The organism is Pseudomonas sp. FW305-7, from assembly GCF_058786735.1.
In genome coordinates this window covers 1-55,755 of record NZ_JBYSZA010000014.1, presented here as the reverse complement: position 1 = coordinate 55,755, position 55,755 = coordinate 1, and the positions used below count along the sequence as shown (strand labels likewise).

General features: G+C 59.7%; 54 protein-coding genes and 1 pseudogene (1 of these 55 only partly in view). 26 read left to right on the top strand and 29 right to left on the bottom strand.

Annotation, left to right across the window (positions count from 1 at the left end; genetic code table 11):
- On the bottom strand, positions 1-1,215 hold the 5' portion of the coding sequence (locus tag AC3WMT_RS17560; protein ID WP_103305882.1) for a 3-methyl-2-oxobutanoate dehydrogenase (2-methylpropanoyl-transferring) subunit alpha. 21 nt of this gene lie to the left of the window's left edge; only the first 1,215 of its 1,236 coding nucleotides appear in the window; the start codon lies at positions 1,213-1,215; its stop codon lies beyond the left edge, outside the window.
- A gap of 185 nt (positions 1,216-1,400) precedes the next feature.
- On the opposite strand from AC3WMT_RS17560, the gene bkdR reads away from it, so the two are divergent.
- Positions 1,401-1,889 carry a Bkd operon transcriptional regulator BkdR gene (gene bkdR / locus AC3WMT_RS17555; protein WP_103305884.1) on the top strand — a complete coding sequence of 163 codons (489 nt, stop codon included), beginning with the start codon at positions 1,401-1,403 and terminating at the stop codon, positions 1,887-1,889.
- On the opposite strand, the gene AC3WMT_RS17550 is transcribed toward bkdR, so the two are convergent.
- A complete protein-coding gene (locus AC3WMT_RS17550; protein WP_103305885.1) occupies positions 1,864-2,760 on the bottom strand; it encodes a tyrosinase family protein in 897 nt (298 codons plus the stop codon). The two genes, bkdR and AC3WMT_RS17550, sit on opposite strands and share 26 nt — an antisense overlap.
- A gap of 125 nt (positions 2,761-2,885) precedes the next feature.
- Positions 2,886-3,749: an MBL fold metallo-hydrolase gene (locus tag AC3WMT_RS17545; protein ID WP_103305886.1), complete on the bottom strand. Its 864-nt coding sequence runs from the start codon at positions 3,747-3,749 to the stop codon at positions 2,886-2,888.
- A gap of 104 nt (positions 3,750-3,853) precedes the next feature.
- On the opposite strand from AC3WMT_RS17545, the gene AC3WMT_RS17540 reads away from it, so the two are divergent.
- The 3 genes from AC3WMT_RS17540 (at position 3,854) to AC3WMT_RS17530 (ending at position 6,415) form a co-directional block, all read left to right on the top strand.
- The gene (locus AC3WMT_RS17540; RefSeq protein ID WP_103305887.1) at positions 3,854-4,195 is read left to right on the top strand and encodes an ArsR/SmtB family transcription factor; all 342 of its coding nucleotides are present in this window, start codon (positions 3,854-3,856) and stop codon (positions 4,193-4,195) included.
- A gap of 165 nt (positions 4,196-4,360) precedes the next feature.
- Positions 4,361-5,605 (top strand): NAD(P)/FAD-dependent oxidoreductase, encoded by a 1,245-nt coding sequence (locus AC3WMT_RS17535; protein ID WP_103305888.1) that lies wholly within the window; start codon positions 4,361-4,363, stop codon positions 5,603-5,605.
- A gap of 9 nt (positions 5,606-5,614) precedes the next feature.
- Complete coding sequence (locus AC3WMT_RS17530) at positions 5,615-6,415, top strand: sulfite exporter TauE/SafE family protein (RefSeq protein WP_103305889.1); 801 nt, start codon at positions 5,615-5,617, stop codon at positions 6,413-6,415.
- Between the two features lie 53 nt (positions 6,416-6,468).
- Here the strand turns inward: AC3WMT_RS17530 and AC3WMT_RS17525 are convergent, their stop codons facing one another.
- Positions 6,469-7,419: a polysaccharide deacetylase family protein gene (locus tag AC3WMT_RS17525; RefSeq protein ID WP_103305890.1), complete on the bottom strand. Its 951-nt coding sequence runs from the start codon at positions 7,417-7,419 to the stop codon at positions 6,469-6,471.
- Positions 7,420-7,714: 295 nt separating this feature from the next.
- Here AC3WMT_RS17525 and AC3WMT_RS17520 point away from each other — a divergent pair, with 295 nt between their 5' ends.
- Positions 7,715-9,370, top strand: coding sequence for an MFS transporter (locus AC3WMT_RS17520; protein WP_103305891.1), 1,656 nt, complete (start codon positions 7,715-7,717; stop codon positions 9,368-9,370).
- Entirely contained in the window at positions 9,367-10,509 is a 1,143-nt protein-coding gene (locus AC3WMT_RS17515) for an HlyD family secretion protein (RefSeq protein ID WP_103305892.1), read from the top strand. The genes AC3WMT_RS17520 and AC3WMT_RS17515 overlap by 4 nt, the downstream gene beginning before the upstream one ends.
- Positions 10,510-10,624: 115 nt before the next feature.
- Here the strand turns inward: AC3WMT_RS17515 and copD are convergent, their stop codons facing one another.
- Both copD and copC read right to left on the bottom strand, forming a co-directional pair.
- Positions 10,625-11,482 carry a copper homeostasis membrane protein CopD gene (gene copD, locus AC3WMT_RS17510; protein ID WP_103305893.1) on the bottom strand — a complete coding sequence of 286 codons (858 nt, stop codon included), beginning with the start codon at positions 11,480-11,482 and terminating at the stop codon, positions 10,625-10,627.
- 3 nt (positions 11,483-11,485) lie between these two features.
- Positions 11,486-11,848 carry a copper homeostasis periplasmic binding protein CopC gene (gene copC, locus AC3WMT_RS17505; protein ID WP_103305894.1) on the bottom strand — a complete coding sequence of 121 codons (363 nt, stop codon included), beginning with the start codon at positions 11,846-11,848 and terminating at the stop codon, positions 11,486-11,488.
- A gap of 140 nt (positions 11,849-11,988) precedes the next feature.
- Here copC and AC3WMT_RS17500 point away from each other — a divergent pair, with 140 nt between their 5' ends.
- Positions 11,989-12,609 (top strand): TetR/AcrR family transcriptional regulator, encoded by a 621-nt coding sequence (locus AC3WMT_RS17500; protein WP_095190174.1) that lies wholly within the window; start codon positions 11,989-11,991, stop codon positions 12,607-12,609.
- Positions 12,610-12,868: 259 nt separating this feature from the next.
- Here the strand turns inward: AC3WMT_RS17500 and preA are convergent, their stop codons facing one another.
- From preA to hydA, 3 genes are all read right to left on the bottom strand, one after another.
- A complete protein-coding gene (gene preA / locus AC3WMT_RS17495; RefSeq protein WP_103305895.1) occupies positions 12,869-14,143 on the bottom strand; it encodes an NAD-dependent dihydropyrimidine dehydrogenase subunit PreA in 1,275 nt (424 codons plus the stop codon).
- Complete coding sequence (locus tag AC3WMT_RS17490) at positions 14,144-15,511, bottom strand: NAD(P)-dependent oxidoreductase (RefSeq protein ID WP_103305896.1); 1,368 nt, start codon at positions 15,509-15,511, stop codon at positions 14,144-14,146.
- Between the two features lie 166 nt (positions 15,512-15,677).
- The gene (hydA, locus tag AC3WMT_RS17485; protein WP_103305897.1) at positions 15,678-17,117 is read right to left on the bottom strand and encodes a dihydropyrimidinase; all 1,440 of its coding nucleotides are present in this window, start codon (positions 17,115-17,117) and stop codon (positions 15,678-15,680) included.
- A gap of 624 nt (positions 17,118-17,741) precedes the next feature.
- Between hydA and AC3WMT_RS17480 the strand changes: the two genes are divergently transcribed.
- The 3 genes from AC3WMT_RS17480 (at position 17,742) to AC3WMT_RS17470 (ending at position 21,724) form a co-directional block, all read left to right on the top strand.
- Positions 17,742-19,226: an NCS1 family nucleobase:cation symporter-1 gene (locus AC3WMT_RS17480; protein ID WP_103305932.1), complete on the top strand. Its 1,485-nt coding sequence runs from the start codon at positions 17,742-17,744 to the stop codon at positions 19,224-19,226.
- Positions 19,227-19,383: 157 nt separating this feature from the next.
- Positions 19,384-20,667 (top strand): Zn-dependent hydrolase, encoded by a 1,284-nt coding sequence (locus AC3WMT_RS17475; protein WP_103305898.1) that lies wholly within the window; start codon positions 19,384-19,386, stop codon positions 20,665-20,667.
- 100 nt (positions 20,668-20,767) lie between these two features.
- Positions 20,768-21,724 carry a DHH family phosphoesterase gene (locus AC3WMT_RS17470; protein WP_103305933.1) on the top strand — a complete coding sequence of 319 codons (957 nt, stop codon included), beginning with the start codon at positions 20,768-20,770 and terminating at the stop codon, positions 21,722-21,724.
- Positions 21,725-21,802: 78 nt separating this feature from the next.
- Here the strand turns inward: AC3WMT_RS17470 and AC3WMT_RS17465 are convergent, their stop codons facing one another.
- Positions 21,803-22,573: an alpha/beta hydrolase gene (locus AC3WMT_RS17465; RefSeq protein WP_103305899.1), complete on the bottom strand. Its 771-nt coding sequence runs from the start codon at positions 22,571-22,573 to the stop codon at positions 21,803-21,805.
- 112 nt (positions 22,574-22,685) lie between these two features.
- Between AC3WMT_RS17465 and AC3WMT_RS17460 the strand changes: the two genes are divergently transcribed.
- Positions 22,686-23,630, top strand: a complete 945-nt coding sequence (locus tag AC3WMT_RS17460; RefSeq protein ID WP_177431444.1) for an aldo/keto reductase — start codon at positions 22,686-22,688, stop codon at positions 23,628-23,630.
- A gap of 6 nt (positions 23,631-23,636) precedes the next feature.
- Here the strand turns inward: AC3WMT_RS17460 and AC3WMT_RS17455 are convergent, their stop codons facing one another.
- Positions 23,637-24,530: a LysR family transcriptional regulator gene (locus AC3WMT_RS17455; protein WP_103305901.1), complete on the bottom strand. Its 894-nt coding sequence runs from the start codon at positions 24,528-24,530 to the stop codon at positions 23,637-23,639.
- Between the two features lie 128 nt (positions 24,531-24,658).
- Here AC3WMT_RS17455 and AC3WMT_RS17450 point away from each other — a divergent pair, with 128 nt between their 5' ends.
- Entirely contained in the window at positions 24,659-25,135 is a 477-nt protein-coding gene (locus tag AC3WMT_RS17450; protein WP_103305902.1) for a (R)-mandelonitrile lyase, read from the top strand.
- Positions 25,136-25,348: 213 nt separating this feature from the next.
- On the opposite strand, the gene paoC is transcribed toward AC3WMT_RS17450, so the two are convergent.
- From paoC to AC3WMT_RS17430, 4 genes are all read right to left on the bottom strand, one after another.
- Entirely contained in the window at positions 25,349-27,544 is a 2,196-nt protein-coding gene (paoC, locus tag AC3WMT_RS17445) for an aldehyde oxidoreductase molybdenum-binding subunit PaoC (RefSeq protein WP_103305903.1), read from the bottom strand.
- On the bottom strand, positions 27,541-28,494 hold the full coding sequence (locus AC3WMT_RS17440; RefSeq protein ID WP_103305904.1) for an FAD binding domain-containing protein: 954 nt from the start codon (positions 28,492-28,494) through the stop codon (positions 27,541-27,543). Before AC3WMT_RS17440 ends, paoC begins: the two co-directional genes overlap by 4 nt.
- Positions 28,491-29,165: an aldehyde dehydrogenase iron-sulfur subunit PaoA gene (gene paoA / locus AC3WMT_RS17435; protein WP_103305905.1), complete on the bottom strand. Its 675-nt coding sequence runs from the start codon at positions 29,163-29,165 to the stop codon at positions 28,491-28,493. Before paoA ends, AC3WMT_RS17440 begins: the two co-directional genes overlap by 4 nt.
- A gap of 306 nt (positions 29,166-29,471) precedes the next feature.
- Positions 29,472-31,226, bottom strand: a complete 1,755-nt coding sequence (locus AC3WMT_RS17430; protein WP_103305906.1) for an L-lactate permease — start codon at positions 31,224-31,226, stop codon at positions 29,472-29,474.
- 243 nt (positions 31,227-31,469) lie between these two features.
- On the opposite strand from AC3WMT_RS17430, the gene AC3WMT_RS17425 reads away from it, so the two are divergent.
- Together AC3WMT_RS17425 and AC3WMT_RS17420 are read left to right on the top strand one after the other, a co-directional pair.
- The gene (locus AC3WMT_RS17425; protein WP_103305907.1) at positions 31,470-31,676 is read left to right on the top strand and encodes a hypothetical protein; all 207 of its coding nucleotides are present in this window, start codon (positions 31,470-31,472) and stop codon (positions 31,674-31,676) included.
- A gap of 194 nt (positions 31,677-31,870) precedes the next feature.
- Entirely contained in the window at positions 31,871-32,851 is a 981-nt protein-coding gene (locus tag AC3WMT_RS17420; RefSeq protein ID WP_256583576.1) for a hypothetical protein, read from the top strand.
- A 71-nt stretch (positions 32,852-32,922) separates the two neighbouring features.
- Here AC3WMT_RS17420 and AC3WMT_RS17415 read toward each other — a convergent pair whose 3' ends face one another.
- Entirely contained in the window at positions 32,923-33,195 is a 273-nt protein-coding gene (locus AC3WMT_RS17415) for a hypothetical protein (protein ID WP_103305909.1), read from the bottom strand.
- A 308-nt stretch (positions 33,196-33,503) separates the two neighbouring features.
- Here AC3WMT_RS17415 and AC3WMT_RS17410 point away from each other — a divergent pair, with 308 nt between their 5' ends.
- Both AC3WMT_RS17410 and AC3WMT_RS17405 read left to right on the top strand, forming a co-directional pair.
- Positions 33,504-34,583 (top strand): hypothetical protein, encoded by a 1,080-nt coding sequence (locus tag AC3WMT_RS17410; protein ID WP_103305910.1) that lies wholly within the window; start codon positions 33,504-33,506, stop codon positions 34,581-34,583.
- A gap of 2 nt (positions 34,584-34,585) precedes the next feature.
- The gene (locus AC3WMT_RS17405) at positions 34,586-34,939 is read left to right on the top strand and encodes a DUF1428 domain-containing protein (RefSeq protein WP_103305911.1); all 354 of its coding nucleotides are present in this window, start codon (positions 34,586-34,588) and stop codon (positions 34,937-34,939) included.
- A 169-nt stretch (positions 34,940-35,108) separates the two neighbouring features.
- Here the strand turns inward: AC3WMT_RS17405 and AC3WMT_RS17400 are convergent, their stop codons facing one another.
- The gene (locus tag AC3WMT_RS17400) at positions 35,109-35,303 is read right to left on the bottom strand and encodes a hypothetical protein (protein ID WP_103305912.1); all 195 of its coding nucleotides are present in this window, start codon (positions 35,301-35,303) and stop codon (positions 35,109-35,111) included.
- A gap of 103 nt (positions 35,304-35,406) precedes the next feature.
- Here AC3WMT_RS17400 and thpR point away from each other — a divergent pair, with 103 nt between their 5' ends.
- Positions 35,407-35,946, top strand: a complete 540-nt coding sequence (thpR, locus tag AC3WMT_RS17395; RefSeq protein ID WP_103305913.1) for an RNA 2',3'-cyclic phosphodiesterase — start codon at positions 35,407-35,409, stop codon at positions 35,944-35,946.
- Between the two features lie 304 nt (positions 35,947-36,250).
- Here the strand turns inward: thpR and AC3WMT_RS17390 are convergent, their stop codons facing one another.
- The 5 genes from AC3WMT_RS17390 to AC3WMT_RS17370 all read right to left on the bottom strand — a co-directional run bounded on the left by AC3WMT_RS17390 (position 36,251) and on the right by AC3WMT_RS17370 (position 41,578).
- A complete protein-coding gene (locus tag AC3WMT_RS17390; RefSeq protein WP_103305914.1) occupies positions 36,251-37,348 on the bottom strand; it encodes a polyamine ABC transporter substrate-binding protein in 1,098 nt (365 codons plus the stop codon).
- A 173-nt stretch (positions 37,349-37,521) separates the two neighbouring features.
- On the bottom strand, positions 37,522-38,394 hold the full coding sequence (locus tag AC3WMT_RS17385; RefSeq protein ID WP_103305915.1) for an ABC transporter permease subunit: 873 nt from the start codon (positions 38,392-38,394) through the stop codon (positions 37,522-37,524).
- Positions 38,391-39,272, bottom strand: a complete 882-nt coding sequence (locus tag AC3WMT_RS17380; protein WP_371919326.1) for an ABC transporter permease subunit — start codon at positions 39,270-39,272, stop codon at positions 38,391-38,393. The genes AC3WMT_RS17385 and AC3WMT_RS17380 overlap by 4 nt, the downstream gene beginning before the upstream one ends.
- A 29-nt stretch (positions 39,273-39,301) precedes the next feature.
- Complete coding sequence (gene potA / locus AC3WMT_RS17375; RefSeq protein ID WP_007962457.1) at positions 39,302-40,444, bottom strand: polyamine ABC transporter ATP-binding protein; 1,143 nt, start codon at positions 40,442-40,444, stop codon at positions 39,302-39,304.
- A 372-nt stretch (positions 40,445-40,816) separates the two neighbouring features.
- Positions 40,817-41,578, bottom strand: a complete 762-nt coding sequence (locus tag AC3WMT_RS17370; protein WP_103305917.1) for a gamma-glutamyl-gamma-aminobutyrate hydrolase family protein — start codon at positions 41,576-41,578, stop codon at positions 40,817-40,819.
- A gap of 282 nt (positions 41,579-41,860) precedes the next feature.
- Between AC3WMT_RS17370 and AC3WMT_RS17365 the strand changes: the two genes are divergently transcribed.
- From AC3WMT_RS17365 to AC3WMT_RS17350, 4 genes are all read left to right on the top strand, one after another.
- Entirely contained in the window at positions 41,861-43,237 is a 1,377-nt protein-coding gene (locus tag AC3WMT_RS17365; protein ID WP_103305918.1) for a glutamine synthetase family protein, read from the top strand.
- Positions 43,238-43,436: 199 nt separating this feature from the next.
- Positions 43,437-44,927, top strand: coding sequence for an aldehyde dehydrogenase (locus AC3WMT_RS17360; protein WP_103305919.1), 1,491 nt, complete (start codon positions 43,437-43,439; stop codon positions 44,925-44,927).
- 51 nt (positions 44,928-44,978) lie between these two features.
- Positions 44,979-46,262, top strand: coding sequence for an NAD(P)/FAD-dependent oxidoreductase (locus AC3WMT_RS17355; protein WP_103305920.1), 1,284 nt, complete (start codon positions 44,979-44,981; stop codon positions 46,260-46,262).
- Between the two features lie 425 nt (positions 46,263-46,687).
- Complete coding sequence (locus AC3WMT_RS17350) at positions 46,688-47,236, top strand: cupin domain-containing protein (protein WP_007950154.1); 549 nt, start codon at positions 46,688-46,690, stop codon at positions 47,234-47,236.
- A gap of 60 nt (positions 47,237-47,296) precedes the next feature.
- Here AC3WMT_RS17350 and AC3WMT_RS17345 read toward each other — a convergent pair whose 3' ends face one another.
- The gene (locus AC3WMT_RS17345) at positions 47,297-47,815 is read right to left on the bottom strand and encodes a hypothetical protein (RefSeq protein WP_103305921.1); all 519 of its coding nucleotides are present in this window, start codon (positions 47,813-47,815) and stop codon (positions 47,297-47,299) included.
- Between the two features lie 479 nt (positions 47,816-48,294).
- Here AC3WMT_RS17345 and AC3WMT_RS17340 point away from each other — a divergent pair, with 479 nt between their 5' ends.
- Positions 48,295-48,714: a hypothetical protein gene (locus AC3WMT_RS17340; protein WP_103305922.1), complete on the top strand. Its 420-nt coding sequence runs from the start codon at positions 48,295-48,297 to the stop codon at positions 48,712-48,714.
- 5 nt (positions 48,715-48,719) lie between these two features.
- On the opposite strand, the gene AC3WMT_RS17335 is transcribed toward AC3WMT_RS17340, so the two are convergent.
- The 4 genes from AC3WMT_RS17335 to AC3WMT_RS17320 form a co-directional block, all read right to left on the bottom strand.
- A complete protein-coding gene (locus AC3WMT_RS17335; protein ID WP_103305923.1) occupies positions 48,720-49,418 on the bottom strand; it encodes a DUF4225 domain-containing protein in 699 nt (232 codons plus the stop codon).
- Complete coding sequence (locus AC3WMT_RS17330; protein ID WP_103305924.1) at positions 49,411-49,911, bottom strand: Hcp family type VI secretion system effector; 501 nt, start codon at positions 49,909-49,911, stop codon at positions 49,411-49,413. The genes AC3WMT_RS17335 and AC3WMT_RS17330 overlap by 8 nt, the downstream gene beginning before the upstream one ends.
- A 215-nt stretch (positions 49,912-50,126) precedes the next feature.
- Complete coding sequence (locus AC3WMT_RS17325; protein WP_371919327.1) at positions 50,127-50,393, bottom strand: fructose-bisphosphate aldolase; 267 nt, start codon at positions 50,391-50,393, stop codon at positions 50,127-50,129.
- A 192-nt stretch (positions 50,394-50,585) separates the two neighbouring features.
- Positions 50,586-51,017 carry a hypothetical protein gene (locus tag AC3WMT_RS17320; protein WP_103305926.1) on the bottom strand — a complete coding sequence of 144 codons (432 nt, stop codon included), beginning with the start codon at positions 51,015-51,017 and terminating at the stop codon, positions 50,586-50,588.
- Positions 51,018-51,187: 170 nt separating this feature from the next.
- On the opposite strand from AC3WMT_RS17320, the gene AC3WMT_RS17315 reads away from it, so the two are divergent.
- From AC3WMT_RS17315 to AC3WMT_RS17300, 4 genes and pseudogenes are all read left to right on the top strand, one after another.
- Positions 51,188-51,577, top strand: a complete 390-nt coding sequence (locus AC3WMT_RS17315) for a hypothetical protein (RefSeq protein ID WP_103305927.1) — start codon at positions 51,188-51,190, stop codon at positions 51,575-51,577.
- 15 nt (positions 51,578-51,592) lie between these two features.
- Positions 51,593-52,015: an HD domain-containing protein gene (locus tag AC3WMT_RS17310; RefSeq protein WP_103305928.1), complete on the top strand. Its 423-nt coding sequence runs from the start codon at positions 51,593-51,595 to the stop codon at positions 52,013-52,015.
- Between the two features lie 27 nt (positions 52,016-52,042).
- Positions 52,043-53,062, top strand: coding sequence for an AbrB family transcriptional regulator (locus AC3WMT_RS17305; RefSeq protein ID WP_103305929.1), 1,020 nt, complete (start codon positions 52,043-52,045; stop codon positions 53,060-53,062).
- Between the two features lie 124 nt (positions 53,063-53,186).
- Positions 53,187-53,633, top strand: a pseudogene (locus AC3WMT_RS17300) (hypothetical protein).
- On the opposite strand, the gene AC3WMT_RS17295 reads toward AC3WMT_RS17300, so the two are convergent.
- Complete coding sequence (locus tag AC3WMT_RS17295; protein WP_103305930.1) at positions 53,618-54,643, bottom strand: DUF2955 domain-containing protein; 1,026 nt, start codon at positions 54,641-54,643, stop codon at positions 53,618-53,620. The pseudogene AC3WMT_RS17300 and the gene AC3WMT_RS17295 sit on opposite strands and share 16 nt — an antisense overlap.
- The coding region (locus AC3WMT_RS17290; RefSeq protein WP_256583578.1) for an HlyD family secretion protein at positions 54,633-55,755 on the bottom strand (1,123 nt) is incomplete at its 5' end. The genes AC3WMT_RS17290 and AC3WMT_RS17295, both read right to left, overlap by 11 nt.

The following is a 55,755-nucleotide window of genomic DNA, read 5'->3' as shown; positions in this document are numbered from 1 at the left end:
CTGGCGCTTCAAGTGCTCCGGCATCTCTTTGTAGACGTCTTCGAACATGGTCGCGGCGCTTGGAATCTGGCCGCCGGCGAGGGTGCCGTACTGTTCGGCCTGTTTCTGTGCGGCAATCACTTCGGCTTCGAGTTCGGCGCTGACGGCACTGTGCTCTTCTTCCGACCAGTGGCCGACCTTGATCAGGTGCTGCTTCAGGCGGGCGATCGGGTCGCCCAGAGGGAAGTGGCTCCAGTCATCGGCGGGACGGTATTTGGATGGGTCGTCGGAGGTCGAATGCGGGCCGGCGCGGTAGGTGACCCATTCGATCATGGTCGGGCCGAGGTTGCGGCGGGCGCGTTCGGCAGCCCAGGCAGATGCCGCGTAAACAGCATAGAAGTCGTTGCCATCAACCCGCAGCGAGGCGATGCCGCAACCAACGCCGCGTCCGGCAAACGTGGTGGCTTCACCACCGGCAATCGCCTGGAAGGTCGAAATCGCCCACTGGTTGTTGACCACGTTGAGGATGACCGGCGCACGGTAGACGTGAGCGAAGGTAAGGGCGGTGTGGAAGTCCGATTCGGCGGTGGCGCCGTCACCGATCCACGCCGAGGCGATTTTGGTGTCGCCCTTGATCGCCGAGGCCATGCCCCAACCGACGGCCTGGATGAACTGGGTGGCAAGGTTGCCGGAAATGGTGAAGAAACCGGCGTCCTTGACCGAGTACATGATCGGCAACTGGCGGCCCTTGAGCGGATCGCGCTCGTTGGACAGCAGTTGGCAGATCAGGTCGACCAGGGGCACATCGCGGGCCATCAGGATGCTTTGCTGACGGTAGGTCGGGAAGCACATGTCGTCGATGTTCAAGGCCAATGCCTGGGCGCTGCCGATGGCTTCTTCGCCAAGGCTCTGCATGTAGAACGACATTTTTTTCTGACGCTGGGCGACCACCATGCGGTTGTCGTAGATCCGCGTCTTGAGCATGGCGCGCATGCCTTTGCGGAGGATCTCGACCGGTACGTTTTCGGCCCATGGGCCGAGGGCATTGCCCTGATCGTCGAGCACACGGATCAGGCCACGGGCGAGGTCGGCAGTGTCGGCAGGTTCTACGTCGATGGGAGGTTTGCGCACCGTGCCGGCATCGGTCAGATGCAGGTAGGAGAAGTCGGTTTTGCAGCCTGGACGGCCCGATGGTTCGGGAACGTGCAGACGCAGCGGTTCATACGCTTGGGTCATGGCTTCTACGCTCGATCTTGTGAATTTCTTGTAGTGAGCTGGCAATCATTCTTGGGTGAAAGAAATCTTGTCCTACAACAATCATAGGCCCGGGCAAGAAGAATATTTCTCTCTGTTTCGTTGCGCTGAAGATCATTTGCAGATAGAAATTCTGCATAAACATAAAAAACAGGTGGTTTTGTCTCATGCGCAAACTGGACCGTACCGATATCGGCATTCTCAACAGCCTGCAGGAGAACGCTCGCATCACCAACGCCGACCTCGCCCGCTCGGTCAATCTGTCGCCGACACCGTGCTTCAACCGGGTCAAGGCAATGGAAGAATTGGGGCTGATTCGCGAACAGGTGACACTGCTGGATGCCGATCTGCTGGGCCTGCACGTGAACGTGTTCATTCACGTCAGTCTGGAAAAACAGGTCGAGGAAGCGTTGCAGCATTTCGAGGAAGCCATTTCCGATCGTCCCGAGGTGATGGAGTGCTATCTGATGGCCGGCGACCCGGACTATCTGATCCGGGTGCTGGTGCCGACCATTCAGTCTTTGGAGCGGTTCATGATGGACTTCCTGACCAAGGTGCCGGGCGTGGCGAATATCCGGTCAAGCTTTGCGCTAAAGCAGGTGCGCTACAAGACCGCGTTGCCGCTGCCGGTCAACGGTCTGATTCTGGGCGCCTGATTGCGGCGGCGTCATTGAAGTCATACCGATATTCAAGTGCCGCCGTGTCGATGACTTGTCCAGCCTTCCACATTCTTTGCCAAGGTGCAGGCTCGATGTCCGGATGAAAGATCAGGGTGGCATCGAGTATGTCCCGGGGGGCGTCATCGGCAAACGAGATCGCGGGTTCGGCCGGGTGCTGACGCTTCCACATTTCCCACAGGTAATCGAGGTGACAGTGGTGCAGAAAGAATATCGGGTCGTTCGGCGAGGCGGCGCTGGCCATGTTGCCGCCGACCCACGAATGCACTCTATTGTGCATCTGCTCCATCTGGTTTTCCCAACCTTCGGGTTCGGACCAGTAGGGTGTTCGGTTCATGGCCGACTCGATCTCTGGCGCGGTAGGCAGTGGCGAACCGGCTGCACCAAAGTTGCGCCTCAGCATCGGAATCCCTTCGTCACCATCCCAGATCCTGACGCCGAAGATGCCACTCTCGAAAGCAAATGGCCCGAGGGTTACACGCTGGTCTAACTGGGGATCGCCATCTCTGCCCATGAAGTCATCCATGAAGGGATTGTCTGCGCCGCTCATGCTCCAGTTCCAGTAAGGCAGGGTAATGCCGGGGTCATTGGCCACGACTTGCAGTTCCCACTCGAATTGGCGAATCAGGATCCGGTGCCAGGGAAAAAACAGGGGGCTGCGATGGGGATTGGGGGAAATCGGATTGCCCAGCCCCATGGAATTCTTGTGAATCTGTACAAAGTCATCATAGCGATACTGCTGGCCAGGTCGCAGGATGCTGGGGGTTTGATTCTTCAAAATCAGGATGGCGCTGATGAACGCGTCTTTCTGTGCCGCTGACATGTCACGGTGATTACGACGAATATCCATATTGCGAAAACTCCATTGAATGTTTGCCCAATGAAGTCTGGCTGCTGACAGGATTTTATCCAGTTCACCTCTATCGCCAGAGAGCGTAGGAAATATTTATTTTTCAGCGAGTTGAGCGACTTTTCCTATAAGGAGTTCAGAGGAATCTTCAGGTAGACCACGCCATTGTCCTCGGCCGCCGGAAAATTCCCCGCCCGCACATTCACCTGAATCGCCGGCAGCAACAGTGTCGGCATGCCCAGCCCGGCATCACGCTTGGTGCGCATCTCGACGAACGCCGCCTCATCAATCCCGTCATGCACATGGATGTTGCTCTTGCGCTGCTCACCGACAGTGGTCTGGCACTGCGATTGCCGACCTTCGGGCGGGTAGTCGTGACAGACGTAGAGTTTCACGCCGGCAGGGAAGGCCAACAGCTTGTGGATCGAGTTGAACAACTGATGCGCATTGCCACCGGGGAAGTCGCAGCGGGCGGTGCCGACGTCGGGCATGAACAGCGTGTCGCCGACCAGAATCTGCTCGCCGTCAATCAGGTAGGCCATGTCCGCTGGCGTGTGACCGGGCAAGTGCAGGGCGGTAGCCTTGAGGTTGCCGATCAGGAACGACTCGTTGGGCGCGAACAGGTGATCGAATTGCGAGCCGTCAACGCAGAAATCCGGCTCCAGATTGAACAGTGCCTTGAAGACGTTCTGCACTTTGCTGATCGACTCGCCAATGGCGATCTTGCCGCCCAGTTCCCGGCGCAGGTACGGCGCGGCAGACAGGTGATCGGCGTGGGCGTGGGTCTCCAGCAGCCATTGCACTTGCAGGTTATGCGCGCGGACGAAGGTGATGATTTTGTCCGCCTGCGCGGTGCAGGTGCGGCCGGCGGCACCGTCATAATCGAGCACCGGATCGACGATTGCGCACTGCCCGCCATCGGCTTCGTAGACCACATAGGTGTAGGTCGAGGAGGCGGGGTCGAGGAAAGCTTGAATCAGCGCGGGCATGGACACGAACCTGTGCAAGAGGATGAAAAGTCAGTCATGGGTTGCAACACTTTATGTAAAAACATAATGTTCGCAGCTTAAGTGACGTTGAAGGCTTCCTGCAAATGCAATCCAGTCTGACCGAATGTGAAGTCGCCCAATTGCGCGCCTCGGCCTCCAAGGCCTGTGCGTTGCTCAAAGCGTTGGCCAATGAGGACCGTCTGCTGATCCTGTGCCAGTTGACCCAGGGCGAACGCAACGTCGGCGAGCTGGAAAAAATGACCGGCGTGCGCCAGCCGACGCTGTCTCAGCAACTGGGCATTCTGCGTGACGAAGGGTTGGTCGCGACCCGCCGTGAAGGCAAGTACATTTTTTACGGCCTCGCCAGCCCTGAAGTCATCCAGGTGATGAAAACCCTGTCCGGGCTCTACTGTGGAGCCGTAATGAAAAGCCTCGGCCACTCATAAATGTCAGCCAACAGCACATAAAACCTGTGGGAGCTGGCTTGCCAGCGATGAGGCCTTGTCAGCCGACATTGATGGCGACTGAAACTCCGCCATCGCTGGCAAGCCAGCTCCCACAGGTTTTGTGTATGACTGATACTCCTTGCGTGCAGCAATAAGGAACTAGCAATGAACGATCAACACTGGGGCCCATCCATCAGTGCAGATATCGTGGTCATCGGCGGTGGTACGGCCGGCATCGGTTTCGTCGCCAGCCTGCTCAAACGCGATCCGCAGTTGAACATCACCGTGATCGAGCCAAGTGCCCAGCATTACTACCAACCGGCGTGGACGTTGGTGGGCGGTGGCGCCTTCGACGTGAAAGACACCGTCAGACCAATGTCCAAGGTGATGCCGCGTCAGGCCACCTGGATTCAGGCAGCGGTGACAGCGATCGACCCCGAGCAGCGCCAACTCACCCTGAACGACGAGCGCACGGTCAGCTATCAGAACCTGATCGTCTGCCCCGGCCTGCGTTTGGCCTGGGAAAAGATCGAAGGCTTGCAGCAAAGTCTTGGCCAGTACGGCGTGACTTCCAACTACAGCTATCAGCACGCGCAATACACTTGGGATCAGGTGCAGAAACTGCGCGGCGGCAAAGCGCTGTTCACCCAGCCGGCGATGCCGATCAAATGTGCCGGTGCGCCGCAAAAAGCGCTTTATCTGTCGTGCGATTACTGGCGCAAGCATGCCGTGCTGAACAAGATCGAAGTCGAATTCAATCTGGCCGGCGCCGCGCTGTTCGGCGTGGCGACGTTCGTGCCGCCACTGATGAAGTACATCGAAAAGTACAACGCGCAATTGGCGTTCAATTCAAACCTGGTCAAGGTCGACGGCCCGGCGAAAACGGCCTGGTTCGAGCGCAAGAGCGCGGACGGCAACGTTGTCCGTGAGGCGAAAACCTTCGATCTGCTGCACGTCGTGCCGCCGCAGGTCGCGCCGGATTTCATCGCGCAAAGTCTGCTGGCAGACCCCGCTGGCTGGTGCGAAGTGAATCCGCACAGCCTGCAGCATCCGCGTTATCCCGAAGTGTTCGCGCTTGGCGACATCTGCGGCACGAGCAATGCGAAAACCGCTGCAGCGGTGCGCAAGCAAGTCGTGGTCGTGGCGGAAAACCTGCTAGCCCTGCGCAAACAACAACCGCTGCCACTGAAGTACGACGGCTACGGCTCGTGCCCGCTGACGGTGGAGAAGGGCAAGGTGATCCTCGCCGAGTTCGGTTATGCCGGGAAGTTGTTGCCGACCTTTGCGCTGGACCCCACCGTGCCGCGCCGCTCGGCATGGTTTCTCAAGGCGACGCTGCTGCCGTGGTTCTACTGGAACGGCATGCTCAAGGGGCGCGAGTGGCTGACGCGTCTGTCCAAAGTCGACTGAGAAATCACTATGTTGCTGGCAAGTCTGTTTGGCGTAGTGATGGGGCTGGTCCTCGGTCTGACCGGGGCGGGCGGCGGCATTCTCGCGGTGCCAGCGCTGGTGCTCGGGCTCGGCTGGACGATGACCCAGGCCGCGCCCGTGGCGTTGTTCGCGGTGGGCAGTGCGGCGGCGGTGGGAGCCATCGATGGTTTGCGTCATGGTCTGGTGCGGTATCGCGCGGCGTTGTTGATTGCGGCGCTCGGCGCGGTGTTTTCGCCGCTGGGGATCTACTTCGCGCACCAGTTGCCGGAGAAAATCCTGATGATTCTGTTCAGCCTGCTGATGGTCATGGTGGCCTGGCGCATGCTGCGCCGCGAGCGTCAGGAAGCAGGTCCGAGCGACCACGGCCACGGCAGTTGGGGGCAGAAAAACTGCATGCTTGATGAAGAAACCGGACGCTTCGACTGGACCGCCAAATGTACGGCGACCCTCGCAGCGCTGGGCGCGGTCACCGGGGTGGTTTCCGGATTGCTCGGTGTCGGTGGCGGCTTTCTGATCGTGCCGGCGTTCAAGCAACTGACCGACGTGCAGATGCGCGGCATCGTCGCCACATCGTTGATGGTGATCAGTCTGATCTCGGCGATTGGTGTGATCGGCGCGTTCCATGCCGGGGTACGCATCGACAGCCTCGGCGCGGCGTTCATCGTCGCCAGCATTATCGGCATGATCATCGGTCGCAGGCTCTGCGCACGGGTGCCGGCGCGGGCGTTGCAGGTGGGATTTGCCAGTGTGTGTCTGGTGGTCGCGGCTTATATGTTGCTGCGTGCCTGAGTCTTGATCTGTGGTGAGGGAGCAAACTCCCTCACCAATGGTGCTGCGTCCGATTACTGGTTGTAAGCCGCTTCACTGTTATCGATCAGCGGATTTTTCTCGGTCAGCACGATCTGCGCAATCCGATCCTTGCGCATGAAACTCACCTTCGGGTGCGACTGGGCGTAATGGATGAACCGCTCCATCGCCTCGACCATCGCCGGCGTACCGCCGATGCGGTCGTGCAGACTCACCGACATCATCCGACGCTTGCTTGCACCTTCGGCATAGAGTCGGTCGAATTCCAGCACCAGTTGCTGATAAAACTGGTCGGCGGAAAAATGCCGGCCCTCGACCAAAACGATGTCGTTGTTGCGCAGGGTGTACGGCACCACGGCGAACTTACGCCCGCGCACCATCGTCACGAAGGGCTCGTCGCGGCTGACGTCGTCAATGTGATAAGTGAAGTTGAGATCTTGCAGCACCTTCAGCGTATTGGGGCTGCGCCGCAGCCAATTGGCGTTGTAGCCGACCGAACGCTGGCCGGTGAGTTTTTCCACCGCCGCCATTCCGTCGCCGATGAATTGTTTTTCCTGCGCGTAATTCATGTTGTAGGAGTCGGCCCAGCGCATACCGTGCGCTGCGAGCTCATGGCCGTGTTCGGCAATCGCCTTGGCCAGCTCCGGGTGTTTGAGCGCGGCTTCGCCGACCACGTGGGAGGTGACTTTGATCCCGGTGCGATCCCACAGATCGAGCATGCGCCACAAACCTTCCTTGTAACCGTAATCGAACCAGGTCTGCGCCGGGAGATCCGGGTAGCCTTTGGGTAAAGGGCTGCCGGAGAACGGACTTTCTGCACCGTCGGGTTGGCCACCGGTCTCGAACTGCATTGATACCGAGATCACCAGTTGTGAACCATCCGGCCATGGCCGTTCCTGGGCAAAGGCGAGGGCGGGCAGCAATAGCGCGGCGGCCAGCAGGTTTTTCAGCAGGCGCGGGGAGCGTTGTCGGTGTGAAGTGGTCATATCGGTCACCTTGAGGTTTGAGAAGTGGCTCAAGGGTGGCACCCGCTACGCTGGGGAAAAATCCGCTGCGGACGAGATGACTTTTAAACAAATTTTACGAATCCCGGATTCACAAAAATCCTTTGTGGGAGCGAGCTTGCTCGCGAAAGCGGTGTATCAGTCAACATAGTCATCGAATGACGTAGCGCATTCGCGGGCAAGCCCGCTCCCACAGGGATCTCTGTGTACACAGGGGATATGGGTTTGCAGGACGATTTGCGGCAAACTTCAGCAACTTCCAGCACAAGGCCTCTGAATGGATCGATACGCCCCGCGCAACTGGCAGCCTCACGAGAAGCCCAGTCTGCCCGGTTCCCCATCGACACCGCTGCACTCCAACCCCAAGCGCCTGGCCTATGCGTTGGTCGGGTTGCTGGTGGCGTTGACCGGTGGTTTGGGCAATTCGCTGGTGGTCGCCAACCTGGTTTACCTGCAAGGTGCACTCGGCGCGACCACGGCGGAAATGGCCTGGTTGCCGGCGGCGTACGTGATGACCAACGTGTCGATGAACCTGCTGCTGGTGAAGTTTCGTCAGCAGTTCGGTTTGCGTGCGTTTACCGAGGTGTTTCTGGTGCTGTATGCGCTGGTGACCTTTGGTCATTTGTTCGTCAACGACCTGAATTCGGCAGTGGCGGTGCGCGCCGCCCACGGCATGGTCGGCGCCGCGCTGAGTTCCTTGGGCCTGTATTACATGGTGCAGGCATTCCCGGCAAAGTGGCGGATGAAGGCGCTGGTGCTGGGGCTCGGCACCTCGCAATTGGCGTTGCCGCTGGCGCGCCTGTTCTCCGAAGACTTGCTGCAGATTGCCGAATGGCGTGGCTTGTACCTGTTCGAATTGGGCATGGCGTTGCTATCGCTGGGCTGCGTGTTGATGCTCAAGTTGCCGCCGGGCGACCGCTTCAAGACTTTCGAAAAACTCGACTTCCTGACTTTCGCCATTCTTGCCAGCGGCGTGGCGTTGCTCTGTGCGGTACTGTCGCTGGGGCGGATTGACTGGTGGCTCGAAGCCGACTGGATCGGCGTTGCGCTCGCTGCCTCGATTGCGTTGATCCTCACGGGGCTGGCCATCGAGCACAATCGCAGCAACCCGATGCTGATGACCCGTTGGCTCGGTAGCGGGGTGATGATCCGGCTGGCGCTGGCGGTGATTCTGATCCGCATGGTGACGTCGGAGCAATCCACCGGCGCCGTCGGCTTCATGCAGTACCTCAACATGAGCAATCAGCAGTTACACAGCCTGTACGTGGTGATGCTGATCGGCAGCGTCGCCGGGCTGCTCACCAGTGCGCTGACCATTGACCCGAAACACTTGCTCATGCCGCTGATCATCTCGCTGGCGCTGATGGCGACGGGCTCGGTGATGGACGGCTATTCGAACAACCTGACGCGTCCCGAGAATCTGTATTTCAGTCAGTTCCTGCTGGCGTTCGGCAGTACGTTTTTCCTCGGTCCGACCATGGTCCTCGGCACGCGTAACGTGTTGACCAATCCGCGCAATCTGGTGAGTTTTTCCGTGCTGTTCGGGATCTGCAACAACCTCGGCGGGCTGATCGGTGCGGCGTTGCTCGGCACCTTTCAGATCGTCCGGGAGAAGTTTCACTCCAGTCACATCGTCGAACACCTGGTGATGTCAGATCCATTAGTCGCCGCACGGGTGGCGAGCGGCGGATCGGCTTACGGCTCGCTGCTGGCCGATCCGAGCCTGCGCAATCTTGCCGGTATTCGCAGTCTGGCCAACGCCGCGACTCGCGAAGCCAACGTACTGGCCTATAACGATGTGTTCATGCTCATCGCGGTGATCGCGGTGCTGACCATGATCTGGATTTCCATTCGTGCGCTGTGGCTGATGAGCACCACCAAAAGCGTCGCCCCAGCGCCTTCCGTACCAACCAGCGGTGCCACTTCTTCATGACCGAACCGACCACCACAACCACCAATGCCATTGCCGCCACGCCTGAAGGTGTGGCACCGCCGTCATCGCCGAACACCGAGCCGCGCTCGTTGCGGGTGCGGATCATCTCTTCGCTGGGCTTTGCCGCGATTGCCATCGTCGGCGTGTTGATCGTGCTGTACGCCTGGCAATTGCCACCGTTCAGCAGCGCGGTCGAAACCACCGAAAACGCGCTGATTCGCGGGCAGGTGACGATCATCGGCCCGCAGCTCGCCGGTTATGTCTATGAAGTGCCGGTGCAGGATTTCCAGTATGTGAAGGCCGGCGATTTGCTGGTGCGTCTGGACGACCGCATCTACCAGCAACGCCTCGACCAGTCGCTGGCACAACTGGCCGTGCAGAAAGCCGCATTGGCTAACGTCGTGCAGCAACGCAACAGTGCCGAAGCGACGATCAAGCTGCGTCAGGCGGTGGTCGCTGACAGCGAAGCGCAGTTACGCAAGAGCGAAGCGGATTTGCGCCGCAACAGGGAGCTGGTGAGTGACGGCTCGGTGTCCAAGCGCGAGATGGATGTGGCGCTGGCGGCCAATGCGCAGGGCATTGCAGCGGTGGCGCAGGCCAAGGCCAATCTGGAAATAGCCCGTCAGGATCTGCAAACGGTGATCGTCAATCGCGGCTCGCAGGAGGCGGCGGTGGCCAGTGCGGAAGCGGCGGTGCAACTGGCGCGCATCGACTTGTCGAACACGCGCATCGTCGCCCCGCGCGACGGCCAGCTCGGGCAGATCGGCGTGCGCCTCGGTGCCTACGTCAACTCCGGTGCGCAGTTGATGGCGTTGGTGCCGAACCAGAAATGGGTGATCGCCAACATGAAGGAAACGCAGATGGACAATGTGCGGGTCGGGCAACCGGTACGCTTTACCGTCGATGCGTTGAACCACAAGAAATTTACCGGGCATGTGCAGCATATTTCGCCGGGCACCGGTTCTGAATTTGCCTTGCTGCAGGCTGACAACGCCACCGGCAACTTCGTCAAGATCGCCCAGCGCGTGCCGGTGCGCATCACCATTGATGAGGGGCAGCAGGAAGAGGAACGGTTGCGGCCGGGGATGTCGGTGGTGGTGAGTATCGACACGGCGGCGGGCGATACCCAGCCCCATTGATCAACTCATAACCCTGTGGGAGCTGGCTTGCCAGCGATGATGTCGGCACATCCGAAATATCTGTTCCTGACACACCGTCATCGCTGGCAAGCCAGCTCCCACAGGGGAAGTGCGTTCAGGTTGAGATCATCGGGGGCAGGGTGCCGAGCAGTGAGACGGCGGCGACTGCGCCGATGCCGAGCAACCATTCCAGCATCACGCTGCGCTCGAGTGCGTCCATTCGCTGTTCGCAATCAGCAATGCGCAAGCGATTGAACAGCGCCAACCCCAACATCCCCACCACGATCATTGCCTTGATCAGCAGAATCAGCGCGAAGCCTGTGAACAGCGGCGTCGGCCACCACTGACCGGTCAGCACGCGCACGTTGATCAATCCGCTGATCAGCAGCCCCGCCACCAGCGCATAACCGACACCGCTGAAACGCTGCAGAATCTGCTTCAGCGGCTCACTCGGCTGGCGCAGGATCAGCACCAGCACCAACAATCCGCCAAGCCACGCTGCCACGCAGGTCAAATGAATGATCTGGTTGAGAATCAACAATTGCCCGCTCAAGCCATCCAGCATTGCGCCATGCCCGACCGGGGCCAGAGTCGCCAATAGTAAGCCGCTCAAGCCCAGCCGCAGCGGCATGCTTGAGCGCCACGGCGTGAGCAGCAATGCCAGCAGCACAGCGTTGATCAGCAAATGCCAACGCCACACCTGACCAAAAAAGGTCTTGCCCAACACCAGCGCAAGCGTGTCGGGATCGAACGCGGCCGCTGTTGAGCCGGCCATGCTCGCCGTGATCAACAGCGCCCAGATCACGCCGCTGACCAGCGCAATCGCCGCCAGCCAACGCGCCAGCCGCGCCTGGTGCCGATCCACCGCCGGCGCTTCACCCTTGAGCAACAAGGGCCTGAACAGCCAGGCCCCGAACAGCATCAACACCACGGTGAAATGCACAAAGCGACACAGCACCAGCGCTTCACTCATGAATTACTGGCCAACCTTGAACTGATAGGCGCCTTCGCTTTTGTGCGTGTCGACCGACACGGCGTGCCATTCGACTTTGTACTCACCCGCCGTCAGCGGTGCGGCCGGGGTGACGATCAGGGTTTTCTTGTCGCCTTCGGTGGTCAGTGCTTTCACTGCGACGGGGGCACCGTCCTTGGTCACCGTGACTTTAGTGAAGCTGGCCTCAACGCCTTCGGAAAAAGTCAGGCGCAGATCGGCCGGGGCGGCGACGGTGCTGTCGGCGGCCGGGGTCTGGCTTTTCAGGTGGGCGTGGGCGAATACCGACGAGGCGGCGAACAGCGAGGCGAGCAGGGCAGTGGTGGTCAGGATGTTCTTGAACAGCATCGCGGGTACCTCTGAGGCAGGATCGAAGAAGTCGTCAGTTTAGCCATCCACTCGCCGCTGTACGAAGTTTTGTTTTCAGCGGTCGCCCGCGCACCAGAGCGGATGCTAGTCTTGGGCAACGCTGTTGTCAGGGAGCCCTTATGGGCAATCACAAGATCGAGATCCGCCGCAGTAACGTCGAAAAAATCCTCCTGGCGGCGGAAAAAGTCTTCGCCGAAAAAGGCTTCGGCAGCACCGCCATGGCCGACATCGCTGCTGAGGTGCAGCTGCCGCGTTCCAACCTGCATTACTACTTTTCAACCAAAAGCGAACTGTACAGCGCCGTGCTGTTCGACCTGCTGGAAGTGTGGAAACAGGATGCGTTGTGCTTCGAGATGTTCGACGACCCGCGTGTGGTGCTCAGCAGCTACATCCGCGCCAAGATGAACCACTCACGCAGTCGGCCATACGGTTCGAAAGTCTGGGCCAACGAAATCATCCACGGTGCGCCGACGTTGGGCGAGGCGCTGGATGTCAGCCTGTATGACTGGGCGAAAATGAAGGAAGCGAAGATCCGCCAGTGGGTAGAAGACAAGCGGATTCTGCCGGTGGAACCGTCGAGCCTGCTGTACATGATCTGGGCTTCGACCCAGCATTACGCCGACTTCGATCATCAGGTGAATATCTTGAATGACCACCAGCCGCTGTCGGACATGCAGTTCGAACGGGCGGTGCAGACGGTGACCAGCGTGATCCTGCGCGGGATCGGGCTGGAGCCCTGAAGTGCAGGATCAAAAGCAAACCCTCACCCCAGCCCTCTCCCAGAGGGAGAGGGGGCCGACCGAGGTGTCCTGCGAGTTACACCGACCTGAAAGACCGGGTCGATTATGGATTCAAAGCAGTTCTTACCTGTGAATCCCAGTCGATTATGGATTCACAACAACACTTTCAGGTCGGCGGAGTTTGCCAGCATCCCCCAATCAGTCCCCTCTCCCTGTGGGAGAGGGTTAGGGTGAGGGGCTTTCAGGATCAGCCCCAGATTCAGACAGCAACGTGATACGGATTCCTCGGATCATGATTCCAGTCGAGAAACGGCTTGCCCGTTTCCATCGGCACCATCTCGATACAGTCCTGCACCGGGCAGGTGATCTGGCACAGATTGCAGCCCACACACTCCTCATCGATCACTTCATATTTATGCGTCCCGTCCGCCTGCCGCAAACTGCCGATCGCCTGGTGTGAAGTGTCCTCGCAAGCAATGTGGCAGCGCCCGCAACCAATGCACGCTTCCTGATCAATCTTCGCAATCACCTGATAGTTGATATCGAGATACTTCCAGTCGGTGGTATTGCCCACCGCGCGCCCGGAAAACTCGGCGATGTTGGCGTAGCCCTGACTGTCCATCCACCGTGACAAGCCGTCCTTCATCTCCTCGACAATCCGAAACCCATGCAGCATCGCCGCCGTGCATACCTGCACCGCGCCGCTGCCCAGCGCGATGAATTCCGCCGCGTCTCGCCAGCTGCCGATGCCGCCAATGCCGCAGATCGGCAGGCCCTGGGTCTGCGGGTCGCGGGCGATCTCGGCGACCATGTTCAGCGCAATCGGTTTGACCGCCGAACCGCAATAGCCGCCGTGGGTGCTCTTGCTGCCGACGGTGGGCAGGGCGACCATGTGTTCGAGGTCGACGCTGGTGATCGAGTTGATCGTATTGATCAGCGACACCGCATCGGCGCCACCGCGATGCGCAGCACGGGCGGCGACGCGGATGTCGGTGATGTTCGGCGTCAGTTTGACAATCACCGGTAGCGAGCAGTAAGTCTTGCACCAGCGCGTGACCTGCTCGACGTACTCCGGCACCTGGCCGACCGCCGCGCCCATGCCACGCTCGGGCATGCCGTGGGGGCAGCCGAAATTCAGTTCGATGCCGTCGGCACCTGTGGCTTCCACCAGCGGCAGGATGTGTTTCCACGACTCCTCGACGCACGGCACCATCAGCGAGACGATCAGCGCGCGGTCCGGCCAGTCTTTCTTGACCTGGGTGATCTCGCGCAGGTTGATCTCCAGCGAGCGGTCGGTGATCAGCTCGATGTTGTTGATGCCCAGCACTTCGCGGTTGTTGCCGTAATGCGCCGAGTAACGCGACGAGACGTTGACCGCTGCCGGGTCCTCACCGAGGGTTTTCCAGACCACACCACCCCAGCCAGCCTCGAAGGCGCGGACCACGTTGTAGGCCTTGTCGGTCGGCGGCGCGGACGCCAGCCAGAACGGATTAGGGGCTTTGATGCCGGCGAAGACTATCGAGAGATCGGCCATTTACGCAGCCTCCACGTTGAGCATCAGTTGAGCGTTGATCGCTTCGGCGGCACGTTTGCCGTGTTGCACCGCTTGTACGGTGAGGTCCTGATCGAGGCTGGTGCAGTCGCCACCGGCATACACACCGGGGATGCTGGTGCGCAGGTTTTCATCGACCTGGATACGCTCGCCCTGACGCTGGAGTTCGCGGGCCAGCGGGTCGGCGAGGGCGCTGCCGTCGAAGGCCTGGCCGATAGCCTTGAAGATTGCGTCGGCGGCCAGCTCGAAGGTTTCTCCGGTGGTTTGCAGACGGCCGTCGACCAGATCGGTGCGGGCGAAACGCATGCCACGCACGTGGCCCTGCTCGTCGAGCAGCACTTCTTCCGGTTGCGCCCAGGTCAGCAGGCGCACCTGATTGGCCTTGGCGATGTCCTGTTCGTGGCCGGTCGCGCCCATGTCGGCGGCGCCACGGCGATACACCAGATTGACATCGCGAGCACCGAGGCGGGCCATTTGCACGGCCATGTCGATGGCGGTGTTGCCCGCGCCGAGGACGATGCAGCGCTCGGCCAGCGGCAGTTGCGTGAGGTCATCGGTCTGGCGCAGTTCGCGGATGTAATCGGTGGCGGCGAGCAGGCCGGGAGCGTCCTCGTGGGCCAGGCCGAGCTGTTTGCTGGCGTTAAGGCCGAGGCCGAGGAACACCGCGTCGAACTGTTGATGCAGCTCGCTGAGGGTCAGATTCTCACCGAGTTTCTGCCCGTGACGGATTTCGATGCCGCCAATCTGCAGGAGGAAATCCAGCTCTTTCTGCGCGTAGTCATCGACCAGTTTGTACTTGGCGATCCCGTATTCGTTGAGGCCACCAGCCTTCTCCCGCGCTTCGAAAATCACCACGTCATGCCCGTGCATGGCACTGCGATGCGCGCAGGAGAGACCCGCCGGCCCGGCGCCGACCACGGCGATGCGCTTACCGGTGCTGGCGGCACGCTGGAATGGGTGCTCGGTGAAATGCGCGTTGTCCACGGCGTAACGTTGCAGCAGGCCGATCAATACCGGCGCGCATTCGTGGGCGTTGTTGCGCACACACGCTTGCTGGCAGAGGATCTCGGTCGGGCAGACACGTGCGCAACTGCCGCCAAGGATGTTCGCCGAAAGGATTTTCTGCGCGGCACCGGGCACGTTGTCCTGATGGATGTTGCGGATGAACGACGGAATATCGATTTCGCTCGGGCACGCATTGACGCACGGCGCGTCGTAGCAATACAGGCAGCGTGAGGCCTCCAGATGCGCCTGGCGATCGTTGAGCGGCGGCGCCAGATCGCTGAAATGGCCGGCGAGGGCGGCCGCGCTTTCGTGCGGGTGCGGGAGATGGTTCAGGGTCTCGATCACGGTTTTGTGCCTCACGGTTATTTGAGGTTTTCTGCCTCTGATGGGCAGTGGGTTTTGTGTCGTTCGGGATGGCCTCATCGCTGGCGAGCCAGCTCCCACAGGCTTCTATGGCGTTCACAAAAACATTGTGGGAGCTGGCTTGCCAGCGATAGGCCGAAGGCCGCTTTCAGCGTTTCACGGCAACTGGCTTATGTTGCTCGGCCCGCTTGCTCAGCAAATCAAACACCGCCGGATACGCCGGCCGTTCGATGTACCGCCCGGCCCCGCGCTCGGCGCGCAGGTCGCCATCGGCCCAGACCAACCGGCCCTGGCTGACGGTATGGCTTGGCACGCCGCGCACGGTCTTGCCTTCGAAGATGTTGAAGTCCACTTGCTGATGGTGGGTCTTGGCGGAGATGGTGCGCGTGCCTTGCGGGTCCCACAGCACCAGGTCGGCATCGGCGCCGACGCGGATCGCACCCTTGCGCGGATAGAGGTTGAAGATTTTTGCGGTGTTGGTGGAGGTGAGGGCGACGAAGTCCTGCATCGACAAACGTCCGCTGTTCACGCCTTCATCCCAAAGCACCGCCATGCGGTCTTCTATGCCGGCGGTGCCATTGGGGATCTTGCTGAAATCGTCGCGCCCGGCGGCTTTTTGTTCGGCACAGAAACAGCAATGGTCGGTGGCGGTGGTGTGCAGATTGCCGCTCTGCAAGCCATGCCACAGCGCTTCCTGATGCCCGCGCGGACGGAACGGCGGGCTCATTACGTAACCGGCGGCGGTCTGCCAGTCTGGGTGTTGGTAGACAGTGTCATCGAGTAGCAGATGCCCGGCGAGCACCTCGCCGTAAACCGGTTGGCCTTTGCTGCGCGCATAGGTGATTTCGTCGAGGGCTTCCTTGGTCGAGACATGCACCAGATACAACGGCGTGCCGATGGTTTCGGCAATGCGAATGGCCCGGCTCGCGGCTTCACCTTCGACCTGCGACGGACGCGACAGTGGGTGCGCTTCCGGCCCGGTGATGCCCTGGGCCATCAATTTGCGCTGCAGGTGATACACCAGCTCGCCGTTTTCCGCGTGCACGGTCGGCACGGCGCCCAGTTCCAGGCAGCGCTCGAAACTCGCCACCAAGGTGTCGTCGGCGGCCATGATCGCGTTCTTGTAGGCCATGAAATGCTTGAAGCTGTTGATGCCGTGATGGCTGACCAGTTCGGCCATTTCCTCGCGGACCTGCTCGCTCCACCAAGTGATCGCGACATGGAAGCCATAGTCCGACGCCGACTTCTCGGCCCAGCCGCGCCACTGATGGAACGCTTCCATCAATGATTGCTGCGGATTGGGAATAACGAAGTCGATGATCGACGTGGTGCCGCCGGCCAGACCCGCTGCCGTGCCGCTGTAGAAGTCCTCACTGGCGACGGTGCCCATGAACGGTAGTTGCATGTGCGTGTGCGGGTCTATGCCGCCGGGCATCAGGTATTGGCCGCTACCGTCGAGTACTTCGGCGCCGGCGGGAATATCAAGATTTTCACCAATGGCTTTGATCACGCCGTCAGCGCAATAGACGTCGGCGCGATAACTTTCATCATGGGTAATAACGGTGGCGCCACGGATCAACAGAGACATTCCGAGTTCCTCGCAGGCATGACCGACTTGTGTCGGTTCTAAATGTTTTATTGATGTACAGCGGTGAAGGGCGTATTCCTGTCAGCGCTGTCAGGAATAGAAGCTAGTCGCAGATTTGCAATAGATCAAGATTATTTTTTATAAGCTTATGACTGTTTTAAGCTACTGAAAAATAAGGATAAAAATACAAAATCACCAAAATGGTGAGGCTGTTCACCATTTTGACGCACTTGACAGGTTGGAAATATGAGCAAGATTTCCTATGTGAAATCAGCCGCTTGAAGTTGAGCTGCGGTTGCTCGTTCACAATGAAAATAAATGCAGTGCACCAGATTGAGTCCTGTCTGTTCGGACAACTTGCCAAGTGTTTAGCCTGAGCACCCGGACAAGTTTGCGCGAACTCATCCGGTGAATAATTAAAACTGATGAATATCAGAAAGTTGCAAAGCGTTTGAAACACCGCCCGATGCGTAAGCGGGGCACCCGGCACGTTTATTGATGCCGCCGCTGACACCGTGGCCGGTGCATGAAAGTTGTCAGTTCCTCCGGCCATCGTCCGGCTCGCACCTGCGTGTGCAGCCGCCTGATGAGCAAAAAAATAATCAGAAGAACAGTGGAGCGGCCATGCAACAGAACAGATCGCAAGTGACCGAGCGCGACGGCTTGTTCGAACTCGAAGCCGGCAGCGACGTCCTCGACAGTCCCCGTTACAACCACGACATGGCACCGACCAAGGTGCGCGAACGAACCTGGAACAAATGGCACATCACCGCGCTGTGGGTCGGCATGTCGATCTGCGTGCCGACCTATACCCTCGGCGGTGTGCTCACTGCGTACTTCGGCCTGACTGTTGGCGAAGCGCTGTTGGCCATTCTGTTCGCCAATATCATCGTGTTGATACCGCTCACGCTCAACGCGTTTCCCGGCACCAAGTACGGCATCCCGTTTCCGGTGTTGCTGCGCTCCTCGTTCGGGATTCTCGGTTCCAACGTGCCGTGCCTGATTCGCGCGCTGGTAGCGTGCGGCTGGTTCGGTATTCAGACGATGTTCGGCGGCTTGGCCATTCACCTGTTTCTCGGCTCGATTTTCGACGGCTGGAAATCCCTCGGCGGGACCGGGGAGGTGATCGGCTTCATGATTTTCTGGGCGCTGAACCTGTGGGTGGTGATTCGCGGTGCCGAGTCGATCAAGTGGCTGGAAACCTTATCGGCGCCGCTACTGGTGGCGGTCGGGATCGGCCTGCTGGTGTGGGCGATGCCCAATGTGTCGATGACCGAGCTGCTGGCAATCCCGCCGAAACGTCCGGAAGGCGCGAGTGTGGTCAGTTACTTTGCTGCCGGGCTGACGGCGATGGTCGGCTTCTGGGCCACGTTGTCGCTGAACATTCCCGACTTCAGTCGCTACGCCAAGAGCCAGAAGGATCAGATTCTCGGGCAGATTTTCGGCTTGCCGTTGACCATGTTTCTGTTCGCCTCCCTCGGCGTGATCATGACGGCGGCGTCGGTGAAACTGGTCGGTGTCACGGTGTCTGATCCGGTCAGCCTGATCGGCCATATCCAGAGCCCGGTGTGGGTTGCGGTGGCGATGGCGTTGATCATCATCGCCACGCTGTCGACCAATACCGCCGCCAACATTGTCTCGCCGACCAACGACTTCCAGAACATTGCGCCCAAGGTCATCAATCGCACCAAAGCGGTGTTGCTCACCGGTTTTGTCGGGCTGTTGCTGATGGGCCATGAGTTGCTGAAAAAACTTGGGCTGATCGTTTCCGATGTCAGCCTGGAGACCGTGTATTCCAACTGGCTGCTGGGCTATTCGAGCCTGCTCGGGCCGATCGCCGGAATCATGGTGGTGGACTATTTCCTGATCAAGAAACAGCAACTGGACCTGGCCGGGTTGTATCGCGACGACGTGTATCCGGCGTGGAACTGGGCCGGGTTCGTCGCGTTCGGTGTGCCGGTGGTGTTGACCTTGTTGTCGCTGGGCAGCGATGCGTTCAGCTGGTTTTACAGCTACGGCTGGTTTACCGGTTCGGCGCTGGGCGGGGTGATTTATTACGGGTTGTGCGTGATGCGGGCGCAGCCTTCGGTCGTGAAATCAGCGGTGTAGTTGAGGGCCTCATCGCTGGCAAGCCAGCTCCCACAGTGGACCGCATTCCAAATTCAAATATGGAGCGCATTCCCCTGTGGGAGCTGGCTTGCCAGCGATGGCTGTCTCACAAGCACCACAGCAACATCCATAAGAAAAGCAGCCTGAGGAGATCCCCATGAACGCAGCCGTAGACGTTCTGCAATCCACCCATCAGCACATCAACCGCGACCGCCTCTGGGCCTCGCTTATGGAACTGGCCAAACTCGGCGCCACGAGCAAGGGCGGGGTCTGTCGCCTGGCCCTGACTGACCTCGATCGCCAGGCCCGCGACCTGTTCGTGCAATGGTGCGAGGACGCCGGATGCAGCGTCACGGTCGATGAAGTCGGCAACATCTTCGCCCGCCGCCCGGGCCGCAATCCGAACCTGCCGCCGGTGATGACCGGTAGCCACATCGACACCCAACCCACCGGCGGCAAGTTCGACGGTTGCTTCGGCGTGCTCGCCGGCGTCGAAGTCCTGCGCACCCTCAACGACCTCGGCGTGGAAACCGAAGCGCCACTGGAGGTGGTGGTCTGGACCAACGAAGAAGGTTCGCGCTTCGCTCCGTGCATGATGGGCTCCGGCGTGTTCGCCGAGAAATTCACCCTTGAAGAAACCCTCGCCAAAGTCGATGCCGAAGGTGTCACCGTCGGCGAAGCGCTCAACGCCATCGGCTATGCCGGCCCGCGCAAAGTCAGCGGCCACAAGGTCGGCGCCTATTTCGAGGCACACATCGAACAAGGCCCGATCCTCGAAGACGAACAGAAAACCATCGGCGTGGTCCTCGGTGCGCTGGGGCAGAAGTGGTTCGACCTGAAGCTGCGCGGTGTCGAGGCGCATGCTGGCCCGACGCCGATGCACCTGCGTAAGGATGCGCTGGTCGGCGCCTCGGTGATCGTCGGCGCTGTCAACCGCGCCGCCCTCGGCCATCAACCCCATGCCTGCGGCACCGTGGGTTGCCTGCAAGCCTATCCCGGCTCGCGCAACGTCATCCCCGGCGAGGTGCGCATGACCCTCGATTTCCGCCATCTGGAACCGGCACGCCTGGACTCGATGATCGCTGAGGTGAAGCAAGTCATCGACGCCACGTGCGAAGAACATGGCCTCACTTATGAGCTGACCCCGACAGCCGATTTTCCTCCGCTGTACTTCGAAAAGGGCTGCGTGGAAGCAGTACGTGGCGCTGCCAAAGGTCTGGGCCTGTCGCACATGGACATCGTCAGCGGCGCCGGGCACGACGCGATCTTCCTCGCGGAGCTTGGGCCTGCCGGGATGATTTTTGTGCCGTGCGAGGGCGGCATCAGCCACAACGAAATCGAAAATGCGGCGCCGGATGATCTGGCGGCGGGGTGCGCGGTGTTGTTGCGCGCAATGTTGGCGGCTTCGGCGATGGTCGCGGGCGGTAAAGCTGCGGCATAAAAAACAGGAGATCGCAGCCCTGCAGGCGCTGTCGAGTGCAACGCGGCTGCGATCTTTTCCTGTCACCCAAACGTCATGATTTCGTGCGATGTTGCCGCCCATGAAAATCATCACCTCCGGCGCGGCCTATCTGGATATCGACGCCTACGCCTGCTGCATCGCCTACGCCGAACTGCTCAACCTGCAAGGCATTCCTGCTCGCGCCGTCAGCAGCACACAACCCAACGCCAGCGTCTCGAGAACCGTGCTCGCCTGGGGCAACGGTCTGAGCGACTACACCCCGAAAACGAACGACCAATTCATCCTGGTCGACGTTTCCGACTATCACCATTTTGACCCGATCGTGATGCTCGATCAGGTGGTGGAAGTCATTGACCATCACCCGGGTTACGAGCATTACTGGTCGGAAAAACTGGGATCGGCCGCCGATATCCGCCCGATCGGCGCTGCCGCCACTCAGGTTTTCCAGCGCTGGCAGGCGGCAGGTCTGTTGCCGCAGATCAGCGAGCAAAGCGCCGCGTTACTGGCCACGGCGATTCTGGATAACACGCTGAATTTCACCGGGCAGATGACCACGGCAGCCGATATCGAGGCCTACGCCGAACTCGCGCCTCTGGGAAAACTGCACGTGAGCTGGCCACAAACGTACTTCCTTGAGTGCCAGGCCAGCATCGAAGCAGACCTCGCGGCCGCGTTGGCGGCCGATTTGAAATGGATGAAACCCGAAAGCAATCTGCCGCACGTCTTCGCGCAAATGACGGTATGGGATGCCGATGCCTTATTACAAAAGCACCTTTCGACGATCAATGGCTGGATGGCCGGGCAGGGCGAAGACTGGTTGCTGAATGTAATCGGCATCCGCGACGGTAAAAGCGCTCTGCTGGCTCAATCCAGCGTCAGCCAAGACAAACTGAATAATCTCTTGCCGCTCGACTGGCAGGCTGGAATAGCAATCCTGAAGCCCTCCATGCTGCGCAAGGAGTTGCTAAGGATTGATCTCGACCGGACTAACAAACCCGGCTCCCACAAGGTTCCGTGCGGCACAAAAATGTCGTGAACGACCCCGATCCTGTGGGAGCTGGCTTGCCAGCGATGAGGCCCATCCAGCCAGGAAAAAATCCCAGGCAATCAACTGTCAGCGATTCAAAACTTCCCCCATCCACTGCAAATACTCCGCCCGCTCGGAAATCGAGTTATGCCCCGAATCCGGCACGACCTTGAGCACCGCCACGCCCTTGGGAAAATTGGCCAGTAACCGCTGCGTACTGGCCCGGGGAATCACCTCGTCATCACTCGCTGCCAGCAACAGCGTCGGCACGCGAAGATGCGCGGCGTACTTGCCTGACTCGAAGCGATCCTTGAGCAACCACTTCACCGGCACCCACGGATATTGCCGCGCGGCGATTTCTTCAAGGCTGTTGTACGGCGTCACCAGAATCAGCTGCTGCACCGGTCGCTGACTGGCCAGACGCACGGCGACCCCCGAGCCCAGGCTGCGCCCGATTACGGCGACCTGCGGATGGCTGGCATACACCTGATCGAACAGCGCCAGCGCATCCTCGGCAATCGCCTCTTCGGACGGTGAGCCGCCGCTGCCACCGAAGCCGCGATAATTCAGCAGGTACAGCGCGTGATCGGGAAATGCCTCGGTAAATTCCGGCAGGTTGCGCGACACGTCCTCCGCATTTCCACCGAAATAGATCAGCGCCCGCGGTCCGACACGCTCGCGGGTGATCACCGAAACCTGCGCGTCCGGCATCGACAGGGTCAGTTGTGAGTCGGCACTGTTGCCGGCGTTGGGCTGGGGAAACCAGATTAGCGAGCGCTGAAAAAAGAACAGCGCCGCGCACAGCACCAGGTACACGGCGATGATCAAAACGACGAGTGACATCAGGGTTCGGGACATTCGGCTACTTTTAACGGGGTGTGGGGGTTCGCTGTCGCAGTGTAGTCCAGCGGTTCGATCCGGCCGCCTTCGCACACAACGTGCAACAGATCCACGCAGCAGGGGAACCAGCATGAGCCACACTGAGGGTTACTCCCGTCGCCGATTGCTCACGCTGGCTGCCGGGGTTTCGGCGGTCTTCACCTTTGATCGGGCGTTGGCCACTGCCACATCGCCCGCCGTTCCCGGAGGCCAAGCCATGCAGACCCGCGTCATCCCATCCAGCTCCGAGCCGCTGCCCATGGTCGGGCTGGGCACCTATCGCGGTTTCGACGTCGGCCCCGGCGATCCGGCCTACAAGCAACTGCCGGCGGTGCTCGACGAACTGTTCGCCAAGGGCGGCACGGTTGTCGACAGCTCGCCCATGTACGGCCGCGCTGAAGCGACCACGGGCGAACTGTTGTCGATCCATCAGCCGCGCTCGCCAGCGTTTCTGGCGACCAAGGTGTGGACGCGGGGACGTGAGGAGGGTATTGCGCAGATGGAGCAGTCGTTCAGCCTGCTGCGCACCGAATGCATCGATCTGATGCAGATCCACAATCTGCTGGACTGGCAAACTCATCTGCCAACCCTGCGTGAATGGAAAGCGCAGGGGCGCATTCGCTACATCGGCATCACCCACTACACGCCTTCGGCCTATGACGAAGTCGAAGCGGTGTTGCAGGCCGAGCCGCTGGATTTTCTGCAAATCAACTACGCCCTCGACGACCGGGGCGTGGAAAAGCGCATTCTGCCGCTGTGCCGCGAGCGCGGCGTGGCAGTGATCTGCAATCGGCCATTTGGCGGCGGTGGCTTGCTCGCCCGGCTCAAGGGCAAACCGCTGCCGGCGTGGGTGTCGGACGTGCAGGTCAACAGTTGGCCGCAACTGGCGCTGAAGTTTCTGCTGGCGCACCCGGCGGTGACTTGCGTGATTCCCGGCACCGGCAATCCACGCTACATGGCTGATAACGTCAGGGCGGGATTCGGGCCGATGCTCACCGATGCGCAGCGCCATCAGTTGATTGCGCTGGTGGGGTAGGCCGAATCACTCGCGATAGCGCAGCGCCTCCAGCAACAAGGCAAACGCCGGTGCCGCCTGGCGTCGGCTCGGGTAGTAAAGGTGATAACCGGCGAAGGTCGGGCACCAGTCTTCGAGCACTTGCAGCAAGCGGCCATCGGCCAGGTACGGCGCGACGATGTTTTCCGGGATATAGCTCAGGCCGAAACCGTCCAGGGCCGCATCAAGCAGCGGGTAGACGCCGTTCAGCGTGACTTGTCCGGAAACCCGCACCTTGAGGCTCTCGCCATCTTTTTCGAATTCCCAGGTATAGAGCCCGCCGTTAGTGGGCAGGCGCAAATTGTTGCAGGCGTGTTCGGTGAGCGCGCGTGGCGTTTGCGGCACTGAGCGGCTGGCGAAATACGCGGGCGACCCGACCACCGCCATGCGCATGTCCGGGCCGATGCGCGTCGCGATCATGCCTTGCGCCACGTCCTCGCCCAGGCGCACGCCCGCGTCGAAACCTTGCCCGGCGATGTCGACGAAACCGTAATCGCAGCAGACTTCGACGGCGATATCCGGGTAGCGCGGCAAAAACTTCTTGAGCACCGGGCGCAGCAGCCAGTCCAGCGAATGGTCGGTGGCGTTGATACGGATCTTGCCGGCCGGGGTTTCGCGCAGATTACTCAGAGCAGCGAGTTCTACCTCGATCTCTTCAAAGCGCGGGCCAACAGTTTGCAAAAGGTGTTCACCAGCCTCGGTGGGGGAGACGCTACGGGTGGTGCGGGTCAGCAGGCGCAGGCCCAATCGCGCTTCAAGGGCGCGAATGGTATGACTGAGCGCCGATTGCGAGACGCCGAGTTTGGCCGCAGCCTTGGTGAAACTGCGCTCACGTGCCACGGCGAGAAAGGCGAGCAGGTCAGTGGCGTTTTCACGAAGCATTGATGAGTGTCCTGCATAAGTTTTTTCGAATTCTAGTCGATTATCTAAAGAGTACAGCCCGATAAAGTGAACGCATGTCCCGTGTTGGCAGTGCCGCAGGGGTTTGTCGAAATTCTGGAGGGCTGGTCATGAATCCGATTACTGCATCTGCTTTGACTCTTTCGTTGTTGGCTGCGGATGTTCAGGCCAATGAACATCCACGGGTGAGGGTAACGCCCAATGGATCACAACCATCGGCTAAAGGGCCGGCTGACTGGTTTGCCGGCGCCGTGCGGATTGATGCGCCATTCAAAGGCAGCGATGACGCGCGAGTCAGCGGCGCCACGGTGACATTCGAGCCCGGAGCAAGGACGGCGTGGCACACCCATCCGTTGGGTCAGACGCTGATCGTTACTGCTGGTTCAGGTTTTGTGCAGGAGTGGGGGCAACCTGTTCGGCAGATTCGTCCTGGCGACACGGTGTGGATCGCGCCCGGTGCCAAGCATTGGCATGGCGCGGCACCAACCACGGCGATGACGCACATCGCTATTGCCGAAGTGCTGGATGGCAATGTGGTGGAGTGGATGGAGCAGGTGAGCGAAGCGCAGTATCCGCGCACCGAGTGAGCCCATTTCCCTCACCCCAGCCCTCCCGAAACGTCGGACCGCCCGGTGGGAGAGGGAGCCGACGGAGGTGTCTTGCGCTATACATCGACCTGAAAGAGCAGCGTCGATTATGGATTCGGCAATGCTCTTTCAGGTCGGCGTAGTTCTGAAGCATCCCCCAATCGGTCCCCTCTCCCTTTGGGAGAGGGTTAGGGTGAGGGGCTTTTCAGCGCTTCAGATCATTTCCGGCAACGACGAGAGAATCTTGTCCAGGGTAATCGGATACTCCCGCACCCGTGCCCCGGTCGCGTTGTAGATCGCATTCGCCACCGCCGCACTCACCCCGCAAATCCCCAACTCACCTACACCCTTGGCCTTCATCGGCGAAGAAATCGGATCGGTCTCATCAAGAAAAATCACCTCCTGATGCGGAATGTCGGCGTGCACCGGCACCTCATACCCAGCCAGATCGTGGTTGACGAAAAAGCCAAGCTTCTTGTCGACCGCCAATTCCTCCATCAACGCCGCGCCAACTCCCATGGTCATCGCCCCGATCACCTGACTGCGCGCGGCTTTCGGGTTAAGAATCCGTCCGGCAGAACACACGGCGAGCATGCGCCGCACGCGAACTTCGCCAGTCGCCGCATCCACCGCGACTTCAACAAAGTGCGCACCAAACGTCGACTGCTGATACTGCTTGGCAAGGTCGGCGAACTCAATGCTGTCCTCTGCTTCAACAACGCCGTTCTGCGCCGCATTGCGCAGCGGCAAGGTTTTGCCGCCGGCTCGCACCTGACCGTCAGTAAACTCGACTTCGCCATTCATGCCCAGTTTTGCCGCGACCGCTTCACGCAGTTTTACGCACGCGGCATAGACCCCGGCCGTCGAGCAGTTGGCGCCGAACTGGCCACCGGAGCCCGCTGACACGGGGAAGTTCGAATCGCCCAACCGCACCACGACATCGTCGATACCCACGCCCATCATCTCGGCAGCGGTCTGCGCGATGATCGTGTAACTGCCGGTGCCGATGTCGGTCATGTCGGTTTCCACCGTGACCTTGCCGTCGCGCTCCAGTCGGACCCGTGCGCCGGACTCCACCAGCAGGTTATTACGGATTGCTGCACCGACGCCCATGCCGATCAGCCAGCGACCCTCGCGGCGGCTGCCGGGCGTGGCGTTGCGCTGGTCCCAGCCGAATTTATCGGCACCGGTTTGCAGGCATTCGATCAAACGCCGCTGGGAGAATGGCCGCTCGGTTTTCACCGGGTCGACCTGAGTGTCATTGAGGATGCGGAACTGGATCGGATCGAGTTTGAGCTGCTCGGCCATTTCATCCATGGCGATTTCCAGCGCCATCAACCCCGGTGTTTCTCCCGGTGCACGCATGGCGTTGCCTTCGGGCAGATCGAGCGGCGCCAGACGCATGCTGACCAAACGATTTTGTGCGGCGTAGAGCAACTGACTCGGTTGCGCCGCGACCTCGACTTTGCCGTCCTCAAGGTTGCCCGACCAGCCTTCGTGAGCGATGGCGGTGAGTTTGCCGTCCGCCGTCGCCCCCATACGGATGCGCTGGATAGTCGCTGGACGGTGGGTGGTGTTGTTGGGGATCTGTGGGCGGGCGAGGGCGACTTTCACCGGTCTGCTCGCCATGCGCGCGCCGAGGGCGGCGAGTATCGCGTCGGCGCGAATAAACAGCTTGCCGCCAAAACCGCCGCCAATGTACGGCGAGATCAAGCGGACTTTTTCCTCGGGCAAGCCAAGGGTAGTGGCGATGTCGCCGACGCTCCAGGCGATCATCTGGTTGGACGTCCACAAGGTCAGCTGATCGCCTTTCCAGGCGGCCAATGTTGCGTGCGGCTCCATCATCGCGTGGGACTGATCCGGGGTGGTGTAGGTCTGGTCGAACTGCACAGGCGCGGCGGTAAAAGCGGCGGCAAAATCGCCGTGTTTTACGTCTGGCAGTTCGTCTTTCGGTTCAACGCCTTGATCGCGCACGCTGGCCAGATCGAACTCGCCTTTGGCCGCGACATAATCGACTTTTACCAACTGCGCAGCGGCGCGGGCCTGCTCGAAAGTCTCGGCGACCACCAGCGCGACAGCCTGGTGATAATGCTGCACCTCAGGGCCGGCCAGCAGGTGCGCCGAGTTGTATTTGCCCTTGCCGAGTTTGCCGGCGTTGGCGGCGGTAACGATCGCCAGAACACCGGGCGCGGCTTTGGCTGCTTCCAGATCGATGTTGGTAATGCGGCCCTTGGCGATGGCCGAGCCGACCATGAAACCGTAGGCCTGATTTGCCACCGCCTCATGTTGCTCGTAGGCGTACGGCGCCTGGCCGCAAGTTTTCAGTTTGCCTTCGATACGGTCGGTGGGCTTGCCGATGACCTTCAATTGATCAATCGGATTGGTGGCGGCGGGCGTGTCGAATTTCATGCTTCATCCCTCGCTTGCGCCAACACCGAGCCGAGCGTGCGCTCGACCAGGGTCAGTTTGAATTGGTTGTCGTCGGTTGGCGTGGCGCCTTCGAGCAATCGGTCGCTGACGGCTTTCGCACCCTTTGGCAGAAGCGCTTCAGCCGCTTCGACGCGCCACGGTTTCGGCGCAATGCCGCCGACGGCGATGCGGCCGCTGCCGTCCTTTTGCAGGATCAGGCCAACCGACACCAGCGCAAACGCGTAGGACGAACGATCACGTACCTTGTGGTAAACGTGGGTGCCGCCGACAGGCGCAGGCAACGTTACAGCGGTGATGAACTCGCCAACGGTCAGGCTGGTTTCAATGTTCGGTGTGTCGCCGGGCAACTGATGGAAATCCGCCATGGCAATGCGGCGCGTGCTGCCGTCGGGTTTGACCGTTTCAATCTGCGCATCGAGGGCGCGCATCGCAATCGCCATGTCGCTCGGGTGCGTGGCGATGCACGCCGCGCTGACGCCGATGATTCCCAACTGCCGACTGACCCCGCCAATCGCCGCACAGCCACTGCCGGGATTGCGCTTGTTGCAGGCCTGATTAGTGTCGTAGAAATACGGGCAGCGCGTGCGTTGCAGCAGGTTGCCCGCGGTGGTCGCCATGTTGCGCAACTGTCCCGAAGCGCCGGCGAGCAGAGCGCGCGACAGCAGCGCGTAGTCCTTGCGCACGCGGGCGTCGGCAGCCAGATCAGTGTTGCGCACCAGCGCACCGATGCGCAGACCGCCCTCGGGCGTGGCTTCGATCTGATCCAGGCCGAGGTGATTGACGTCGATAAGGTGCAGCGGAGTTTCGATGTCGAGCTTCATCAGATCGAGCAGGTTGGTGCCGCCGGCGATGAATTTCGCGCCTTCGATCTGCGCCGCTTGTGCCGCGGCGGCGGGGGAGTCGGCGCGGCTGTAATTGAACGGTCTCATGCCGGCACCTCCGCGACTTCGGTTATCGCCTCGATGATGTTCGAGTAGGCGCCGCAACGGCAGATATTGCCGCTCATGCGTTCCTGGAATTCTGATGCGATCAGTTGTGGTTGCTCGGTCAGGCTGGGACTGACATGGCTGGGAATACCGTCGCGGATTTCCTTGATGACCGCCACCGCCGAGCAAATCTGCCCCGGCGTGCAATAGCCGCACTGATAGCCGTCGTGTTTGATGAACGCGGCTTGCATCGGGTGCAGGTTTTCCGGCATGCCGAGGCCTTCGATGGTGGTGATCTCTGAGCCTTCGTGCATGACCGCCAGGGTCAGGCAGGAATTGATCCGTCGACCATCGGCGATCACCGTGCACGCGCCGCACTGGCCGTGGTCGCAGCCTTTTTTGCTGCCGGTCAGGTGCAGGTGTTCACGCAGGGCGTCGAGCAGGGTGGTGCGGTTGTCGACCTCAAGGGCGCGGGGTTTGCCATTGATTTGAATCGTCACTTTGTTCATGGCCGGTTGCTCCAGATTGGCGGCGTAGGCCTTGAGGCTGATAAAGGGGGGCATCGCAAACGCGGTTGCGGTCACGGCGCCGAGGATCAGAAATTTGCGTCGGGAAATCGGCATGGTTCGATTCCTTTTTCTCTCAATCAGGCGGCAGGGTTGCGAATGGCCCATGGGGGCACGCCGGCATGCTTGCCAGTCTCGTTCTAGGAATGACCGCCGGGGAGAGCAAAAGGTTTTTGCGGATTTACGCTATAGAGTTATGCGCACAGCTCATCAATGGTCTGGCCGACACAGATTCAATGTAGGTCTTCGCCTGCTCGCGATGGCGGGGTGTCAGCCAATATAGGTGTTGAATGACAGGGCCTCATCGCTGGCAAGCCAGCTCCCACAGGGACTTATGCCGTAAACACAATTTGATTCACAACATAGAAACCTGTGGGAGCTGGATTGCCAGCGATGAGGCCAGATCATCCAGCCTCAATGCCCGCCAACCACCATATGGGTAAACGGCGCCACATACGCCTGCAACGTCACCAACCCGCCAACCAGAATCGCCAGCACAATCGAGTGAAAGAACACATAGCGCAAAATCTCGCCTTCATGCCCGTACCAACGCGTCGCCGTGGAGGCCACCACTATCGATTGCGCATCGACCATCTTGCCCATTACCCCGCCCGAACTGTTCGCCGCCGCCATCAGGATCGGACTGATCCCGAGCTGCTCCGACGTCACCCGTTGCAGCCCGCCAAACAGCACGTTCGAAGCGGTATCCGAGCCCGTCAACGCCACGCCCAGCCACCCGAGCAAGGTGCCGAACATCGGATAGAAAATCCCCGTCGCCGCAAACGCCAGGCCCATGGTTGCGTCGAGTCCCGAGTAACGCGTGAGGAACCCCAGCGCCAGCATCGCCGCAATGGTAATCAGCGAAAAGCGCACCACCCACAGCGTGCGCAGGTACTGCTTGAACAGTTGCGGAATCGAGTAGCCCATCAGCAGACCGCCGACGACCGCCGCGAGCAAAATCCCGCTGCCGGTGGCGGTGAACCAGGTGAATTTGTACACCGCTTCCTCGGCTTTCGGCGCGGGTACCACTGGCGGGACTTTCTCGATTTGCAGGTGCAGCGTGGTGAAGGTCACGGCCGGAGCGAAAATCGGGTTGGCCTCGTTGACCGGTTTGCCTTGCGGATCGAGTTTCGCCGAATGCGTGACCGGATCGATTGCCGGGCGCACGTCGAACATGTTCTTGAAGCCCTGGGTGCCCCAGGCAAACACAAACACGGTGAGGATGATCCACGGCATCCACGCGCGCATCACCGCCGGGCGCGCCTGATCGCTGAACGCGGCGCTGGCGGTGACTTTTTCTTCCTCGACTTTCGAGTTGTCGACTCGCCCTGACAGCGCCGCCGAGGTATGAATCGTCGCCGGTTTCCACACCTTCAAGAACAGCGTCAGGCACGCCATGGAAATAAGCGCGGCGATCACGTCCACCAGCATTGGTCCGTGGAAGTTCGACACGAGGAATTGCGGCACGGCGAAGCTGACCCCGGCCACCAGAATCGCCGGCCAGATCTCCAGCATCTTGCGCCACCCGGCGAACGCCCAGATCAACCAGAACGGCACCAGCACGGAAAAGAACGGCAGTTGCCGACCGACCATCATCGACAGTTCCATCTCATCCAGTCCGGTGACTTTGGCCAGGGTGATGATCGGCGTACCGAGCGCACCGAAGGCCACTGGCGCGGTGTTGGCGATCAAGGCCAGACCGGACGCGGCCAACGGTGAAAAACCGAGACCGATCAGAATCGCCCCGGTCACCGCTACCGGCGTGCCGAAGCCCGCCGCGCCTTCGAAAAACGCCCCGAAGCAGAAGGCGATCAACAGCAACTGCAAACGTCGATCGTCAGTGATCCGCGCCAGTGAATCCTGCAGCACCTTGAACGAACCGTTCTCGGTGGTCAGGCGATGCAGGAAGATGATGTTGAGCACGATCCAGCCAATCGGCAACAAGCCGTTGGCTGCGCCGAACAGCGCCGCAGAACCGGCCATGCTCGCCGGCATGCCGAAGGCGAAAATCGAAATCAGCAGCGCCGAAGCGAGGGCGAGCAGGGCGGCCAGATGCGCCTTGACGTGGAAGAAGGCCAGCGCCGCGAGCATCACCACCACCGGCACGGCGGCCATGAGCGTGGAGATCACCGGGTTGCCGAACGGATCATAGATTTGCTGCCAGACCATGGTGCACCTCTGCTTTTTATTCTTGAGGGCGCAGGTCCGTTGCGTGGGTATCGTCAAGAAGCAGTATAGGTGGCATTACGCCGCCGTTCGGACAGGGTGATTGAGGCGATAAACGGTCATTGCTGGCCACTGAATCAAAGTGTTTTTGCCCGGTCGTATGGGCGGCTGCGCGCACTGCGTCCTGAAGGAGCAGGCAGCGTTGGCCGTTCCGTCGTCAAGACCTTGGTTTTAGGGAAGTGTTGAATGAAGCGCGCTACAACGATGTTGCTGACCGTGACCGCCGCCGTAATGCTCGGTGGCTGTGTGGCGGATTTTGATGATGACCACCGCCACGGCCGGCATTACGACCGCGATCATGGGCGCAATTACGACCATGACCGACGCTGGGATGACCGCGATGACGACCGCCGCGACGGGCGTCGCTACTACCGTGATCGCGATGATGAATGACTGAGTTCTGCGCGTCGGGCATGAAAAGAGTTACGCAGACATGAGGGGATGGACTCGATGATGGCGATTCAGTAGCATCGCCGTCTTTTTGCCTTTCTCACCCAAGGATGATCATGTCTGTCTCTCCTCTGTTGCGCTGCTCGCCCGCTGTAATCTGCGCAGCGCTGTCGGGGCTCTTGCTTTCGGGATGCTCTGTGACGGGCACTTATCAGGATGCTACCGACAGCAATGCCGCCAAGCTGCGTTTTGTCGCCAATACCGATAACGCAACGATGGACTACTACGATGCAGAGCATTGCGATGGTCTGACGACGGGCCTGCTCAACAATCTGTTCATCCCCGACAGCAACCGCCGGGCCGGCATGATGGTCGCCCCACCGGAAAAGGCCAGGGGCTATCTGGAAATCAAACTGCCGCCTGAAAAAGACCTGTACCTGAGTGTCAACACCCAAGTGGGTTATGCCGTTTGCGGATACGGTTTCAACTTCAAACCTGAGCGTGGTTCAGAGTACGAATTGACCCTCAGCGTCAAGGGCCGGCAATGCTCGACATTGTTGCAGCAGGTGCAGCGTATTGACGGCAAGGACCTGCGCACGCCCATTCCAATGAAACGAGAGGGACTGGAGGCATGTGCCGGGCGTGGGATCTTTCCGAAAACACTGGTGCAGTTGCCGGATACGCCGGAGCGCACCGCCATGATCGATCGCATCGTCGAGGCGAGTCTTTTCGTGGCGATCAAATCTGATCTGAAAACGCCGACGTCGACGAGCTTTTCCCCGGACAAAATCGATTCGATGGTCAGCGAGCGCAAGGGCAAAATCCGCTTCGAATTGCCGGATGAGTATTGGACGCTTTATCGCCAGAATCTGTTCGAGTTCACCCATGAAAGCGATGCCATTGCCAGCGAGGCGATGGCACGTACCAGCGATGAGTACCGCAAGCGTTTGCGCAGTATCGACGACCAGCAGTTGAAGGCATGGTCCGCCGTTGACGGTACTTCCGGTAAGCGCGGCAACGTGGCGCCGACGGAGATGGAGACGGCCATGATCCAGTTTTACTATCAGTCGGCCAAAGAGGAGATGGCCGAAGCCAGCAGACGCCATCTCGACCGCATGGCTAGATTGGAAGCGCAGTACGACGTGTGCTCGCGTTATCGCGATTGCTGGACACGTTGAGCAGCGTTACTGCGTTGTAAAAAAGCCCACTGCGCCGAAACGGCCAGTGGGCTTTTTTGTGCGTGTTGCAATTAAAAGTGAGCGCTCGCCTGGACGCTGGATCGCGCAGGCACGGAGGCCTCGATGTCCAGCAAATGGGTGGCGAGAATGTCGCTCAGAAAGCGGAACTGATCGTTGATGCCAACCACTTCATTGCTGAAATGATTGGTCGCGGCGGGCATCAGCAGATCTTCGAAATCTTCGTTGAACACCAGCGTCTGCGCCTTGCGGTTGACGACGTGTTGTTCGTAGTAGTTGCTGCCGAACACCGGGAAACTCACGGAGAGTGCGATGGTGTGAATCATGATGTGAACTCCTCGTTGTGTCTCGGATGGGGCAATCGTGCCTTCGCCGGACGGCGGGCGGAAGGCAATCGTCGCGATGGTGAATATCGACGGCATTGATGGTTGGGAATTCGGTGGTGGGTTTGCTGGCCCCATCGCCGGCAAGCCAGCTCCCACGGGAATCGCGGGTGCTCACAAAATCCAAGTTCGCTGGAGATCACTGTGGGAGCTGGCTTGCCAGCGATAGGGCCAGCACCTCCACCATCAGGCTCTACTGATCCACCTATACTCAAATCTGCCTATCTCCTGATTTGAAGGAAACCGCCACCGTGACCCTGCGTGCGCTGGCCCTTGCCGCACTGTTTCTGCTGGCCGGCTGCGCCTCTTCGGTGCGGGCCCCTGCACCCGCGCCGGCAGTGGTTGTGTCACCCGCGACCTGGCAGCAAGTCGACCGCGAGATCGTCAGTGCTTCGCAACAGGCCACCGAGCAGGTCAAGCTGTTCGCCCGTGGCTCGATGGAACATTGGCGCACTCGCGTCTATCAGCAAACTGAAGAAAATTTCATCCCGTGGTTCAGCAGCTATTGGACCCAGGAATGGCTGTCGATGAAGGTCAGTTGGTACACGATCAGTGCCGGCGGCGAGCAGGACGCATCGGCCAAGCGACTGGCGACGTATCTGCTTGAGCAATATCAGGAAAGGGTCCTTGCGCCGGTGGCGGTGGAGATCGATCCGGACGCCATTCTGGGGCAGGCCACAGCGTTCTATGCGCAACTGATGGCGCAACAGATGCCGCTCATCGCCCAGCGTTACGGTGTGCCTGTCGCTCAGCTCAACGGGCGTTTGCAGAAGATACCGGCGATCGCACTTGGCCCGCCGCCTGCTCGCGACGCCTCGTTGTACAAGGTCATCAGCACCGAACCGTTGAACACGCTGCCGGCCTACGCGGCGCTGATCGACAAGATTCACACCGACGGCGGCGCCAAGGGCATTGCCTCGACCGACGCCGGTATGGCACCCGTGGCCAAACGCGCCAGCCAGCGCATGGAAGCGGAAATGGCCCCGCGTGGCGCCGCCAGCGCCGTCGCAGCAGCGGCCGGCAAACTGGCTGGGGCGATGATCTCGGTGGGAGTGATGGGGATCCGGGCGATCCTCCAGGCCAACGACCGGCCTGACAGCGAGGCGCTGATCCGCAGCAGCCTGGGCAACACCTTTGACAAGGCCTGGCTGAAACTGGTGCAGAACCCGACCACCGGCGTCATGGCCGGCACGTTGCACATGGCCGGGCAGGTCGAGCGCAATCTGGGTGGGGGCGAGGAGCCGTCGGTCGGGTTGGGCGTGAATCGTGTCGAATGGCAGCCGCCGCAATCGACCATTCAACAGAACGAACCCACCGTACAAGGAAAATAGTCATGGCTTACATCGATATTTTTGTTGCCCCGGTCCCGACTGCCAATCGTGAACAGTACAAAAAACATGCCGAAATCGCCGCGGTACTCTTTAAGGAATACGGCGCTCTGAGCGTGGCCGAATGCTGGGGTGACGACGTGCCGGACGGCAAGCTCACGTCGTTCCCGATGGCAGTGAAACTCAAGGAGGGTGAAACCGTGGCGTCTGGCTGGCTGATCTGGCCGGACAAGGCCACTCGCGATGCCGGCATGGCGAAAATGATGGAAGACCCGCGCATGAAACCCGACGTCAACCCGATGCCGTTTGACGGGCAGCGCATGATTTATGGCGGCTTCCAGTACCTCATCGAGCCCTGAAGCCTGAAACTTTCGGGAACTCGAATAACTCTGTGAGAGCTGGTTTGCCAGCGATCGGGCCAGCCTGTTCAGCATCAGTGTTGACGGGGCTATCGCCATCGCTGGCAAGCCAGCTCCCACAGGGATTTGCGCTGGATGGACGATCGTGGCATCCCGCAGGTTTTGTATCTCATTCTGCTGACGGGGTGATCCGGCAGCTTTTGCGGTGGCGGATCTGTTCGTCCGTCGGCCGCTCACGGATGAATTCGAAACGTGGCTCGCCCTCGCTGTAATGCACCAGCCAGCCCCATTCCAGTTCTTGTTCATCCTGCCCGGGATTCGGTGGCCGGGCCCACCACGGCTCTTTGCTGAGGATCTCGCGCATGGCGACCTCCGGTTGATGGCAATCCTTGAACTATAGACCTGCGTTGCGAGTCGTCAGATCAGGCTGTGTAGAATCTGCCGTTCAACCAGTGAAGGAGCAGGCCATGACCGACGAAGCGCACAGGGATGAGCCGTTCAAGCGGCTGTTTTTTGCACTGGACTGCCCACCGGCGCAGCGCAAGGCGATAGCTCAGTGGCGTGCGGAGTTGGGTTTGCGGGCCGGCAAAGCTGTACCGGCGGATAATTTTCACCTGACCCTGTTGTTCCTCGGCGCCGTGCCGCTGGCGCAGATCGGCGAGGTCTGCGAAGCCGCTGGCAAAGTGCGCACGCCGGGGCAGGCGTTGCGCATTTCATTGGATCGCTTGCAGGTCTGGCACCGCGCCGGGGTGTTGTCACTGGCGCCCGAGCAAGCGCCGCCGGAGTTGCTGCGCCTGGTCTACGGCCTGGAACAGGCCATGCGGCCATTCGGCTTTGAAGAGACAGCCCGAGAGTTTCGCCCGCACCTGACATTGGCGCGTGACTACCGTGCGCAGGAGCCGGAATCCGCTACGCCACCAGAGTTTTTCCTGCGTGCCGAACGCTTTGCCTTGTTCGAATCGCACAAGGGCCGTTACCGCGTTCTGCAGGATTGGCCGCTGATCTGAAGAGACAAAAAAAGGCGCCCGAGGGCGCCTGAAATTCACCTGAGCCGAGGGAGCCAGGTGAGGCCGTTCATCTGCAGGGTGCAGCGGTGGTAAGGCGCTGCGTGAACGGGAAAGCACTGAATTATTTAAGCTAAGAAAATCCTGGGCCAGGCACTGTCTGAATGTGATCTCAAAACCCTGTGGGAGCTGGCTTGCCAGCGATGGGGTCAGCACATCCGAATCACCTTTGCCTGACCCACCGTCATCGCTGGCAAGCCAGCTCCCACATGTTCATCAGTGTTGTTGGAACTCCAACTCCGTAGGGTTACTTGCCGAGTTTCACTCGGGTCCAGCCACGGGTCATGATCCGCTGGGTGGCAATCGGCTGATCCGGCACCGCATACAAAGTCGCCATCACCGCTTGCGACGGGTACGAGCCCGGGTCGTTGCGGATCGCTTCGTCCACCAGCGGTGTAGCGGCCGAGTTGGCATTGCTGTAGCCGTTGCTGTTGGTGATCTCGGCAATGATGTCCGGGCGCATCAGGAAGTCCATGAACAAGTAAGCGTTCTCGACGTTCGCCGCATCGCGCGGGATGGCGACCATGTCGTAGAAGCTGCCGGCGCCTTCCTTAGGGATGCTGTAGTCGATCACCACATTGTTCCCCGATTCCACGGCGCGAGCTTTGGCCTGCAGGACGTCACCGGAGTAACCGACCGCCACGCAGATGTTGCCGTTGGCCAGATCGGAGATGTACTTCGAGGAATGGAAGTACGCCACGTTCGGGCGGATCTTCATGAACAGCGCCTCGGCTTCCTTGATGTGCGCGGTGTCCTTGTCGTTCACCGGGTAGCCCAGATAGTGCAGGGCGGCCGGGATCATTTCGGTCGGCGAGTCGAGGAAGCTGATGCCGCAGGCTTTGAGCTTTTCAGCGTTTTCCGGTTTGAACAGCAAGTCCCAGAAATTGGTCGGGGCGTTGGCGCCGAGTACTTCCTTGACCTTGGCCGGGTTGAAACCGATGCCGATCGAACCCCACATGTACGGGAACGCGTGGGCGTTGTCCGGATCACTGGCGGCAGCGTTTTTCAGCAGCACCGGGTTGAGATTCTTCCAGTTCGGCAGCTTTGATTTATCCAGCGTCTGATAGACGCCGGCCTTGATCTGCTTGGCCAGGAAACTGTTGGACGGCACGACCAGGTCGTAACCGGATTTGCCCGCCAGCAAACGCGCCTCAAGGGTCTCGTTGCTGTCGAAGACGTCGTAGGTCACGCGGATACCGGTCTCGTCTTCGAACTTCTTGACGGTGTCCGGCGCGATGTAATCGGACCAGTTGTAAACACGCAGCACCTTGTCGTTGGCCTGGGCGCCCATGACGATTGCGCCCATTAAGGACAGTGTCAGCAGAGTCCTGCCAAACATTTTCATCGGTGAAACTCCATTCTTCTTATTCAAAAACACAACACAAAAATCTTGGTATACACAGAACCATTGTGGCGAGGGAGCTTGCTCCCGCTGGGCTGCGCAGCGGCCCCAAAGATCTTGTGAGCGCTGCGCACTCAAGCGGGAGCAAGCTCCCTCGCCACAAAAGCGGTAACTCTCTATGCGGTGGCGGCGCGCTGCGGCTGCCACGACTCATTCGCCGTCTGATCCATCGCTTCCTGAATCGCCTTCTTGCGGCTGGCCTCTGCCTTGCGGCCGAAGTACCAGACCAGGAAAGTCACCAGCGACACCGCCAGCAGAATCAAGCTCGCCACCGCGTTGATCTCAGGCTTCACGCCCAGACGCACCGCCGAGAACACTTCCATCGGCAGGGTGGTGGAGCCCGGCCCGGACACGAAGCTGGCCAACACCAGGTCATCCAGCGACAGCGCGAACGACATCATCCCGCCCGCGGCCAGCGACGGCGCGATCATTGGAATCGTGATGAGGAAGAACACCTTGAACGGCTTCGCGCCCAGATCCATCGCCGCTTCTTCGATCGACAGGTCCAGTTCACGCAGGCGGGCGGAGACTACCACCGCCACATAGGCTGCACAAAACGTGGTGTGGGCGATCCAGATCGTCACGATGCCACGTTCCTGCGGCCAGCCGATCAGTTGCGCCATCGCCACGAACAGCAACAACAGCGACAGACCGGTGATCACTTCCGGCATCACCAACGGCGCTGTGACCAGGCCACCAAACAGCGTGCGGCCCTTGAAGCGGGTGACGCGCGTCAGCACGAAGGCGGCGAGGGTGCCCAAGGCCACCGCAGCAATCGCGGTGTAGCAGGCGATTTCCAGCGAGCGCACCACCGAGCCCATCAGTTGCGTGTTGTCGAGCAAGCCGACGTACCACTTCACCGACCAGCCGCCCCACACCGTCACCAGTTTCGAGGCGTTAAACGAGTAGATCACCAGAATCAGCATCGGCAGATAGATGAACATCAGGCCGAAGATCAGCATGAACTTGGAAAAACCGAAGCGTTTCATCCCCGTGCCTCCATCTCTTTGGCCTGGCTGCGGTTGAACAGCAGAATCGGCACAATCAGTATCAACAGCATCACCACCGCCAGGGCGGATGCCACCGGCCAGTCGCGGTTATTGAAGAACTCTTGCCACAGCACGCGACCGATCATCAGTGTCTCCGGGCCACCCAGCAGTTCCGGAATCACGAACTCACCGACCACCGGAATGAACACCAGCATGCAGCCTGCAATAATGCCGTTCTTGGCCAGCGGCACGGTGATTTTCCAGAAGTTGTTGAAGTTGCTCGAGCCCAGATCCGACGCGGCTTCCAGCAGGCTGCCGTCGTGCTTCACCAGGTTGGCGTACAGCGGCAGCACCATGAACGGCAGATAGGCATAAACCACGCCGATATACACGGCGGTGTTGGTGTTGAGGATCTCGATCGGGTGATCGGTCAGCCCCGTCCACATCAGAAATGCGTTAAGCAGACCGTTGTTGCTGAGGATGCCCATCCACGCGTAAACGCGGATCAGGATTGCGGTCCAGGTCGGCATCATGATCAACAGCAGCAGGACGTTTTGCGTTTCCTTGCCGGTTTTGGTGATCGCGTAGGCCATCGGGAAACCGATCAGCAGGCACATCATCGTGCTCAGTGCCGCGACCTTCAGCGAACCGAGGTACGCCGACAGGTACAACTCGTCTTCGCCGAGCATGGTGTAGTTGCCGATGTTCAGCATCAGCTGGAATTTCTGTTCGGCGTAGGTGTAGATCTCCGAGTACGGCGGGATCGACAACGCGGCTTCCGAGAAACTGATCTTCATCACCAGAAAAAACGGCAGCATGAAGAACAGGAACAGCCAGATGAACGGGATGCCGATGACGAACTTTCGCCCGCTGGGCACCAGGCGCAGGAATTGCTGATTGAAGGTTCTCATGAGCGCAGTACCACGCCGCTGTCGTCTTCCCACCAGACGTAAACCTTGTCGTCCCAGGTCGGACGCGCACCACGGCGTTCGGCGTTGGCCATGAACGACTGGACGATTTTGCCGCCGGGCAGCTCGACGTAGAACACCGAGTGACCGCCGAGGTAAGCGATGTCATGCACCTTGCCTTCGGACCAGTTGTAGCGGACTTCCGGTTTGATGGTGCTGACGAGCATTTTTTCCGGGCGGATCGCGTAGGTGATCGACTTGTCCTGCACCGAAGTGCTGACGCCGTGACCGACGTAAATCTTCTGCTGCAAGTCCGGGCTGTGGATGATCGCGTGACCTTCCAGGTCTTCCACCACGGTGCCGTCGAAAGCGTTCACGTTGCCGATGAACTCGCAGACCATGCGGCTGACCGGGGCTTCATAGATATCGACCGGGCTGCCGATCTGGGCGATCCAGCCCAGGTGCATGATCGCAATGCGCTCGGCCATGGTCATGGCCTCTTCCTGGTCGTGGGTCACCATCACGCAAGTCACGCCGACGCGCTCGATGATCTCTACCAGCTCAAGCTGCATCTGCGAACGCAGCTTTTTATCCAGCGCGCCCATCGGTTCGTCGAGCAGCAACAGCTTCGGCCGCTTGGCCAGCGAGCGGGCGAGGGCGACGCGCTGGCGCTGACCGCCGGAAAGTTGATGCGGCTTGCGTTTGGCGTATTGGGTCATGTGCACCAGGCGCAGCATTTCTTCGACGCGGGCGTCGATTTCGCTGGCCGGCAAACGGTCCTGTTTCAAGCCGAAGGCGATGTTCTGCGCGACGGTCATGTGTGGGAACAGCGCGTAGGACTGGAACATCATGTTGATCGGCCGCTCGTACGGCGGCATGTCGGTGATGTCCACGCCGTCGAGCAGAATCCGCCCTTCAGTCGGCCGCTCGAAACCGGCGAGCATGCGCAGCAGGGTCGATTTGCCCGAACCGGAGCCGCCAAGCAAGGCAAAGATTTCACCCTGATGGATCTCCAGGGACACGTCGTCCACTGCCGTGGTTTCGTCGAACTTCTTGGTGACACGATCGACTTTCACCAACACCTTTTTCGGTTGCTGATGACCTTCAAGTGCCTTCCTGTAAGTGCTGGAGGCGTTTGCCATGTGAAACTCCCAACAGGTTTCAGTCGCCGGGCCAACGTGGCCTGGCTTAAGAGTGGATTGCAGATCTGTAAGTGCATTCCCGGTCGGATCACATCCCCCTGTGGGAGCTGGCTTGCCAGCGATGGCGGAGGGTCAGTCACCCATTATGTTGAAGGTGATGGCCTCATCGCTGGCAAGCCAGCTCCCACAGGGTTTTGCATTGATCTGACGGGTACAGCTCATACCGATCCGGCTTGGTCGGCGCCGCCGTCCTGGCTGCCTGGGTCGTACTTGTTGTTATTACGGTTTGTTGTTTTCACGGATGACGGATACGCACACGCGCAACCGCCGACCCCGTGGGGGCAGTAAACAGTTTTGAAATCCCGGGTTGTATCAGCGCTGGTTGCGTCGCGCCGCCCGTTGCCGGCAAGCCTCGCCGAATGCCTGGAAAATTCGCAGGTAGTTCGGGTTGTCGAGCACTTGCCATTCCGGGTGCCATTGCACGCCGAGGGCAAACGTCGGGCTGTGCTCGACCGAGATCGCCTCGATCAGACCGTCCGGCGCCACCGCTTCGGCGCGCAGGCCGGGGCCGAGGCGGTCGATGCCCTGACTGTGGATCGAGTTGACCTGGAACTCGCCCGGCAACTCCAGCGCTTCGAACACGCCGCCATCCAGCACGGTCACGGCGTGAGCCAGTGCGTATTGCACGGCCACGTCCGGACTATCGGCTTCGCGGTGATCGAGCATGCCCGGCAACTCGTGCACTTTCTGATGCAGGCTGCCGCCGAACGCCACGTTCATTTCCTGGAAACCACGGCAGATGCCGAGCACCGGAACGCCCGCCGCGATGGCTGCACGCAATAAAGGAAGGGTGGTGGCATCCCGCGCCGGATCGTGATCCGTGCCGGGGGCGCTGGCCGGGCCTTGATAGTGGAAAGGTTCCACATTCGAGGGCGAACCGGTCAGCAGCAGACCGTCGAGTTGACCGAGCAGGTCCTCGATTTCAGTCAGGTTGCCAAGGGAAGGAATGACCACTGGCAACCCCAGCGCCGCAACGCTGACAGCGCGAACGTATTTGTCGCCGCTGATGTGATAGGGGTGCAGGCCAATCTGTTTGACGCACGCAGTAACGCCGATCAATGGCTTGAATGCCATTTTTATTCACCTCGAAGTTTGACACTTGAACGAGCTTTTCCGGAGCTTAGCCTCGTTGATTTTAATTAACAACTGCCATGTAAAAAATTCTAAACGCCGCTCATCAAATCTTCATGATTTCCGGGCCTCTGGCACCTGTATTGGCACGAGAGTGTTAAAAAAGGCCCTAAAAATAAAGGCTGAGCGGCCAGCTGTTCGCTATTGACTTCACTTTGCCGTTCGGGTTGACTGGCTCGGCGAAACAGCAGTGAACATAATAATTAACAGCTAAATAGGTGCATCATGTCGGTCCCTCTGCGTACCGTTCAACTCAACGAAGCAAACGCATTCCTTAAGAAATATCCTGAGGTTTTGTACGTCGACCTTCTGATTGCGGATATGAACGGTGTGGTGCGCGGCAAGCGCATCGAACGCACCAGTCTTCATAAGGTTTACGAGAAAGGCATCAACCTGCCGGCCTCGCTCTTCGCCCTCGACATCAATGGCTCCACGGTGGAAAGCACCGGCCTGGGTCTGGACATCGGCGACGCTGACCGCATCTGCTACCCGATCCCCGGCACCCTGAGCATCGAGCCGTGGCAGAAGCGCCCAACCGCCCAATTGCTGATGACCATGCACGAGCTCGAAGGCGAGCCGTTCTTCGCCGACCCGCGTGAAGTGCTGGCCAACGTCGTGCGCAAGTTCGATGACATGGGCCTGACCATCTGCGCCGCGTTCGAACTCGAGTTCTACCTGATCGATCAGGACAACGTGAACGGTCGTCCGCAGTCGCCACGTTCGCCGGTATCGGGCAAGCGTCCGGTGTCGACTCAGGTCTACCTGATCGACGACCTCGACGAATACGTCGACTGCCTGCAAGACATCCTCGAAGGCGCGAAAGAGCAGGGCATCCCCGCTGACGCCATCGTCAAGGAAAGCGCCCCGGCGCAGTTCGAAGTCAACCTGCATCACGTCTCCGACCCGATCAAGGCGTGCGACTACGCCGTCCTGCTCAAGCGTCTGGTGAAAAACATCGCCTACGACCACGAGATGGATACCACCTTCATGGCCAAGCCTTATCCGGGTCAGGCGGGCAACGGTCTGCACGTACACATTTCGATTCTGGACAAAGAAGGCAACAACATCTTTGCCAGCGAGGATCCCGAGCAGAACGCCGCGCTGCGTCACGCGATCGGCGGTGTGCTGGAGACCCTGCCTGCGCAAATGGCGTTCCTGTGCCCGAACGTCAACTCGTACCGTCGTTTCGGCGCACAGTTTTACGTGCCGAACTCGCCGAGCTGGGGCATCGACAACCGCACCGTGGCCGTGCGCGTACCGACCGGTTCCGCCGACGCCGTGCGCATCGAGCATCGTGTTGCCGGTGCCGACGCCAACCCGTACCTGTTGATGGCATCGGTACTGGCCGGTATTCACCACGGTCTGACCAATCAGATCGAACCGGGCGCCCCGGTGGAAGGCAACAGCTACGAGCAGAACGAGCAGAGCCTGCCGAACAACCTGCGCGATGCACTGCGCGAACTGGACGACAGCGAAGTCATGGCCCGCTACATCGACCCGCTGTACATCGACGTGTTCGTCGCTTGTAAAGAAAGCGAGCTGGCCGAGTTCGAGAACTCGATCTCTGACCTTGAGTACAACTGGTATCTGCATACGGTCTAAAGACCTATAGCGATTCCTGATGCACACCACCAACCCCTGTGGGAGCGGGCTTGCCCGCGATGAGGCCGTCACCTTCAGCATTGAAGGCGACTGACCCACCGCTATCGCGGGCAAGCCCGCTCCCACAGGGTTTTGGTCAGGTCGTGAAGATTGTCGGCATTTCGGCAATCACCCAATTCCCCCTTGTCGAGCCACAACAATGACTACAACCCGCAACGACTGGGAACAACGCTTCCAGTCCCTGACCATCGAATCCCGCGCCTTTATCAACGGCCAATACCGCCCGGCGATCAGCGGCGACACCTTCGAATGCCTGAGCCCCGTTGACGGTCGTTTCCTCGCCTCCGTGGCCAGCACCGACGAAGCCGACGCCAACCTCGCCGTCGAAGTCGCGCGCCAGTCTTTCGAGTCCGGCGTGTGGGCGAAAAAAGCCCCGGCCGAGCGCAAACGCATCCTGATCCGCTTCGCCGATCTGATCCTCCAGAACCAGGAAGAACTGGCGCTGCTGGAAACCCTCGACATGGGCAAACCGATCAGCGACTCGATGAGCATCGACATCCCGGCGACCGCCAACGCGATCCGCTGGAGCGCCGAAGCCATCGACAAGATCTACGACGAAGTGGCGGCCACCCCGCACGATCAACTCGGCCTCGTCACTCGCGAGCCTTCCGGTGTCGTCGCGGCCATCGTGCCGTGGAACTTCCCGCTGATCATGGCCAGCTGGAAATTCGCTCCAGCGCTGGCGGCCGGTAACTCGTTCATCCTCAAACCTTCGGAAAAATCGCCGCTGACCGCCATCCGCATCGCGCAGTTGGCGTTGGATGCCGGCATTCCAAAAGGCGTGTTCAACGTCCTGCCTGGCTTCGGCCACACCGTCGGCAAAGCATTGGCGTTGCACATGGACGTCGACGTGCTGGCCTTCACCGGCTCCACGGCGATTGCCAAACAGCTGATGATTTATGCCGGCCAAAGCAACATGAAACGCGTCTGGCTCGAAGCGGGGGGCAAGAGCCCGAACGTGGTGTTTGCCGACGCACCGGACTTGCGCGCAGCAGCCCAGGCCGCCGCCGGCGCCATCGCCTTCAACCAGGGCGAAGTGTGCACCGCCGGTTCGCGTCTGCTGGTCGAGCGTTCGATCCGCGAGCAGTTCATCCCGTTGCTGGTGGAAGCACTGCAAGCGTGGAAGCCGGGTCACGCACTGGACCCGGCGACCACCGTGGGTGCCGTGGTCGATCAGCGTCAACTGGACAACGTGCTGCGCTACATCAGCATCGGACGTGAGGAGGGCGCCGAGCTGATTGCTGGCGGCCAACGCGCTCTCGAAGAAACCGGTGGCCTCTATGTGCAGCCGGCGATCTTCGATGGCGTGACCAATGCGATGACCATCGCCCGCGAAGAAATCTTCGGCCCGGTGCTGTCGCTGATCACCTTCGACACCGCTGAAGAAGCGCTGCAGATCGCCAACGACAGCATCTTCGGCCTCGCCGCCGGTGTGTGGACCAGCAACCTGAGCAAGGCGCACACCTTCGCCCGGGGCCTGCGCGCCGGTAGCGTCTGGGTCAACCAGTACGACGGCGGCGACATGACCGCGCCGTTCGGTGGCTTCAAGCAGTCGGGCAACGGTCGCGACAAATCGCTGCACGCGTTCGACAAGTACACCGAGCTGAAAGCGACCTGGATCAAGCTCTAACTCTTTTACAACGGTGGTCGCTTTAACCGGCGACCCTCGGAGAACAATAAAATGAAACAACAACACGTCAACAGCTACTACGCCGCCACCCGCAACGAAGTCATCGACTTCCCGACTCTTGAAGAGTCGGTCGAGTGCGACGTCTGCATCATCGGCGCCGGCTACACCGGTCTGTCCTCGGCGCTGTTCCTGACCGAAGCCGGCTACAAGGTGACCGTACTGGAAGCGGCAAAAGTCGGCTACGGCGCCAGCGGTCGCAACGGCGGGCAACTGGTCAACTCCTACAGTCGCGACGTCGATGTGATCGAAGAACGCTACGGCGACAAGACTGCGGAAATCCTCGGCAGCATGATCTTCGAAGGCGCCGACATCATCCGTTCGCGCATCAAGGACTACGACATCAAATGCGATTACCGCCCGGGCGGTATCTTCGCAGCGATGAACAAGAAACAACTCAACGGTCTGGCAGAGCAAAAGCGCAGCTGGGAACGCTACGGCAACCGCAATCTGAAGATGCTTGACGCTGCGGATATTCGTCGTGAAGTCGGTTCCGATGCCTACGTCGGCGGCTTGCTGGACATGCAGGGCGGCCACGTTCACCCGTTGAACCTGGCCCTCGGTGAAGCGGCGGCCATTGTGCGTCTGGGCGGCAAGATCTACGAGCAATCGGCGGCCGTTGAAATCAAGTACGGCGAGCCAAATGTCGTACGCACCGCCAAAGGCCAAGTGCGCGCCAAGTACCTGCTGATCGCCGGCAACGCCTACCTGCCGCAAGGTCTGGACAATCGCGTGACCGCCAAAAGCATGCCGTGCGGCTCGCAGATCGTCGTCACCGAACCGTTGACTGAAAAACAGGCACGCAGCCTGATCACCAACAACTACTGCGTCGAAGACTGCAACTATCTGCTCGACTACTACCGTCTGACTGCCGACAACCGCCTGCTGTACGGCGGCGGCGTGGTCTACGGTGCGCGTGAACCGGACGACATCGAACAACTGATCCGCCCGAAGATTCTCAAGACCTTCCCGCAGCTCAAAGACGTCAAAATCGACTACCGCTGGACCGGCAACTTCTTGCTGACCATGTCGCGTATGCCGCAATTCGGCCGCATCGAGAAAAACGCCTACTACATGCAAGGCTACAGCGGCCACGGCGTCACCTGCTCGCACCTGGCCGGCAAACTGATCTCGGAAATGATCCGCGGCGACGCCGAACGCTTCAACGCCTTCGCCTCCCTGCCACACATGCCAATGCTCGGCGGCCGCACGTTCTCGGCGCCGTTGACTGCGCTCGGCGCGGTGTACTACTCGCTGCGTGACCGCTTCGGCATCTAGGTTACCTCCCCGGCGGCGGCCCCCAAGACCCCGCCGGTTTTTTACCTGACACCAAAGCTCAAACTGTAGGAGTGAGCCTGCTCGCGATGAGGCCAGCCCGGGCACCATCACTTCTCCAGAAACACCACAAACCCTGTGGGAGTCTGGCTTGCCAGCGATGGCGGTCAATCAGCAAAAAGTAATGTTGAATGTGCCACCCAATCGCTGGCAAGCCAGCTCCCACAGGTTTTGTATTCAGCCCAGAATTACCAACGGCAGGCTCATTTGATCCACCGTCCATCGAACCTGCTGAGCAACACCAGCAAACGTGATTTAATAGCCGCCTTTCACGGTTCCGGGACACGGGAGCAACGTGATCCGCGCCCTCGGCGCGTCACCCGCCACCCACCCCCATCGCCCTTAAGTCGTTCTCACATAAGGCTGTCATGGATACGGGTTCTCGACTCAAACTAGTACGCGAAAGCTACAAACTCTCCCAGCGCGAGCTGGCCCGGCGTAGCGGCGTGACCAATGCCACCATTTCCCTGATCGAACAGAATCGCGTCAGTCCCTCGGTCAGCTCCCTGAAAAAGCTGCTCGAAGGCATCCCGATGTCCCTGGCCGACTTCTTCACCTTCGACCAGCCGCCGCGCGAGCATCAATACGTCTTCCGGGCTAATGAACAGCCTGATCTCGGCCGCCATGGCCTGCGTCTGCTGCTGATCGGCGCCTCGGTGCCAAGCCGCCAGATGCGCTTGCTGCGCGAGCAATACGCCCCAGGTGCGAGTTCCGGGGAAGAGCCGATTGTGCATGCGGAAGGTGAGGAGTGCGGGCTTGTTACGCGCGGCACGGTTGAGTTGACCGTGGATGGCTCGGTGAGTGTTTTGAATGCCGGGGATGGGTATTACTTTCCGACAACGTTGCCGCACAAGTTCCGCAATATCGGGGCGGATGAGGCTGAGATTATTAGTGCGAATACGCCCGCCAACTTCTGATTACTGACCGATGCCAGAAGCGGCGGATGGCCGCTTCATGCGCATTCGATGACAGCGCCCTCAGGGCGTTGGCATGCTTAACCGATCCAGAGCACAGTTGTTGGCCGGTGTCTGCTCAGCCAGAACCAGTCGAGCTCCGGAATCCAGATCAACGATGTTGATCTGGCAGCTACTGATGACAGTCGGGCCATCGCTGATTCCACCTTCGACCACATATCGTGCGCCCGGCTTGAACTCGGTGACAAATTCGACCGAGCACCTGCGTTGCGCTGTGGCCGCACCCTCAAGCACCAGGCGGATCGGCTTGCCGGCCTCAATGGCTCGAAAACCCTGATGCTCCGTTGGATATCCCCCTCTGACCGAAAATAATTGCCGCTCGGGTGTCACCGGGACTGATCTGCCGTACTTACAGGCAATGGTCGGCGCTGCGCTGAGGGCGATGTAGTTGTGACGGCTGAGCAATGCGTCCATCTCACTGCGAATCTGCGCTTGAGGTGCGTTGGCCGGGGGCTCGTATTGCGGCATTGGCGCGCAACCTGCGATCAAAAGCAGGGCCGAGCCTGCGTACAACAGTTTCATGGCATTTCTGTCCGTAGTGGTTTGAGGTGGGTCATGAAGGTGACGGGATTACTTGCAGGGGGCTGCCTGACAGAATGACTTCTTTTGAGCACGTCTGCGTCATCTGGTCATTCGAGGCTCATCCAGCGGTCGGTGGCAGGATAATCGGCGCTGAAGCTATCAAATTGACACTATCTATTCCAGAGCCATTTTCGAGATGCGCAAGGTAGTTTTTTTGCGCCGTAGCGGAGATTCGTCAAGTAGCGTGGAGTGCGGGATTCCTTTTGGGGGGCGTAATTTCTTGATGGAAGGAAAAGTTTGTAGGCTCGATAGTATTGCTTTGTAAGAAAGCTCTGAGCAAGTACCTGATGACGCGGCATCCATGAAGCTATTGTTCTTCTGGCATGTTTGAATTGCATGACAGATATTCTTTATAGTTGGCAGGGCGTGAGGGGGAGTAGAAGTTCTCGAGATGTGTGTCTTGTGAGTGTGGGCTCTATATGTTGATTCGAGAGTTTTGTGTAGTTGTTGGTCTTTTTATCCTCACTATTCTTCTCAGTGCGTTGTATGGTGCGTTACTGGTACATAACCTTGGTAAGGTTTTTCCTTTGGATGGAGTTGTCAAAAAGGTGGTTTTGGGTTTTGTTTTTTTGGGGATGTTGTTTGTTAATTTTCGTTATTTCTTTGTTGAACAGCTTGCGGAATCGCTTGGTCGAGATACCAAGGTAGAAAAAACCCCAGTGATTGTCGGTTATCTTTATATCTTTATTTCTGCATTGTTTTGCGCTGAGGTTATCGTTCAATTCATCGCTCAGATTGTTGGTGAAGGATTCGGTTTTACCGATCTTTATCGGGGTGTTATAGGTGTGGTAGCGTTTGTGATAATTTCTATTTGGTTTTGGTTGCGTACAGAATTGTGATGCAACTAATTTGATGTTGGATTATTTGTGTCGTCTTTGTCTGTCATGCTTTTTATTGTAAATGAGTTAACCAGGGCTTCAAATGCTAAAGCCGCTTTTCCCATCTGATGGTAGACGTGCTCATAGTTTATCGGATCTCGAATAAACAGTTCGGTTGAGTCGGTTTTGCGAGTCAGTCTAAAGATGCCAATGATAGAAAGGCTTAAGTCGGCTGAGTAATAACTTATATTTCCATCGATTTCTCCTAAAAAAACTTGGTAGAGCTGTCTAGTAGGGCCGGTGATACCTTCTTTGCCTGGGCCGTTGTAAATATTCCCTAGACCTTCGTAAATATTGTTAACGCCATGGGCGTAGTACGCTACCCCCAGTGGCAGATTAATACCTCTCCGTTGCCCTATTAATATCGTACCTGTTTGTGCCTGCATTACTCCCGCCGCTACGCCAACGCCATTTTGCGCATAGAACAATACTTTTTCCGATAAGTCAGCGTACTCATCTTTCAGTGCCAGCAACCCTTGCTTCGCACTAATGACACCTTCATCCACCGCCCGAATAATCTCATTCGCATAAGACGAAACGAACTCGCCAAATCTGAGCTGACTGAAACTGTCATACAGCTGAGTAGCGCCAATCTGGCAGCCGAAGGCGACCAGATCAGCAGCAGCCCGTGTGACATCGTTAATGTCACACGAATCCTCATTCATCCTCGTTGCCCCAAGTGCTGTAGCCGCAGGTGCCCGCCTGAATGTGCGTCCAACTGATCTCTCGGTAAGTGAATGACACCAGTTCCTGTGGCTGTGCGTCGTTCAAATGGATGGCGTGGGGGACCTGGAGGTTGATGTGGGCGACTTTTGCACCGGCGATGTGGATTTTGAAGTATTTGTCCTGAGTACCAGCGGGAGAGGTTCGGTAGAAGAAAATGGTGCAGTCGAGCACTTCGCGTTCGTGAAGTGCGGAGGACAGGAGGGGGGAGGATTTGTCGATGTTCTTGGTGATCATGATCGGTAAGTGCTTGCCACGGTCGGCAGTGACGCCGCCGTTATTGTCGGTAGTCATGTTGTGGGAGTAGGCCAGGACCATGATTTCGTCGAGGTGACCCAGTTGGCATTTGTTGCCGATCGAATTTGTGTCGGAGCAACCGGCCGAGATCAGACCTTGTCGGTTTCCAGTAATGCTCATATAGCTGTGGTTGGCCATGGATGCTCTGCTTTATTGAATGGAGAACTCTTGTTTGAAGAGTAACCGTCGACTAAAGCCGGAACAGTGAGGTGCGGGTTCGCTGTGGGTGATGTTCAGACGTGTCTTACAAGGGGCGCGGAAGTCAGGAGATGATTATTCCGAAGTGCCAACGACGTTATCGCTGATTGGGTGACCGGGCTTTTATGAAGTTGGCACTTTTTGCAGTGTGTTGGTTATGAGGTCGGCGCTTCGAAACCTCGCTGCTCGATTACCCGAAACACGTCACTGACATCCTGGACCATGATTCGGGCGATGTTGGTGACGGTGTTGATATCGTGCTCGGCGTAATCGGGGAGGCTGGTGCAGGCGATGAGGTCGAGGTATTTGAGGACGGCGTTGAGGCGTTCGGCGAGGCAGGCTTCGTAATCCGTGGCGTGCGGCGTATCTGGAGAAATGAGCTCGCTGGTTTGGGGCCGCTTCGTAGCCCATCGGGGATGAATCCCCTCGCCGCAAGGGGTGTTTTCCTACGCGTTTTTCAGACTTCAAATTTGGTCGAGTCTAAAGTCATGGGTTGTATGTGCTCCAGAGTCCGCTTCGCAGCACAGCGAGAGCAAGCTCCCTCGCCACAGTGGTTGCATTGACGCATAAAAAGGGACACCCAGCGGTGTCCCTTTTCGTACGCTCAACAAACATCACTTCGCCTTCCACTGCCCACCACCACTCTCACAATCAATCTTCGCCTGTCCCAGATTCTCCGCGCCGTAGTAATACGTGGTCACCTGCGCGCCCTCCGGGATATTCAACGCCTTGGCGTTTTTATCCTTGCTGGTGGAGTGCGGGTTGGCGAGGGATTCTTGGGTAAGGGTGGCGATGCAGGTGGCTTGATAGTGGTCATCGCACTGTTGGACCTTTTTCTTGGCGGCGTTGACCATGTCTTTGCTTTCGTTGCTGCATGACCAGTCGATGGCATTGACGGGCATGCCTTCGTATTCGTAGCAGCTATGGCCGGAGACGGTAGGCACGGAGGCGCTGGAGGAGCGGGTCTCGACGTCGCAGCCTTCGGCCATGACGCAGGTGGGGATGACGCAGAACGTGGCGAGCAGAAGCAGGAATCGAATGTTCATCGGTATTTCCTCTTCAAGGGCGCCGGTTCTGATCAGTGATGGGGCGGGGCGCTTATGGTTTCGAGATTGCACAGGAGAAGGAGGTTCAATCAGGTTTTTGATTTGCGCTGTTCGCGTAGACTGCGAAACAATCGGACACATCTAGCGCCCCAAGGATTGGAATATTGCCCATGATCGAGATCGGCGGTCGCAACAACGCCCCCACGCCGCAGCACAAGACCCACGACGTCTACTTCTTCAGCATCGACTTGACCCGAGCGGCCACGCCTTTTTGTTTCGAACAATCGATTGGTGGCGGGCATGCCGAGCAGGGCGGCGCGATCTGGTTGGCGCTGGATGAGCTGGAGGCCTGGCCCGGTGAGTGGCGTGAGCATTTGAAGAAGTCTGATTGTGCCTGGGTCGCTGAGTTGATCGATGCACATCCTGGTGTGGATCAAGTGACATTGGTGTCGATGATTCTCAAGCGTCACTCCGAGCCAGCGAAGCCAGCCGGTCGCTTGAAGGCCATTGGCGCTTGGCTCAAACGCAATATCCACGTTGGCGGCCGGTATGGCATTTAACCCGAGGAAACCCCTATGACTCAAACTCTCGAACGCGCCATTGCCATTGCCGCCACCGCGCACGCGGGGCAGGTCGACAAGGGCGGGGCGCCGTACATTTTGCATCCGCTGAAGGTGATGCTGCGCATGACCACGCTGGAGGAGCGCATCGTCGCGGTGCTGCACGATGTGGTCGAGGATTGCGCTATCAGTCTCGACGACTTGCGCAAGGAAGGCTTCAGCGAAGAGGTGCTGACGGCCATCGCATCGGTGACCAAAGTGCCCGGCGAGTCCTACGAGGATTTCGTCGAACGCGCCGCACAGAACCCGATCGGTCGCGTGGTCAAACTCGCAGATCTGGAAGAAAACAGCGACCTGTCGCGGATCGCCTCGCCGAGTTGGGAGGATCTGGAGCGGATCGAGAAGTATCGGCGCGCGATTGGACGGTTGCGCGCTTAAGCCATTTGAATTGCCAGGAAGGCGAATATGAAATCCATTCTGTGTCTGTTGATCGCCGCCGGTTTTGGCGCTGCGTTGCAATCCCTCGGCGTGCCTCACGGCTTGCTGTTGGGCTCGATCCTGGTCACCGCACTGGTCGTCACCCGATCAGGTTTCGCACCCGCGACGCCTTATGGCTTGGGTTACATCCAGGTCTCGCTGGGCATCGCCACCGGGCTAATGTTTGAGGCGTGGGACAGTGCGACGGCGTCGACCATGCTCCCAAGCCTTGGCGTTTTGCTGCTGTGTCTGACGGTGCAGATTGCCCTGGCCGGTTGGTGGCTGACGCGTGGGGCAGGGTGGAACCGCACGGATGCGCTACTCGCGGTGTATCCGGGGGCACTGGCGGCGGTGTTTGATTTGCTCGAGTCGGAGAAGGCGTCGAGCAAAGTCATCATCGTGCATCTGATGCGGTTACTGCTGATCACGGTGTTGGTGAGCTTTTTGATTCCGGGGCAGGTGTCAGTGGCTGCTGTTGAAAGCGATCCGTTGACCACCGGCATGGCGCTGACGGTTTTCTCGGTAATCGGCTTGAGCGTCGTGCTCGGTCGATTGCTGCTGGTGATTGGCGTGCCGGCGCCCTTCATGCTCACGGCGATCATCATCACCGCAGTCTGTGTAAAAGCAGGCTGGTTGCACGGTTTTCACATGCCCGACTGGAGCTTGAATCTGGCGGCGCTGATTCTCGGCGTGCGCATCGGCTCGCGGTTCCAGGGTTTGGGCTTCAAGGAATTGGGTCGGCATGGTCGTACGGCGCTGGTCTCGGTCGGGTTGATGATCGTGGTCGCGGCGGCATTTGCCGAAGTGGCGGCGCGATTCCTCGGGAGTGATCCGTTGTCGTTATGGCTGGCGTACATGCCGGGGGCGATCGAGACGATTGCGATTGTCGCGTTTGCCGGTGGGCTGAACGTGGTGTTTATCCTGACTCACCACTTGGCGCGGATGGTGCTGCTGCATTTTGCGCCGGCGTTGTTGGTGCAGGTGCGGCGGGTGCGGGAGGGGGCCTGACTACGCATCATCCGTCGTGGTGAGGGAGTTTGCTCCTTCACCACGCAAATGAGATTGCTGCTGTTGAACTACACTTCCCGATTACCCCGCCTCACAGCCAATCCAGGCCCCGCCGGAGGTAATCATGAACCGTTTATCGTCCACCGCTCTCTTGATCGCCGCTCTTTGCGCCACGCAAGCCAATGCGCAAACCGTCGTCCCGCTCTAGGGCCAGACCTCGCAACAAACCCAGATCGACATCAACGACTGCCACTCGGTCGCCGCCAGTTCCACCACATCAACCCCGCAAACCGGCGGTCGCCTTAAGGGCGCTGCCGTGGGTGCTGCGGCCGGTGCAACAGCGGCTGAGGTGCGCGGTCGCCAGCACGACGAGTTGTACGATGCGGTCGACGATGACCGTAAGCAGGATTACCGGCAGAACCGCGCCAGACAGACGGCAACCGCCGGCGCTGTAGTCGGTGGCGCACGGCAGCGGCAGGAGCGACGCGCGCAGAGCAAAACCGATGCGGCAGCCAGTTCCAGTGCCTACACCGGGTGTCTGCAAGGGCGCGGCTATCAGGTCACGCCTTGACGCTGGGGTTTGTGCGCTTCGAGCAGGTGCATCATCAGCGCGCTGTACAACGTCACCAGAATGAACAGGCCCATGCGCACGGCGAATGCGGTGTAGACGTCTTTGCCGGCGGCGCTGTCCTGCACTGATTGGCCGAGCAGGATGATCATCGTCACCAGGGTGTTGAGCCAGAAGCCCGGACTGAACCGCGTCGCACTAAGGCGATAGAGTTTGCGCGCCAGCCATAACCCGAACAGCAGCATCCACAGAAAGAACATCCACAGGTGCACGAACAGGCTCAATCCGCACCACAGCAGTACCGCCAGCACGCCCGCGAGCAGGGTCGAACCGAGCAATTCGCGCCCGGCGTGGTGGGTGTGAGTGGTGGAGCTTTGCTGGCCGAGGCTGACAGCTTTGAGGATGATCGGCAGATAACTCGCCGGGTCGCTCAGGGCCAGCAAAAAGGTTGGCAGCACGATCAGCGTGGCGCGCAAGGCCACACGCGGGACTTCGTCGGCGGGCATCGCGGGCGGCTTCGGGGGCACAGGGCTGTCGGGCCGTTCCGGAAACAGTGCGTGACTGATACCGACCACCGCGACCGCCAGCAACAGGCCTTTGACCAGTGCGCCAATCACCGCCATCGCCAGATCAAACTCGGCGAACCCGGCGGCGGAGATCATGGTCATGCCGATCATCAGAAACGTCACGATCAACGGATTGCCGCCACGCAGGCCAAAGCGAAACACCACAAACAAACCGGTGCCGATCAACAACACGCCGCTCACCGGGTAATAACGCAGCAACGGCACCAACAGCAGGCCAATGCTCGTGGTGAGCGCCGCCGCCAGCGCCAATACCAACGCACCTTTGAGCGGTAATGGCCGGGGCAGACTGGCCAGCAGCAACACCGCCAACACCGGCGAAATAAACGCCAGCGGCAATGCCAAGGCATAACTGGCAGCGGTGCACAGCGCCGTGCCGAACGCCAGGCGCAAGGCCCGTTGCGCCGGGACGCTGCGCTCAGTAGGCATACGACAGCCAGCTCATCAGGCTGACAAACAACCGTCCCAACGGGTTGAGCGGATTGCCTTCGCTGGGGAACGCCATGACTTCGGCCTGACCCCCAGCACGGATGGCGCGACTGTCGATCAGGCGTTTCTTCGCCTCTTCAGTGAACTCGATGATCACCGGGAAACGCTGCGCCGGACGCAACCAGTCGCGGCTGTTCTGGATACTCGGCAGCGTGCCGGGCGGCGGGGTCTGGCCGACGCTGACGCCGTAACCGACGCTGCGCACCCGGCCCTCAAGCACCTCACCGGGTAGGGCGTCGAGGACGATGGCCACCGCCGTTCCGGGTTGCACGCGGCCGAGGTTGTTTTCGGTGAGGTCGGCGCTGATCCACACGTCATGAATCGCGATCAAGGTCATCACCGGGCTGCCCGCGGCGGTGAACTGGCCGACGTCGGTGCGCAGGTCGGTGATCAACCCGGCCGAACGCGCGCCGATGCGGGTGTTGGCCAGATCCAGTTCGGCTTTGGCCAGTGCCGAGGCAGCGCTGCGCAACTGGGCGTTGGTGTCGGTGTTGCCGCCTTCCTGCTCTTGTGCGCGCTGTACTTCGGCGTGGGCAGCGGCGACTTGGGCGACCGCTTGTTCGCGGTTGGCTCGCGATACCTCAAGAAGACGGACAGAGACCGTGCCAGGGTCCTGTTTATACAAACCTTCAAGCCGCTGATTGTCCTGCCGCGCCTTGAGTTCGTTGGCTTGGGCTGCGCGTAATGAAGCTTGCGCCGAAGCGATTCCGGCAGTGCTCGCACCGACCTGACGGCGGGTCGATTCCAGATCGGCTTTCGCCCGATCGACCGCTATTTGCAGTGGCTGTGGGTCGAGTTCAAAGAGGACATCGCCAGCCTTTACATCCTGATTGTTGCGCACGTTGACGCGGATCACCCGACCCGCAACTTCCGCCGCCACCGGAATCACGAATGCGCCGACCCGCGCTTGTTGGGTATAGGGCGTGTAGCGGTCGGCGAGCAGGTACCAGGCCAGGCTCAGTACGATCAGCAAAAGCACCCAGCGGATGCCTTTTTTTGCAGGATCGGGCTGGGCAGGCGCGGGGGCCGGGGCGGGTGGCGCGGCTTCAGTC

Bases quoted from the DNA above. Each gene is read 5' to 3' on its own strand.
- AC3WMT_RS17405 (WP_103305911.1), top strand. From the start codon at position 34,586: ATGGCTTACATCGATATTTTTGTTGCCCCGGTCCCGACTGCCAATCGT.
- AC3WMT_RS17390 (WP_103305914.1), bottom strand. From the start codon at position 37,348: ATGAAAATGTTTGGCAGGACTCTGCTGACACTGTCCTTAATGGGCGCA.
- potA (WP_007962457.1), bottom strand. From the start codon at position 40,444: ATGGCAAACGCCTCCAGCACTTACAGGAAGGCACTTGAAGGTCATCAG.
- AC3WMT_RS17500 (WP_095190174.1), top strand. From the start codon at position 11,989: ATGGGCAATCACAAGATCGAGATCCGCCGCAGTAACGTCGAAAAAATC.
- thpR (WP_103305913.1), top strand. From the start codon at position 35,407: ATGACCGACGAAGCGCACAGGGATGAGCCGTTCAAGCGGCTGTTTTTT.
- preA (WP_103305895.1), bottom strand. From the start codon at position 14,143: ATGGCCGATCTCTCGATAGTCTTCGCCGGCATCAAAGCCCCTAATCCG.
- AC3WMT_RS17540 (WP_103305887.1), top strand. From the start codon at position 3,854: ATGCAATCCAGTCTGACCGAATGTGAAGTCGCCCAATTGCGCGCCTCG.
- AC3WMT_RS17330 (WP_103305924.1), bottom strand. From the start codon at position 49,911: ATGGCCAACCACAGCTATATGAGCATTACTGGAAACCGACAAGGTCTG.
- AC3WMT_RS17415 (WP_103305909.1), bottom strand. From the start codon at position 33,195: ATGATTCACACCATCGCACTCTCCGTGAGTTTCCCGGTGTTCGGCAGC.
- AC3WMT_RS17550 (WP_103305885.1), bottom strand. From the start codon at position 2,760: ATGGATATTCGTCGTAATCACCGTGACATGTCAGCGGCACAGAAAGAC.
- AC3WMT_RS17305 (WP_103305929.1), top strand. From the start codon at position 52,043: ATGAAATCCATTCTGTGTCTGTTGATCGCCGCCGGTTTTGGCGCTGCG.
- copC (WP_103305894.1), bottom strand. From the start codon at position 11,848: ATGCTGTTCAAGAACATCCTGACCACCACTGCCCTGCTCGCCTCGCTG.
- paoC (WP_103305903.1), bottom strand. From the start codon at position 27,544: ATGAAATTCGACACGCCCGCCGCCACCAATCCGATTGATCAATTGAAG.
- AC3WMT_RS17480 (WP_103305932.1), top strand. From the start codon at position 17,742: ATGCAACAGAACAGATCGCAAGTGACCGAGCGCGACGGCTTGTTCGAA.
- AC3WMT_RS17365 (WP_103305918.1), top strand. From the start codon at position 41,861: ATGTCGGTCCCTCTGCGTACCGTTCAACTCAACGAAGCAAACGCATTC.
- bkdR (WP_103305884.1), top strand. From the start codon at position 1,401: ATGCGCAAACTGGACCGTACCGATATCGGCATTCTCAACAGCCTGCAG.
- AC3WMT_RS17470 (WP_103305933.1), top strand. From the start codon at position 20,768: ATGAAAATCATCACCTCCGGCGCGGCCTATCTGGATATCGACGCCTAC.
- AC3WMT_RS17465 (WP_103305899.1), bottom strand. From the start codon at position 22,573: ATGTCCCGAACCCTGATGTCACTCGTCGTTTTGATCATCGCCGTGTAC.
- AC3WMT_RS17400 (WP_103305912.1), bottom strand. From the start codon at position 35,303: ATGCGCGAGATCCTCAGCAAAGAGCCGTGGTGGGCCCGGCCACCGAAT.
- paoA (WP_103305905.1), bottom strand. From the start codon at position 29,165: ATGGGCCATTCGCAACCCTGCCGCCTGATTGAGAGAAAAAGGAATCGA.
- AC3WMT_RS17315 (WP_103305927.1), top strand. From the start codon at position 51,188: ATGATCGAGATCGGCGGTCGCAACAACGCCCCCACGCCGCAGCACAAG.
- AC3WMT_RS17440 (WP_103305904.1), bottom strand. From the start codon at position 28,494: ATGAGACCGTTCAATTACAGCCGCGCCGACTCCCCCGCCGCCGCGGCA.
- AC3WMT_RS17460 (WP_177431444.1), top strand. From the start codon at position 22,686: ATGAGCCACACTGAGGGTTACTCCCGTCGCCGATTGCTCACGCTGGCT.
- AC3WMT_RS17515 (WP_103305892.1), top strand. From the start codon at position 9,367: ATGACCGAACCGACCACCACAACCACCAATGCCATTGCCGCCACGCCT.
- AC3WMT_RS17425 (WP_103305907.1), top strand. From the start codon at position 31,470: ATGAAGCGCGCTACAACGATGTTGCTGACCGTGACCGCCGCCGTAATG.
- copD (WP_103305893.1), bottom strand. From the start codon at position 11,482: ATGAGTGAAGCGCTGGTGCTGTGTCGCTTTGTGCATTTCACCGTGGTG.
- AC3WMT_RS17525 (WP_103305890.1), bottom strand. From the start codon at position 7,419: ATGACCACTTCACACCGACAACGCTCCCCGCGCCTGCTGAAAAACCTG.
- AC3WMT_RS17310 (WP_103305928.1), top strand. From the start codon at position 51,593: ATGACTCAAACTCTCGAACGCGCCATTGCCATTGCCGCCACCGCGCAC.
- AC3WMT_RS17340 (WP_103305922.1), top strand. From the start codon at position 48,295: ATGTTGATTCGAGAGTTTTGTGTAGTTGTTGGTCTTTTTATCCTCACT.
- AC3WMT_RS17545 (WP_103305886.1), bottom strand. From the start codon at position 3,749: ATGCCCGCGCTGATTCAAGCTTTCCTCGACCCCGCCTCCTCGACCTAC.
- AC3WMT_RS17530 (WP_103305889.1), top strand. From the start codon at position 5,615: ATGTTGCTGGCAAGTCTGTTTGGCGTAGTGATGGGGCTGGTCCTCGGT.
- AC3WMT_RS17535 (WP_103305888.1), top strand. From the start codon at position 4,361: ATGAACGATCAACACTGGGGCCCATCCATCAGTGCAGATATCGTGGTC.
- hydA (WP_103305897.1), bottom strand. From the start codon at position 17,117: ATGTCTCTGTTGATCCGTGGCGCCACCGTTATTACCCATGATGAAAGT.
- AC3WMT_RS17520 (WP_103305891.1), top strand. From the start codon at position 7,715: ATGGATCGATACGCCCCGCGCAACTGGCAGCCTCACGAGAAGCCCAGT.
- AC3WMT_RS17345 (WP_103305921.1), bottom strand. From the start codon at position 47,815: ATGAAACTGTTGTACGCAGGCTCGGCCCTGCTTTTGATCGCAGGTTGC.
- AC3WMT_RS17355 (WP_103305920.1), top strand. From the start codon at position 44,979: ATGAAACAACAACACGTCAACAGCTACTACGCCGCCACCCGCAACGAA.
- AC3WMT_RS17295 (WP_103305930.1), bottom strand. From the start codon at position 54,643: ATGCCTACTGAGCGCAGCGTCCCGGCGCAACGGGCCTTGCGCCTGGCG.
- AC3WMT_RS17360 (WP_103305919.1), top strand. From the start codon at position 43,437: ATGACTACAACCCGCAACGACTGGGAACAACGCTTCCAGTCCCTGACC.
- AC3WMT_RS17320 (WP_103305926.1), bottom strand. From the start codon at position 51,017: ATGAACATTCGATTCCTGCTTCTGCTCGCCACGTTCTGCGTCATCCCC.
- AC3WMT_RS17475 (WP_103305898.1), top strand. From the start codon at position 19,384: ATGAACGCAGCCGTAGACGTTCTGCAATCCACCCATCAGCACATCAAC.
- AC3WMT_RS17450 (WP_103305902.1), top strand. From the start codon at position 24,659: ATGAATCCGATTACTGCATCTGCTTTGACTCTTTCGTTGTTGGCTGCG.
- AC3WMT_RS17335 (WP_103305923.1), bottom strand. From the start codon at position 49,418: ATGAATGAGGATTCGTGTGACATTAACGATGTCACACGGGCTGCTGCT.
- AC3WMT_RS17370 (WP_103305917.1), bottom strand. From the start codon at position 41,578: ATGGCATTCAAGCCATTGATCGGCGTTACTGCGTGCGTCAAACAGATT.
- AC3WMT_RS17350 (WP_007950154.1), top strand. From the start codon at position 46,688: ATGGATACGGGTTCTCGACTCAAACTAGTACGCGAAAGCTACAAACTC.
- AC3WMT_RS17455 (WP_103305901.1), bottom strand. From the start codon at position 24,530: ATGCTTCGTGAAAACGCCACTGACCTGCTCGCCTTTCTCGCCGTGGCA.
- AC3WMT_RS17430 (WP_103305906.1), bottom strand. From the start codon at position 31,226: ATGGTCTGGCAGCAAATCTATGATCCGTTCGGCAACCCGGTGATCTCC.
- AC3WMT_RS17385 (WP_103305915.1), bottom strand. From the start codon at position 38,394: ATGAAACGCTTCGGTTTTTCCAAGTTCATGCTGATCTTCGGCCTGATG.